This is a genomic window from Candidatus Pelagibacter sp. PS_17 (genome assembly GCF_059417945.1).
Genome location: NZ_CM182073.1, coordinates 173015 through 230685, shown reverse-complemented (window position 1 = coordinate 230685; position 57671 = coordinate 173015). Strand labels below are relative to the sequence as shown.

At 29.9% G+C, this 57671-nt stretch carries 64 protein-coding genes, 2 tRNA genes and 1 rRNA gene (2 of these 67 running past the window's edge); 23 read left to right on the top strand and 44 right to left on the bottom strand.

What is annotated here, in order from left to right; translation table 11 throughout:
• On the top strand, window positions 1-517 hold the final stretch of the coding sequence (locus AC5SML_RS01250; RefSeq protein ID WP_006997269.1) for a Y-family DNA polymerase. It extends 764 nt beyond the left edge of the window; only the last 517 of its 1281 coding nucleotides appear in the window; its start codon lies beyond the left edge, outside the window; its stop codon occupies window positions 515-517.
• Here the strand turns inward: AC5SML_RS01250 and AC5SML_RS01245 are convergent.
• Complete coding sequence (locus tag AC5SML_RS01245; RefSeq protein ID WP_494617365.1) at window positions 510-1382, bottom strand: glycosyltransferase family 2 protein; 873 nt, start codon at window positions 1380-1382, stop codon at window positions 510-512. The two genes, AC5SML_RS01250 and AC5SML_RS01245, sit on opposite strands and share 8 nt — an antisense overlap.
• A complete protein-coding gene (locus tag AC5SML_RS01240; RefSeq protein WP_494617363.1) occupies window positions 1379-2701 on the bottom strand; it encodes a glycosyltransferase family 39 protein in 1323 nt (440 codons plus the stop codon). The genes AC5SML_RS01245 and AC5SML_RS01240 overlap by 4 nt, the downstream gene beginning before the upstream one ends.
• 78 nt (window positions 2702-2779) lie before the next feature.
• On the opposite strand from AC5SML_RS01240, the gene AC5SML_RS01235 reads away from it, so the two are divergent.
• On the top strand, window positions 2780-3322 hold the full coding sequence (locus AC5SML_RS01235) for a TraR/DksA family transcriptional regulator (RefSeq protein ID WP_011281824.1): 543 nt from the start codon (window positions 2780-2782) through the stop codon (window positions 3320-3322).
• Window positions 3323-3355: 33 nt separating this feature from the next.
• Here the strand turns inward: AC5SML_RS01235 and AC5SML_RS01230 are convergent, their stop codons facing one another.
• The 5 genes from AC5SML_RS01230 to AC5SML_RS01210 all read right to left on the bottom strand — a co-directional run bounded on the left by AC5SML_RS01230 (window position 3356) and on the right by AC5SML_RS01210 (window position 6949).
• Window positions 3356-4129, bottom strand: coding sequence for an MOSC domain-containing protein (locus AC5SML_RS01230; RefSeq protein WP_494598949.1), 774 nt, complete (start codon window positions 4127-4129; stop codon window positions 3356-3358).
• An 8-nt stretch (window positions 4130-4137) separates the two neighbouring features.
• Entirely contained in the window at window positions 4138-4764 is a 627-nt protein-coding gene (locus tag AC5SML_RS01225; RefSeq protein ID WP_494617361.1) for a glutathione S-transferase family protein, read from the bottom strand.
• Window positions 4761-5777, bottom strand: a complete 1017-nt coding sequence (locus AC5SML_RS01220) for an NAD(P)/FAD-dependent oxidoreductase (protein WP_006997277.1) — start codon at window positions 5775-5777, stop codon at window positions 4761-4763. The genes AC5SML_RS01225 and AC5SML_RS01220 overlap by 4 nt, the downstream gene beginning before the upstream one ends.
• Window positions 5778-6098 (bottom strand): 2Fe-2S iron-sulfur cluster-binding protein, encoded by a 321-nt coding sequence (locus AC5SML_RS01215; protein ID WP_011281820.1) that lies wholly within the window; start codon window positions 6096-6098, stop codon window positions 5778-5780.
• Window positions 6099-6181: 83 nt separating this feature from the next.
• The gene (locus AC5SML_RS01210; protein WP_494598946.1) at window positions 6182-6949 is read right to left on the bottom strand and encodes a bacteriorhodopsin-like; all 768 of its coding nucleotides are present in this window, start codon (window positions 6947-6949) and stop codon (window positions 6182-6184) included.
• A 215-nt stretch (window positions 6950-7164) separates the two neighbouring features.
• Between AC5SML_RS01210 and AC5SML_RS01205 the strand changes: the two genes are divergently transcribed.
• Window positions 7165-9060: a propionyl-CoA synthetase gene (locus AC5SML_RS01205; protein ID WP_494617359.1), complete on the top strand. Its 1896-nt coding sequence runs from the start codon at window positions 7165-7167 to the stop codon at window positions 9058-9060.
• A complete protein-coding gene (locus tag AC5SML_RS01200) occupies window positions 9060-9392 on the top strand; it encodes a DMT family transporter (RefSeq protein ID WP_006997281.1) in 333 nt (110 codons plus the stop codon). The genes AC5SML_RS01205 and AC5SML_RS01200 overlap by 1 nt, the downstream gene beginning before the upstream one ends.
• Here the strand turns inward: AC5SML_RS01200 and AC5SML_RS01195 are convergent.
• Window positions 9389-10693, bottom strand: coding sequence for a dihydroorotase (locus tag AC5SML_RS01195; RefSeq protein WP_006997282.1), 1305 nt, complete (start codon window positions 10691-10693; stop codon window positions 9389-9391). The genes AC5SML_RS01200 and AC5SML_RS01195 overlap by 4 nt on opposite strands.
• A 43-nt stretch (window positions 10694-10736) precedes the next feature.
• On the opposite strand from AC5SML_RS01195, the gene ygfZ reads away from it, so the two are divergent.
• The 3 genes from ygfZ to nadC are packed head-to-tail and all read left to right on the top strand — an operon-like array spanning window position 10737 to window position 13504.
• Complete coding sequence (ygfZ, locus tag AC5SML_RS01190) at window positions 10737-11624, top strand: CAF17-like 4Fe-4S cluster assembly/insertion protein YgfZ (RefSeq protein ID WP_018413901.1); 888 nt, start codon at window positions 10737-10739, stop codon at window positions 11622-11624.
• Between the two features lie 51 nt (window positions 11625-11675).
• Window positions 11676-12665: a quinolinate synthase NadA gene (gene nadA / locus AC5SML_RS01185; RefSeq protein WP_006997284.1), complete on the top strand. Its 990-nt coding sequence runs from the start codon at window positions 11676-11678 to the stop codon at window positions 12663-12665.
• A 5-nt stretch (window positions 12666-12670) separates the two neighbouring features.
• A complete protein-coding gene (gene nadC, locus AC5SML_RS01180; protein WP_271615888.1) occupies window positions 12671-13504 on the top strand; it encodes a carboxylating nicotinate-nucleotide diphosphorylase in 834 nt (277 codons plus the stop codon).
• Here the strand turns inward: nadC and ppdK are convergent.
• From ppdK to AC5SML_RS01160, 4 genes are read right to left on the bottom strand one after another with little or no spacing between them, the layout of a single operon-like run.
• A complete protein-coding gene (gene ppdK / locus AC5SML_RS01175; RefSeq protein WP_011281813.1) occupies window positions 13501-16164 on the bottom strand; it encodes a pyruvate, phosphate dikinase in 2664 nt (887 codons plus the stop codon). The genes nadC and ppdK overlap by 4 nt on opposite strands.
• Window positions 16161-18230: a glycine--tRNA ligase subunit beta gene (gene glyS, locus AC5SML_RS01170; RefSeq protein ID WP_494617357.1), complete on the bottom strand. Its 2070-nt coding sequence runs from the start codon at window positions 18228-18230 to the stop codon at window positions 16161-16163. The genes ppdK and glyS overlap by 4 nt, the downstream gene beginning before the upstream one ends.
• Entirely contained in the window at window positions 18230-19114 is an 885-nt protein-coding gene (locus tag AC5SML_RS01165; RefSeq protein WP_006997288.1) for a glycine--tRNA ligase subunit alpha, read from the bottom strand. Before AC5SML_RS01165 ends, glyS begins: the two co-directional genes overlap by 1 nt.
• Window positions 19104-19910 carry a S49 family peptidase gene (locus AC5SML_RS01160; protein ID WP_006997289.1) on the bottom strand — a complete coding sequence of 269 codons (807 nt, stop codon included), beginning with the start codon at window positions 19908-19910 and terminating at the stop codon, window positions 19104-19106. Before AC5SML_RS01160 ends, AC5SML_RS01165 begins: the two co-directional genes overlap by 11 nt.
• Window positions 19911-20022: 112 nt before the next feature.
• On the opposite strand from AC5SML_RS01160, the gene AC5SML_RS01155 reads away from it, so the two are divergent.
• Window positions 20023-21036, top strand: coding sequence for a polyprenyl synthetase family protein (locus AC5SML_RS01155; protein ID WP_006997290.1), 1014 nt, complete (start codon window positions 20023-20025; stop codon window positions 21034-21036).
• On the opposite strand, the gene pdxH is transcribed toward AC5SML_RS01155, so the two are convergent.
• Window positions 21033-21659: a pyridoxamine 5'-phosphate oxidase gene (gene pdxH, locus AC5SML_RS01150; RefSeq protein WP_006997291.1), complete on the bottom strand. Its 627-nt coding sequence runs from the start codon at window positions 21657-21659 to the stop codon at window positions 21033-21035. The two genes, AC5SML_RS01155 and pdxH, sit on opposite strands and share 4 nt — an antisense overlap.
• A 33-nt stretch (window positions 21660-21692) precedes the next feature.
• Here pdxH and aroC point away from each other — a divergent pair, with 33 nt between their 5' ends.
• Window positions 21693-22775, top strand: coding sequence for a chorismate synthase (gene aroC, locus AC5SML_RS01145; protein WP_006997292.1), 1083 nt, complete (start codon window positions 21693-21695; stop codon window positions 22773-22775).
• Window positions 22776-22783: 8 nt separating this feature from the next.
• Here aroC and dxs read toward each other — a convergent pair whose 3' ends face one another.
• The 3 genes from dxs to AC5SML_RS01130 are packed head-to-tail and all read right to left on the bottom strand — an operon-like array spanning window position 22784 to window position 25804.
• On the bottom strand, window positions 22784-24697 hold the full coding sequence (gene dxs, locus AC5SML_RS01140) for a 1-deoxy-D-xylulose-5-phosphate synthase (protein WP_011281812.1): 1914 nt from the start codon (window positions 24695-24697) through the stop codon (window positions 22784-22786).
• Window positions 24697-25569: a polyprenyl synthetase family protein gene (locus tag AC5SML_RS01135; protein ID WP_018413891.1), complete on the bottom strand. Its 873-nt coding sequence runs from the start codon at window positions 25567-25569 to the stop codon at window positions 24697-24699. Before AC5SML_RS01135 ends, dxs begins: the two co-directional genes overlap by 1 nt.
• Window positions 25559-25804 carry a hypothetical protein gene (locus AC5SML_RS01130; protein WP_018413890.1) on the bottom strand — a complete coding sequence of 82 codons (246 nt, stop codon included), beginning with the start codon at window positions 25802-25804 and terminating at the stop codon, window positions 25559-25561. The genes AC5SML_RS01135 and AC5SML_RS01130 overlap by 11 nt, the downstream gene beginning before the upstream one ends.
• A gap of 20 nt (window positions 25805-25824) precedes the next feature.
• Here AC5SML_RS01130 and AC5SML_RS01125 point away from each other — a divergent pair, with 20 nt between their 5' ends.
• The gene (locus AC5SML_RS01125; RefSeq protein WP_006997296.1) at window positions 25825-26757 is read left to right on the top strand and encodes an L-threonylcarbamoyladenylate synthase; all 933 of its coding nucleotides are present in this window, start codon (window positions 25825-25827) and stop codon (window positions 26755-26757) included.
• Between the two features lie 16 nt (window positions 26758-26773).
• On the opposite strand, the gene AC5SML_RS01120 is transcribed toward AC5SML_RS01125, so the two are convergent.
• Window positions 26774-26850: transfer RNA gene (locus AC5SML_RS01120), tRNA-Arg, on the bottom strand.
• Between the two features lie 23 nt (window positions 26851-26873).
• On the opposite strand from AC5SML_RS01120, the gene AC5SML_RS01115 reads away from it, so the two are divergent.
• The gene (locus AC5SML_RS01115; RefSeq protein ID WP_027306710.1) at window positions 26874-27854 is read left to right on the top strand and encodes an RluA family pseudouridine synthase; all 981 of its coding nucleotides are present in this window, start codon (window positions 26874-26876) and stop codon (window positions 27852-27854) included.
• 54 nt (window positions 27855-27908) lie between these two features.
• Window positions 27909-28790 carry an RNA polymerase sigma factor RpoH gene (gene rpoH, locus AC5SML_RS01110; protein ID WP_494617354.1) on the top strand — a complete coding sequence of 294 codons (882 nt, stop codon included), beginning with the start codon at window positions 27909-27911 and terminating at the stop codon, window positions 28788-28790.
• On the opposite strand, the gene AC5SML_RS01105 is transcribed toward rpoH, so the two are convergent.
• From AC5SML_RS01105 to AC5SML_RS01020, 18 genes are all read right to left on the bottom strand, one after another.
• Window positions 28787-30079 (bottom strand): adenylosuccinate synthase, encoded by a 1293-nt coding sequence (locus tag AC5SML_RS01105; protein ID WP_011281807.1) that lies wholly within the window; start codon window positions 30077-30079, stop codon window positions 28787-28789. The genes rpoH and AC5SML_RS01105 overlap by 4 nt on opposite strands.
• Window positions 30079-30891, bottom strand: a complete 813-nt coding sequence (gene thiD, locus AC5SML_RS01100; protein ID WP_006997300.1) for a bifunctional hydroxymethylpyrimidine kinase/phosphomethylpyrimidine kinase — start codon at window positions 30889-30891, stop codon at window positions 30079-30081. The genes AC5SML_RS01105 and thiD overlap by 1 nt, the downstream gene beginning before the upstream one ends.
• 1 nt (window position 30892) lies before the next feature.
• A complete protein-coding gene (gene glmM / locus AC5SML_RS01095) occupies window positions 30893-32224 on the bottom strand; it encodes a phosphoglucosamine mutase (RefSeq protein ID WP_018413886.1) in 1332 nt (443 codons plus the stop codon).
• Window positions 32224-33000, bottom strand: a complete 777-nt coding sequence (folP, locus tag AC5SML_RS01090) for a dihydropteroate synthase (protein WP_494617352.1) — start codon at window positions 32998-33000, stop codon at window positions 32224-32226. The genes glmM and folP overlap by 1 nt, the downstream gene beginning before the upstream one ends.
• A gap of 281 nt (window positions 33001-33281) precedes the next feature.
• The gene (gene ftsH, locus AC5SML_RS01085) at window positions 33282-35168 is read right to left on the bottom strand and encodes an ATP-dependent zinc metalloprotease FtsH (protein WP_494617350.1); all 1887 of its coding nucleotides are present in this window, start codon (window positions 35166-35168) and stop codon (window positions 33282-33284) included.
• Between the two features lie 51 nt (window positions 35169-35219).
• A complete protein-coding gene (tilS, locus tag AC5SML_RS01080) occupies window positions 35220-36275 on the bottom strand; it encodes a tRNA lysidine(34) synthetase TilS (RefSeq protein ID WP_018413884.1) in 1056 nt (351 codons plus the stop codon).
• Window positions 36235-37209, bottom strand: a complete 975-nt coding sequence (ybgF, locus tag AC5SML_RS01075) for a tol-pal system protein YbgF (RefSeq protein ID WP_006997305.1) — start codon at window positions 37207-37209, stop codon at window positions 36235-36237. Before ybgF ends, tilS begins: the two co-directional genes overlap by 41 nt.
• Before the next feature lie 86 nt (window positions 37210-37295).
• Entirely contained in the window at window positions 37296-37838 is a 543-nt protein-coding gene (gene pal, locus AC5SML_RS01070) for a peptidoglycan-associated lipoprotein Pal (RefSeq protein WP_018413883.1), read from the bottom strand.
• A gap of 24 nt (window positions 37839-37862) precedes the next feature.
• Window positions 37863-39203: a Tol-Pal system beta propeller repeat protein TolB gene (tolB, locus tag AC5SML_RS01065; RefSeq protein WP_006997307.1), complete on the bottom strand. Its 1341-nt coding sequence runs from the start codon at window positions 39201-39203 to the stop codon at window positions 37863-37865.
• Window positions 39204-39205: 2 nt separating this feature from the next.
• On the bottom strand, window positions 39206-40015 hold the full coding sequence (gene tolA / locus AC5SML_RS01060; RefSeq protein WP_494617347.1) for a cell envelope integrity protein TolA: 810 nt from the start codon (window positions 40013-40015) through the stop codon (window positions 39206-39208).
• A 5-nt stretch (window positions 40016-40020) separates the two neighbouring features.
• Window positions 40021-40437, bottom strand: coding sequence for a protein TolR (gene tolR, locus AC5SML_RS01055; protein ID WP_006997309.1), 417 nt, complete (start codon window positions 40435-40437; stop codon window positions 40021-40023).
• Window position 40438: 1 nt separating this feature from the next.
• A complete protein-coding gene (gene tolQ, locus AC5SML_RS01050) occupies window positions 40439-41113 on the bottom strand; it encodes a protein TolQ (protein WP_494617345.1) in 675 nt (224 codons plus the stop codon).
• A gap of 53 nt (window positions 41114-41166) precedes the next feature.
• Window positions 41167-41661: a crossover junction endodeoxyribonuclease gene (locus AC5SML_RS01045; protein WP_494617343.1), complete on the bottom strand. Its 495-nt coding sequence runs from the start codon at window positions 41659-41661 to the stop codon at window positions 41167-41169.
• Window positions 41661-42386, bottom strand: coding sequence for a YebC/PmpR family DNA-binding transcriptional regulator (locus tag AC5SML_RS01040; RefSeq protein WP_018413878.1), 726 nt, complete (start codon window positions 42384-42386; stop codon window positions 41661-41663). The genes AC5SML_RS01045 and AC5SML_RS01040 overlap by 1 nt, the downstream gene beginning before the upstream one ends.
• Window positions 42387-42391: 5 nt before the next feature.
• On the bottom strand, window positions 42392-43198 hold the full coding sequence (locus AC5SML_RS01035) for a TIGR00282 family metallophosphoesterase (protein ID WP_494617342.1): 807 nt from the start codon (window positions 43196-43198) through the stop codon (window positions 42392-42394).
• The gene (locus AC5SML_RS01030) at window positions 43195-43743 is read right to left on the bottom strand and encodes a 5-formyltetrahydrofolate cyclo-ligase (protein WP_494617340.1); all 549 of its coding nucleotides are present in this window, start codon (window positions 43741-43743) and stop codon (window positions 43195-43197) included. The genes AC5SML_RS01035 and AC5SML_RS01030 overlap by 4 nt, the downstream gene beginning before the upstream one ends.
• A 4-nt stretch (window positions 43744-43747) precedes the next feature.
• Entirely contained in the window at window positions 43748-44194 is a 447-nt protein-coding gene (locus AC5SML_RS01025) for a cell division protein ZapA (protein ID WP_494617339.1), read from the bottom strand.
• The gene (locus tag AC5SML_RS01020) at window positions 44182-44505 is read right to left on the bottom strand and encodes a 5-formyltetrahydrofolate cyclo-ligase (RefSeq protein WP_494617338.1); all 324 of its coding nucleotides are present in this window, start codon (window positions 44503-44505) and stop codon (window positions 44182-44184) included. The genes AC5SML_RS01025 and AC5SML_RS01020 overlap by 13 nt, the downstream gene beginning before the upstream one ends.
• 53 nt (window positions 44506-44558) lie before the next feature.
• Between AC5SML_RS01020 and tkt the strand changes: the two genes are divergently transcribed.
• The 11 genes from tkt (at window position 44559) to AC5SML_RS00965 (ending at window position 52817) form a co-directional block, all read left to right on the top strand.
• Complete coding sequence (gene tkt, locus AC5SML_RS01015) at window positions 44559-46517, top strand: transketolase (RefSeq protein ID WP_494617337.1); 1959 nt, start codon at window positions 44559-44561, stop codon at window positions 46515-46517.
• A 2-nt stretch (window positions 46518-46519) separates the two neighbouring features.
• Entirely contained in the window at window positions 46520-47527 is a 1008-nt protein-coding gene (gene gap, locus AC5SML_RS01010; protein WP_494617335.1) for a type I glyceraldehyde-3-phosphate dehydrogenase, read from the top strand.
• Window positions 47527-48705, top strand: coding sequence for a phosphoglycerate kinase (locus AC5SML_RS01005; protein WP_494617334.1), 1179 nt, complete (start codon window positions 47527-47529; stop codon window positions 48703-48705). Before gap ends, AC5SML_RS01005 begins: the two co-directional genes overlap by 1 nt.
• Before the next feature lies 1 nt (window position 48706).
• Window positions 48707-49717, top strand: coding sequence for a class I fructose-bisphosphate aldolase (locus AC5SML_RS01000; RefSeq protein WP_018413870.1), 1011 nt, complete (start codon window positions 48707-48709; stop codon window positions 49715-49717).
• Window positions 49704-50327, top strand: a complete 624-nt coding sequence (gene thiE, locus AC5SML_RS00995; RefSeq protein ID WP_494617333.1) for a thiamine phosphate synthase — start codon at window positions 49704-49706, stop codon at window positions 50325-50327. The genes AC5SML_RS01000 and thiE overlap by 14 nt, the downstream gene beginning before the upstream one ends.
• A complete protein-coding gene (gene efp / locus AC5SML_RS00990) occupies window positions 50324-50884 on the top strand; it encodes an elongation factor P (RefSeq protein WP_006997322.1) in 561 nt (186 codons plus the stop codon). The genes thiE and efp overlap by 4 nt, the downstream gene beginning before the upstream one ends.
• A gap of 5 nt (window positions 50885-50889) precedes the next feature.
• Window positions 50890-51630, top strand: coding sequence for an inositol monophosphatase family protein (locus AC5SML_RS00985; RefSeq protein WP_271627227.1), 741 nt, complete (start codon window positions 50890-50892; stop codon window positions 51628-51630).
• A 35-nt stretch (window positions 51631-51665) separates the two neighbouring features.
• Window positions 51666-51896 (top strand): 50S ribosomal protein L31, encoded by a 231-nt coding sequence (rpmE, locus tag AC5SML_RS00980; protein ID WP_006997324.1) that lies wholly within the window; start codon window positions 51666-51668, stop codon window positions 51894-51896.
• On the top strand, window positions 51897-52484 hold the full coding sequence (locus AC5SML_RS00975; protein WP_011281790.1) for a DUF1013 domain-containing protein: 588 nt from the start codon (window positions 51897-51899) through the stop codon (window positions 52482-52484).
• A gap of 55 nt (window positions 52485-52539) precedes the next feature.
• A complete protein-coding gene (rpsU, locus tag AC5SML_RS00970) occupies window positions 52540-52734 on the top strand; it encodes a 30S ribosomal protein S21 (RefSeq protein ID WP_006997326.1) in 195 nt (64 codons plus the stop codon).
• Between the two features lie 6 nt (window positions 52735-52740).
• A tRNA-Met gene (locus tag AC5SML_RS00965) sits at window positions 52741-52817 on the top strand.
• 18 nt (window positions 52818-52835) lie between these two features.
• Here the strand turns inward: AC5SML_RS00965 and AC5SML_RS00960 are convergent.
• The 9 genes from AC5SML_RS00960 to AC5SML_RS00920 form a co-directional block, all read right to left on the bottom strand.
• Window positions 52836-53534 (bottom strand): transaldolase family protein, encoded by a 699-nt coding sequence (locus AC5SML_RS00960; RefSeq protein WP_494617330.1) that lies wholly within the window; start codon window positions 53532-53534, stop codon window positions 52836-52838.
• A 6-nt stretch (window positions 53535-53540) separates the two neighbouring features.
• A complete protein-coding gene (locus tag AC5SML_RS00955) occupies window positions 53541-54935 on the bottom strand; it encodes an NAD(P)(+) transhydrogenase (Re/Si-specific) subunit beta (RefSeq protein WP_020169128.1) in 1395 nt (464 codons plus the stop codon).
• A gap of 2 nt (window positions 54936-54937) precedes the next feature.
• Window positions 54938-55246: a proton-translocating transhydrogenase family protein gene (locus AC5SML_RS00950; RefSeq protein ID WP_020169127.1), complete on the bottom strand. Its 309-nt coding sequence runs from the start codon at window positions 55244-55246 to the stop codon at window positions 54938-54940.
• A gap of 4 nt (window positions 55247-55250) precedes the next feature.
• Window positions 55251-56339 (bottom strand): Re/Si-specific NAD(P)(+) transhydrogenase subunit alpha, encoded by a 1089-nt coding sequence (locus AC5SML_RS00945; RefSeq protein ID WP_494617329.1) that lies wholly within the window; start codon window positions 56337-56339, stop codon window positions 55251-55253.
• A gap of 9 nt (window positions 56340-56348) precedes the next feature.
• A complete protein-coding gene (locus AC5SML_RS00940) occupies window positions 56349-56459 on the bottom strand; it encodes an aa3-type cytochrome c oxidase subunit IV (protein WP_018413861.1) in 111 nt (36 codons plus the stop codon).
• Between the two features lie 5 nt (window positions 56460-56464).
• Window positions 56465-56590 carry a type B 50S ribosomal protein L36 gene (gene ykgO / locus AC5SML_RS00935; protein WP_006997331.1) on the bottom strand — a complete coding sequence of 42 codons (126 nt, stop codon included), beginning with the start codon at window positions 56588-56590 and terminating at the stop codon, window positions 56465-56467.
• Between the two features lie 13 nt (window positions 56591-56603).
• A 5S ribosomal RNA gene (gene rrf, locus AC5SML_RS00930) occupies window positions 56604-56718 on the bottom strand.
• A gap of 41 nt (window positions 56719-56759) precedes the next feature.
• Entirely contained in the window at window positions 56760-57662 is a 903-nt protein-coding gene (locus tag AC5SML_RS00925; RefSeq protein ID WP_494617327.1) for an NAD-dependent epimerase/dehydratase family protein, read from the bottom strand.
• Window positions 57655-57671: the final stretch of a GDP-L-fucose synthase family protein gene (locus tag AC5SML_RS00920; protein ID WP_494617326.1), read on the bottom strand. 928 nt of this gene lie beyond the right edge of the window; 17 of the gene's 945 nt are visible here — the last part of the coding sequence; its start codon lies beyond the right edge, outside the window; it ends in the stop codon at window positions 57655-57657. Before AC5SML_RS00920 ends, AC5SML_RS00925 begins: the two co-directional genes overlap by 8 nt.

Sequence of the window (57671 nt, the reverse complement as noted above, 5' to 3'; positions counted from 1 at the left end):
ATCATTTGGTACAAGAGTTGAAAAGTTTCAAGAGTTAGAAGAGGCAGTTGCAAGTTATTGTTTAAATGCTTCAGAAAAAATTAGATCAGAATCTTTAATAGCAAAATCAATAACTGTGTCTGTTAGAACAAGCCCTTTTCAAAATAGAGGGGTGTATTATTCAAATGCTAAAACTATAGATTTTCCAATAGCTACCAATAATAGTATTGAAATAGTTAAAACTGCTTTGATTGCATTAAATGAAATCTTTATTAATGGATACAGATATCAAAAAGCAGGCATAACATTGACTGGTTTAGTTAGTTCAAGTGGCAGTAAAAATCTATTTTCCACTGAAAAAGATGAGAAAATTAAAGGCTTAATGAGATCTATTGATAGTACAAATTATAAGTATGGACGATCAACATTAAGTTTAGCTAGCGCTGGAGTAAATAAAAAATGGAATATGAGAAGAGACCACTCTTCAAAGATAGATACAGCTAATTTTCATTCGCTACCAATAATAAAAGCTATTTAAGTTGATCTATGCTGCTAATATTTTCTAAAGAGTTTTCAAATTCTAAAATACTTTCTCTCTGAGAAAGTATAATTACTGAAATCATCATAATAATAACTCCTATAACAGGCAATAATGTAATCCATGATAGATTACTGGCAACTAAAAATAAGTAAGCAATTAAAAAAAATATAGATCTAATCAATAGTGTCATTTTAAAAACAGCTATAATTGATAGTGAGTGTTTTAATAAGTTAATAAAACTCATTTTCGATGGACCAAAAAATCTTTTACCTCTTATTGATGGGATAGATTTTCTATCTTTAAATAGTTTAGCAACAGCACCTGAAAAACTACTCCATGTTGCTTTATCTTTTATCATTTTATTAACTGCAAATTTAGGTAAGCAAATAAAATTACCAAACTTAATAGACTGTCCGGTGAAAACAAAAGTTAAATATTTGTGTAAAAGGTAACAAAGTTTAAAGAAAGAACCTTCAGATCTTTTTACTCTATTAGCTGTAATAACTTTATCAGGATAGTTATTTATCTTATTAATAAGAAGAGTTATTTCTTCCGGTCTATCTTCACCATCTCCATCCATTGGAATTATATAATCGTAATCTTCATGCTCAGCAATATATCTTAAGCCAGACGCATTACATCTAGCATGTCCCTTATTTGTTTTCATGTTGATTATTTTTATAGACTTAAGGTTATTAAAATTAAAATCATTGGTAGGCTTTTCTTCCGTAGAGCAATCGTTTACAATTATAATTGAGAATTCATGTTTTAAATCTCTAACTTGTAAGTCTATATCTTCTAAAAGTTTAAAAGCTGACTTCCAATCATTATATATAGGGATTAAAATTTTTATCTTGCTCATCTATTTCCTACACAAATATTATCAATGCAAATATATTTCGACAATGAATTAAGCTTATCTTTTGTAATAAGCCCTTCCCAAACTGGTCTAGAATTTAGGTGATATGACAAATTTCCAGCATGCCATTCATCGCCAAGGACAACATTAATTGGCAATGTATAATTTTGCTTCCATAAGTATTCAGTTTTAATTGCTATTTCTTTACCTAAATAATCTGTTCTTTTGTCAGTTTCAGTAATTGAAATATAGGCATAAGCAAAGGGTGAAAAAATAAACAAGATCAAAAATATTGATATAAACCCATTTAACTTTTTAAGATTTATTTGTGCTTGAAAAATATAGATAATGAATACACCAAAAAATAAATAAAATGGGGTCATCCACATTGTTCTTAATTTAGACCCTGTTAACATGGAGGTTAAGAACATTAATCCAATTGGAATTAGATTAATAAATATTAAGAACAATAGCTTCTTATCTTTTAAAGTTACTTTTAACTTAATTTTTTTTATTAAAAAAAATGACATTAAAAAAAATGGAATTAGTATTCCTATTTGTTTACCTAAAAATATTAAAGGGTAAGTTATATGATCTAATAAACTTGAATTCTCAAGTCCTGTTCTGGCTAGCCCATATGTAATCGTAATGTAATCATTGTTAGTTAACCAAATTAAATGAGGAATTAATAAAACAATAAAGACCTCTAAAGATATTAGATATTTAAAATCAAATTTTTGATATTTTTTTACAAAAATTATATAAAAAAATAATAGGACTATTGATATTAGAAGGTAAACAAAAAGATATTTTGATAAAAAACCTATAGCTGCAAAAACTCCAAGTAAAAAACAATGTTTAAAGTTTATTACTTTTTTATCAAATATTTTCCAAGAATAATAAACACACAACGACCAAAAAGGTAATTGGCAAACATTCACATTAAATTCAGGTGTTGTAAAATTATAGAAATAAATACCCTCTAAAAGAAGTACCGATATTAAGCTTAAAGTTTTATTCTTAAAAAGTTTTTCAGCAAATTTAAAAACAATAATAAATGCAGTTACTACAAACAATTGACTTAACAAGTAATAAACCCAGTCTTGCGAACCAAATGCTTGATAAATAACTTCTGGAAAAAATGCACTCGCTGGTGGATGTTTATTAAATCCCCAATCTAAATTACTTCCCCAAGCCAAGGCTTCAATTGTATCAAGTGGTAAATTGTTATTTGTTAATGTTGGAATCAATGTCCATAAAATTAAATGAATTATAAGAAAACTATAAAACAATTTATTTATATTGTTTTTATTGATTAACATTTCATTGATTTTATATGAATTAAGCTTGCTTGACACGTATTAATTGCTGAATATACTCCGGCCACTAAATTTATACATATGCCTAAAATCTCAAAACCATCTACTAAAAAACCAACAGCTAAAACAAAAAAAGTTGCTGCTGTAGTCAAAAAAGCTACTAAAGTAATAAAAAAAAATAGTACACCTGAAATCAAAGTAAAGGCACCAATTAAAATTTCAAAAACATATATCCCAAAAGAAACAGAAAAATATATGTGTGATAAGCATTTATCTTTTTTTAAGATAAAACTTACTGAATGGAAAAAAGAATTGGTAAAAGCAAATAATGAAGCTCTTTATAATGGGTCAATGGACGACAATAGTGTTTCAGCAGATATTGTTGATCAAGCAAGTTCTTACACGGATAAAACTGTAGAAATGAAAGCAATTAATAGACAAATCAAATTAATTTCTAAAATTGACCAAGCTTTAATAAGAATAAAAGATAAAACTTTTGGATTTTGTGCAGAAACTGCTGAACCAATTGGATTAAAAAGATTGATGGCTAGACCAGTTGCCCATCTTTGTATTGCAGCACAAGAAAAGCATGAAAAAGATGAAAAGGTATACGCTGATGATTAAACTTAGAAATTGATAGCTAAAACCTCTTTATTATTAACATTCCACTATATTTCCTGCTTCTACTTTGCCTTCATCTAAAGACCTCAAGTAAACACCCATATCACAATGATCGTAGTTTTTTTTTAATAACTTCAGCAAACTCTTATCACTAATATCTGTTTCAGGTTTTAAATTAACTGCAGTACAACGTGGAATATTTTTTTCTATTTTAAAAGAAATATTATTAATTTTTATAATCTTTCCAATCCATTTACGCTCTTCCCAAGCTTTAAGTCCTTCAATGTAAAAATTTCCTCTAAATCTCTCTAATTCAATTTTTTGATTAATTTTTTTTTCAAAATCTTTAATACTATTTAAATTGATAAGGGATATGGAATTAAAGATCTTATTTGAATGAGATGTATCAAAGAAAGGAGCAATATTACTTTGTAATAAGAAAATTGGTTTGGTTAATGAATTTTCTAATTCTAGTATTTTATTTACAAGTATAGATTTTTGCTCTGGATCATCTGCTATTATTGATAATAGCTGCTTGTCACCAAGTTTTAAAATTAATTTATTATTTTTGTATTCAAAATTATATTTATTTAAAACTGGTGAATTTTTTAATGTTAAGAAATTATTAAGCTTTCTTTCACTTGGGTTTTTCTCAATTATAAGTGCTTTTTTTAAGTCAATAATTCTGGAAAATGCAAAACTCCTATCATTTACAATTCCCAAATCTTTTTTAATGATGCATGATTTGATATTTGTAAAAGATAAAGATTTTACGGGACTAAAGTATATTGATGAAATCAAAACACTCATAAAGATTATTATGGTTGTGGAATCTTAGAGTTGTTTTTTAATAAATCGTACCCTTTTACAACAGCTTCTCTTTTTGCAATATCTAAATACCATCTAGTTAAGTTGTTATAATTTTTAAGACCAATATCATGCCATTCATGTCTTGCAATCCATGGCCAAGTTGCAATATCTGCAATCGTATATTCATTTCCTGCTAAGTATTTTGATGAAGATAATCTTTCATCCAATTCGCTATAAATTCTTTTTGTAATTTTAAAATATCTTTCTTCTCCAAATTCACTTTTACCAGGATTATAATGATGAAATTGATGATGTTGCCCGATCATTGGTCCAATAATTCCCATCTGTGCCATCAACCATTGATTTATAACATTTCGATCTTTTGTTTCATAAAATTTATTATATTTTTCTGCTAAATATATAAGTATTGCTCCAGACTCGAATAATGACTGTCCATTTTCGTGATCTATAATTACTGGTATTTTTCCAAACGGGCTTATCTTTTTAAAATCTGTTTTAAATTGTTCATCTTTTGACAGATCAATTTTAGTAATTTTAAAATCACAACCTATTTCCTCTAACATTATTGTAATTTTTTTTCCGTTTGGAGTATCTGCTGTAAATAATTCTATCACTTTTTAACGCCAAGTCTTTCTTGGGCTGCCTTTGATGTGGTAGTAAATTCAAATCTTAACTTTTCATCAGGTCTAGCATATTTAAAACATCCTCTAGCAGCTAAAGCTCCTTCATGAAATCCTGAAAGTATTAATTTTAGTTTTCCAGGATAGGTACAAATATCTCCGATTGCAAATATACCATTTAGGTTTGTTTCAAAATTTTCTGTGTTAACGGGAATTGTTTTTTTATCTAAGTTTAAACCCCAGTCTACAATAGGACCAAGCTTCATAATCAGTCCAAAAAAGCCCAAAACATAATTTGTTTCTAACTCTTTTAAACTTTCGTCGTCATGTTTTATTTCTATTGATTTAATATTTTGCTCTCCCTTAACTGAGTTTAATTGGTATTTAGTATAAATTTTTAGTTTTCCAGATTTTTCTAATTCTTTAATTTTATCTATGCTCAATTGAGCTCCTGTAAATTCATCTCTTCTGTGTATTAAGTTTACATATGAGCTTTTTGATAATTCAATTGCCCAATCTAATGCTGAATCTCCTCCTCCAAATATTGAAATTGTTTTATCCTGAAAAATTGTTTTATCTTTAATTGAGTAAAATAAAGATCGATTTTCATATTTTTCACATTCTTTTGGCGAAAATTTTCTTGGCTCAAACGATCCCACACCACCAGCAATAATTATATTTGGTGTTTCAAACTCTTTATTTTTATTTGTTTTTACAATCCACTTATTATTAACTTTATTAACTTCTTCTACTCTTTCATTAAGATGAAATTTAATATTAAAAGGCTTTATTTGTTTGATTAAATTATTAGTTAATTCCTCTCCAGTACATTCTGGAACTGCTGGAATATCATAAATTGGTTTGTCTGGATAAAGTTCAATACATTGGCCTCCAATTTTATCTAAATTATCAACTATCTCACAATTCAATCCAATTAAACCTAGTTGATGAGCACAAAATAATCCTGTTGGACCTGCGCCAATTATTAATGCATCTGTTTTAATCATTTAACCTTGTTTTGATGGAATGCTAACTGTTAGTCCATCTAATTCATCTGAAACTAATATTTGACAACTCAATCTACTGTTTTGTTTTGGTTCAAACGCCATATCTAACATGTCTTCTTCTCCGTCTTCTTTTTTTGGAAGTTTATCAAACCATTCTTCTTTGACATAAACATGACAAGTAGCACAAGCCATTCCACCACCACAATCAGCATCAATTCCAGGAATGTCGTTTTGAACCGCGCCCTCCATTACACTCAATCCATTGGAAACTTCTATGGTATGAGACTTTCCATTATCTTCTAAGTATGTAATCTTTGGCATATATCTAAATATAATGAGATAAAAAAAAAGGGCAAGTATGTAAAAACATACCTGCCCTTCTTCTAATTATTTAACGAGTAAAACTACTTAGCTCTACCAGGTTGAGACATTGCTGCTGCCCAAATGATTAGACCAAAAGCGATCTTGTTCAAAAAGTCAGCTGCGTTGTAAATCACGTTTAGTGAGTTTGCGTCCATTCCACCAGTCATGTAACCAAATACATAACCTAATGGGTAGATAGCCCAACCAACTGTAACGATCATTCTCATTGCACCAAATGCAGTAACAAGTGCTTTGTTTCCGCTTTTTGCTGCATTTTTTCCTGCTTCGCCTGAGAATACTTCATAAAGAATGTAGAACCATCCAGCCATACCGATTACAAAACCAAGTGTAGTGTTGATGTATCCTGCTTCTCCTAAGTATCCACCGATTAACATTACTAAAGTACCAATCATCAATCTCCAGAATATTCCAGAGTTTGCTTTATTTACTGCTGCAAGAACAAAATAGAATTCTAACATCAATAATGGAACTGTAATTAACCAGTCGATATATCTGTATACTGTTGGTGACTCACCAGTCGTAACCCATACATCTCTCATGTACATGTAATGAATAAATGCAATACCAGTAACTAGTCCTGCAACAGTGATTGAAACTCTCCAGTTAGCTGGAACTGATGCTCTTTCAATAAAAAAGAATGCAGTTGACGCTAATAACGCCATTGACACAAGCCAGAACGAAATTCCGACAAAGTCATCAGATGCTAACATCGCAGTTTCTGCGTTTGCTACACCTGAAACACCCATTAGGGCTACAGCTGTAAGAGCAAACAATTTTAGTTTTTTCATAAAAAACTCCCTCTTTTGTTAGTTTTTAACTTTTAGTTTATATAAACTAGACTTAAACAAACGCTTAAGTCATGTTGAGGTGTAACTATCAAAGTTATTTAGTTTTTAGAAGTCCTAATTACATCTAATTTGTATTGATTTTACTTACTTTTTAAATTTAAATACAATTTTTAATTTAATAATCTTAAAAAAATAACAAAATAGAATCAAATAATATGTCAAAAAAATTTAATGATATTTACCAAAATTCTTTAAAAAATCCTGAAGATTTTTGGCAAGAAGTCTCTAATGATATTTTTTGGTTTAAAAAACCCACTAAAATTTTAAATAAATCTAATCCACCTTTTTATAAATGGTTTGAGGATGGTGTTACCAACACTTGTTATAATGCTTTAGACATTCATATCGATCAAGGTAGAGGTGACAAGCTAGCTTTAATCTATGACAGCCCAATAACTGGTAACAAAAAGCAGTTTACCTATAAAGAATTAAGAGAAAAAGTTTCAAAATTTGCAGGAGCGCTAAGAAATCAAGGAGTCGACAAAGGTGATAGGGTTATAATCTATATGCCCATGATTCCAGAGGCAGTTATAGCAATGTTGGCATGTGGGAGAATTGGAGCAATTCACTCTGTGGTGTTTGGGGGTTTTGCCTCAAATGAACTTGCTAGCAGAATTGATGACAGTAAAGCAAAAGTAATAATTACAGCTTCATGTGGCTTTGAACCTGGAAAAACTGTTGAGTACAAACCATTGGTTGATGCAGCAATTAAAATGGCTTCTCATAAGATTGAAAAAATGATCTTATTTCAAAGAATAGATCGCACAGTTGAGCTTAATGCTCCAAAAGAAATCAGTTGGGATGAAGCACTTTCAAATGCAAAAGAAGTAGATTGTGTTGAAATGAATTCAAATGATTTAGCTTATATTTTATATACCTCAGGAACTACGGGTGTGCCAAAAGGAATAGTTAGAGATATTGGTGGTCATATAGTTGCTCTAAAATGGACTATGAAAAATATTTATAATATTGATGCGGATGATGTCTGGTGGTCAGCAAGTGATATTGGTTGGATAGTTGGTCATTCTTATATAGTCTATGCTCCTTTGTTTAAAGGTTGCACCACAGTACTATTTGAGGGAAAACCTGTTGGCACTCCTGATGCTGGTGCTTTTTGGAAAATAATTTCTGATTATAAAGTAAAATCACTTTTTACTGCACCAACTGCTTTTAGGGCTATTAAAAAAGAAGACCCTGAAGGAAAGTTTTTTTCTAAGTATGATTTAAGTAAATTTGAGTCATTGTTTTTAGCTGGTGAAAGGGCGGACCCAGATACCATTAAGTGGGCAGAAAATTTATTAAAAGTTCCTGTAATTGATCATTGGTGGCAAACTGAAACTAGTTGGGCAATTAGTTCTAATTGTACAGGAATTGAAATGATGAAAACAAAGTATGGCTCAGCTTGTAAGGCAGTTCCTGGTTATGACGTTCAAATTATGAAGCCAGATCAAACTTTAGCAAAACCTAATGAGATGGGAGATATAGTTATAAAATTACCTTTGCCTCCTGGAACTTTTCCAACACTATGGAATGCAGATAAAAGATACAAAGATAATTACATGACTAACTATGACGGTTACTATGAAACTTATGATGCAGGTCATATAGATGAAGATGGTTACATTTGGATTATGTCTAGAACAGATGACATTATTAATGTTGCAGGTCATAGATTATCAACTGGAGCAATTGAAGAAGTTTTATCAGAACACCAATCAGTTGCTGAGTGTGCAGTATTAGGCGTTGCGGATAAATTAAAAGGACAATTGCCAATTGGTCTAGTCGTTCTTAAATCTGGTGTTGAAAAAGATCACGCAACAATTTCAAAAGAGTGCATTCAGATGGTTAGAGATAAAATTGGTCCTGTTGCTGCATTTAAGATTGTAATTGTTATTAAAAGATTACCAAAAACAAGATCTGGAAAAATATTAAGAGGAACAATAAGAAAAATTGCTGATGGGGAAGATTATAAAATGCCAGCAACTATTGATGATCCTGCAATTTTAACTGAGATAAAAGAAGACTTAATGAAAAAAAATATTCTTAAATAATGATAAAGACATATTTATTTTTAACTATTGCAATTTTTTGTGAGGTAGGTGGAACAATGTTATTACCCGTTTCACAAAATTTTACTAAAATTATTCCAACTACAACACTTGCAATTTTGTATCTATCTTCATTTTACCTTTTAACATTCGTGGTTGATAAACTTCCTATCGCTATTGTTTATGCAACATGGAGTGGCCTTGGTATATTTACAATTGCAATATTAGGATATATTTTCTTCAAACAATCACTATCATGGCAGGCTGTTTTAGGGTTATTCTTTATTGTTACTGGTGTTGTTCTGGTAAATAGCTTTACTATAAAAACTATTTAAAATTTTAAAGGCTTACCGTCAGGTTCACCCAAAATTTTACCATCTCTCATTTTGATTTGGCCAGCAATAATTGTTGACACAGGAGTTCCTTTAAATTCATACCCATCAAAAGGTGACCAAGCACATTTACTTTCAATATTTTCATTTTTAATTGTAATTTTTTTATTCATATCAACGATTGTGAAGTCTGCATCAAATCCTTCTTTAATAAAACCTTTGTCTTGAATGCCAAAAATTTTTACTGGATTTTCACATATAGAATTCATTAATTGTTCTAAACTTAATTTTCCATCATTAACATGGTTTAACATAACTGGTAAAAGTGTCTGAACACCTGGCATTCCAGATGGTGAATTGGGATATTTTTTTTCTTTGTTTTCTTTTAAATGTGGAGCATGATCAGACCCAATTGTGTCATTAAGATTATTTTTTACTCCATACCATAACCTGTCATAGTGAGACTTATCTCTTATTGGTGGGTTCATTTGAGCATATGTTCCAAGTTTATCATAACAATCTGGGGCATAGATTGTTAGATGTTGAGGTGTTATCTCAAATGTGATGTTACCTTTGTGCTGCGATAAAAAATCAATTTCTTGTTTGGTTGTTACATGAAGGATGTGTGCTTTTTTTTTATATCGCTCAGCTATTCTTACAATTCTTCTAGTCGATGAAATTGCACATTCTTCACTTCTCCAAATTGGATGTGAGTGAACATCTCCATCTTTAATTAATTTTTTATTCCTATTTAAAATTTCTTCATCTTCAGAGTGAACTGAAACAACTTTAGAGCTACTTTTAAATACTTTTTCAATATCTTCTTCAAATTGAACCAATAGATTTCCTGTCGAAGAACCAGCAAAAAGCTTAATTCCACAACATCCTTCTAAGTTTTTTAAGTCTGCTAACTCATCAGCGTTGTCTGGTGTTGCGCCAAAATAAAAAGCATAGTTGCAATACATTCTATTTTTTGCAAGATCTAATTTCTTTTGAAATTCAATTTTATTAGAAGTTGGTGGATTAGTATTTGGCATTTCAAAAACACTCGTTATTCCTCCAACAATTGCTGCCTTACTTCCAGAATGAAGATCTTCTGTGTCAGTTGATCCGGGTTCCCTAAAATGAGTTTGAGTATCAATACATCCTGGTAAAACAGTTAATCCCTTGGCATCAAAAACTTCTTTTGCTTCACTATCAATTTTACCAATTTCTATGATTTTACCATCTTTGATTGCTATATCTTGATCTTTAAGATCTTTATCTATGTAGCAAGAACCGTTTTTAATTATTAGATCTAACATTTATGAAAAAAGTAATTATATTATATTAAGACATCAATCAATTATGAATAATCAAAATGTATACATTTTAGAAGATAGAGGAATTCTGTATATAAACGGTGCAGATGCTAAAGAATTTTTACAGAATATGATTAGTAATGACATTAATAAAGTAAGTGAAGACAGTAGTTGTTTTGCATCACTATTAACTCCTCAAGGAAAATTTCTTTTTGCTTTTATTATCATAAAACACAAGTCTGGCTACTTCATTGACTGTGAAAAATCTCAAACAGAAGCACTTTTCAAACAACTTAGTGTCTATAAACTTAGATCAAAAGTTGAGATTATGAATCTTAGTAACGAATTTGTTGTAGCCGCGTTTAATAAAGAAAAATTTTTAGAATTTGAAGGATCAAAAGATATTGCTGGGAACACAATTAAATATAGAGAAGATTCCATCTTGTTAGACCCAAGAAATAAAGATTTAGGTGCAAGGCTTATCATCAATTTAGAAAAGCTTTATCTGTCTTTAAAAAAATTAGAGCTAAAAGATTCTCCAATTACTGAATATTATAAATTGAGTCATCAATTAGGAATTCCTCAAAAAAACATGAATGAATTACAGAATAAGCTATTTGGAATTGAATGTAACTTTGAAGAATTGAATGGAATAGACTTTAAAAAAGGCTGTTATGTTGGGCAAGAGAATACCGCAAGAATTAAATTAAAAAATAAACTTTCAAAAAGATTATTACCTATTTATTTAATTGAAGGAGAAATAAATCAAGATGATTTAATCTATAATGGTGATTTTGAGATAGGAAAAGTTTTAATAAGTAATGAATATCCTTTTGCTTTAATTAAATATTTGGATGATAATTTTAATCAAGAAAATGAGTTTAAAAGCAAAAACGCTAAGTTAAAAATCAAAATTCCTAGTTGGATTAATTAGTGCGTCAGAATAAATGCATGACAAGATTGTATCAAATTGATAGGTTTTAATATGGAGTTTACTGAAGAAGTAAAAAAAGCAACCGATCCAATTTATCAAAAAATCTCTAAGGTTTTACCTGAGATTGAATGGTCAGTTCATGCTCCCTATATTCATAGAATTAATCAATTAAAAAAAGAAAAAAATGCGGTTATTCTTGCGCATAATTATCAAACACCGGAAATTTATCACGGTGTAGCAGATTTTGCAGCTGACTCTTTGGCTCTAGCAGTAGAAGCTTCAAAAACTTCAGCAGATATTATTGTAATGGCTGGTGTACACTTTATGGCAGAGACAGCAAAATTAATGAGTCCACAAAAAAAAGTTTTGTTACCCGATATGCTTGCAGGATGCTCCTTGTCATCCTCTATTACAGGTAAGGATGTAAGATTATTAAAAGAAAAATATCCAGGGGTACCTGTTGTTTCCTATGTAAATACTTCGGCAGATGTTAAAGCTGAAACTGACATTTGCTGCACATCAGCTAATGCCGTTAAGATTGTTAATTCTCTTGGTGTTAAAAAAGTTATATTTCTACCTGATGATTATTTAGCTAAATATGTAGCTTCTCAGACAGATGTTGAAATTATTGCTTGGAAAGGAATTTGCATTGTTCATGACCAATTTAACGAAAAAGAAATCCACGATATAAGAAAAAATAATCCAGGAATAAAGATTATTGCACATCCTGAATGTCCACCCGATGTAATTAAAGCAAGTGACTTTGCTGGTTCAACTTCAGGAATGATCAAATATGTAGAGGACAATCAACCTAAAAAGGTAATGATGGTTACGGAATGTTCTATGAGTGATAATATTCAGGTAGAAAATCCTAATGTTGAATTTATTAAACCATGCAACCTATGTCCTCATATGAAAAGAATTACTCTACCAAAGATTTTGGCCTGTTTAGAAAATGAAACTGGTGAGATAATTATGGATAATGAAACTATCAACAAGGCAAGAATACCTGTTGAAAGAATGACTGCTATTGGCAGATAATAAATGTGCCTAAAATTAAATTAAGTAACTATTATATCAGGAATAAAGTTAAGCTTGCATTAAATGAGGATCTTTATCCAAATGGAGATATTACTTCAAGTTTAGTTAAGAATAGTAAAGTTATAAAAATCAAATTAATTTCAAACCAACAAGCTGTAATTGCTGGCTTAGAGTTTGCTAAACAAACCTTCAAATTAATTGATAATAAAATTAAATTTATTATTAAAAAAAAAGAAGGTTCAATAGTCAAAAAGAACGACGTAGTAGCAACAATTGAAGGTAGGGCTGAAAATATTTTAATTGGTGAGAGGGTTGCTTTAAATTTTTTAAGTCATATCTCTGGAATTGCTACTAAGACTAATCAATTTGTTAAATTAGCTAATAAAAAAACTAAAATTTGCTGTACTAGAAAAACAATTCCAACCTTAAGAGTAATACAAAAATATGCCGTTTCGTTAGGTGGTGGTACAAACCATAGGTTTAATTTAAGTGATGAATTTCTTATTAAAGACAATCATATTGCAAGCTCTGATATTAAAACTTTAGTATCTCTTGCAATCAAAAATAAAAAAGGAAGAAAAATTACAGTAGAAGTTGATAATTTAAATCAGCTCAAAAAAATAATGGGTTTAAAATTTAATACTGTTTTGTTTGATAATATGAAAAATAAAACACTCAAGGCAGGTGTTAGAATGGCTAAAAAACATTATGAAACAGAAGCTTCTGGGAACGTTAATTTTAAATCTATTAAAAAAATTGTAGCAACGGGTGTCGATAGAGTTTCAATTGGAAGTATCACTCATAGTGTACCAGCTATAGATTTTAAATTTGAAATCTAATTTTTTTTAGAAAGTTCAGCTTGTGCAGCAGCTAATCTTGCTACTGGAACTCTATATGGTGAGCAAGAAACATAATCCAAACCTGCATTAGCACAAAAGTGAATACTTTTAGGGTCTCCACCATGTTCTCCACAAATTCCAAGTTTAATTTTTTTATTAGTTTTTCTTCCTTTTTCAACTGCAATTTCTATTAAATCACCTACTCCGTCATCTATAGAGATAAATGGATCTATAGAAAAAATCTTATTCTCAAGGTAATCATTTAAAAATTTACCACTATCGTCTCTACTTAAACCAAATGTTGTTTGAGTTAAGTCATTAGTTCCAAAACTAAAGAACTCAGCATGTTTAGCTATATCATCAGCTTTAATTGCTGCTCTTGGTAATTCAATCATTGTACCAACTAAATAATCTATTTTAATTTTTTTATCCTTTTGAACTTCTTTTGCAACTCTGACTACTAAATCTTTCATTATTCTAATCTCAGCTTCAGTTGATACTAAAGGGATCATAATTTCTGGAAATGCCGACTTAATTTTTTTTATCTTAAGTTCAGATAAAGCCTCAAAGATTGCTCTACATTGCATTTCATAAATTTCTGGAAAAGAAATTCCCAATCGACACCCTCTATGACCAAGCATCGGGTTTTGTTCATGTAACTCGTTAATTCGAGACTCAATTTCTTTTAATGGTAACCCCACAACTTTTGCAACATCATTAATTTCTTTTTCTGTTTTTGGAAGAAACTCGTGTAATGGTGGATCTAACAGTCTCACTGTGACAGGAAGACCATTCATAATTTTGAATATTTGGACAAAATCTTTTTTTTGATGTGGTAAAAGTTTTGCTAGCGCCCTGTTTCTATCTTCTACTGTTTTTGATAAAATCATTTCTCTAACAGATAAAATTCTCTCTTCATCAAAAAACATATGTTCGGTTCTACAAAGTCCTATGCCTTCTGCTCCAAAGTCTCTTGCAGTTTTTGTATCTAATGGTGTTTCTGAATTTGTTCTTACTTTTAGTTTTCTAAAATTATCTGCCCAACTCATTAATTTGGAAAAGTCTCCTGAAATTTCTGGTTTAACTGTTGGTACTTCTCCTAGGATAATTCTTCCTGTTGAACCATCAATTGTAATAATGTCTCCCTCTTTAATTTCAATAGAAGAAGTTTTAAAGGTTTTCGCCTCATAGTTAATATCAATCTCACTAGAACCTGAAACACATGGTCTTCCCATTCCTCTTGCAACCACTGCAGCATGACTAGTCATCCCACCCCTTGCTGTTAAAATTCCTTTTGCAGCGTGCATTCCATGAATATCTTCAGGTGAAGTTTCTACACGTACTAAAATAGTATCCTGCATAACATTGTTTAATCTTTCTGCTTCCTCTGATGTAAAAACAACCTTACCGCTTGCAGCACCTGGAGATGCTGGCAAACCGTTTGCTATAACGTTTAGTGTGTTTTTTTCATCTAATGTAGGGTGTAACAATGTGTCTAAAGAAGCTGGATCTATTCTCATTACTGCTTCTTTTTTAGAAATCAATTTTTCTTTAACCATATCAACTGCAATTCTAACAGCTGACTTTGAAGTTCTTTTTCCTGATCTTGTTTGTAGCATCCACAATTTATTATTTTCAACTGTAAATTCTACGTCTTGCATATCTTTGTAGTGTTTTTCTAAAATTTTTAAAATCTTATCTAATTGTTTAAATACTTTTGGCATAGCTTCTTCCATCGAAGCTTCTTTTGCTTTTGCATCTTTTCTTGCTTTTTTGGTTATATACTGAGGAGTTCTTGTGCCTGCCACCACATCTTCTCCTTGAGCATTAATTAAGTATTCACCATACACTTCATTAACCCCATCTGATGGATTTCTTGTAAAGACAACACCAGTTGCACAATCATTACCCATATTGCCAAATACCATTGATTGAACGTTAACTGCAGTTCCCCATTCAGCAGGAATTTGGTTTAGTTTTCTATAAACTTTTGCTCTGTTACTTTCCCAAGATAGAAATACCGAACTAATAGCTCCCAATAATTGATTATATACGTTCTGGGGAAATTCTTTTTTGGTTTGATCTTTAATAACTTTTTTAAAATCATTAATTAATCCCTCCCAATCATCTGCATCAAGATCTGTATCTAAAAGAACACCTTTGGTTAATTTGTAATTTTCAATTAATTCTTCAAAGTGATAGCCCTCAACACCCATAACAACATTGCCATACATCTGAATAAATCTTCGATAACTATCTTTTGCAAATCTGCTATTAGAAGTTTTTTTTGATAGTGCAAGAACGGTCTTATCATTTAATCCTAAATTTAAAATTGTGTCCATCATGCCAGGCATTGAAACTCTTGCACCAGATCTAACAGATAATAATAAAGGATTTTTTAAATCACCAAATTTTTTCCCTACTTCTTTTTCGATAATTTTTAATTCCTTTTTTATAATATTAACAATTTTTGAATTTAATTTTTTTTTATCTTTATAAAATAATTCACAAACTTTTGTTGAAATTGTAAATCCAGGAGGAACTGGCAGTCCCATTCTGCCCATTTCAGAAAGGTTTGCCCCTTTTCCACCTAAAAAATTTTTAGGATTTTTAATTTTTTTTGAGTCTTTTGATTTAAAGTTTAAAATTAGCTTATTCACTGTTTGATATCTATATTTGAAAAATTTATGTAATTATCAAATGTTCTACATAACATTTGTAAAAGTTCCAATCTGTTTTTTTTAATATTTTTATCATCATCATTGACCTTAACATTGTCAAAAAACTCTGAAGTTGCTTTTTTAGCACCAGCAAGAATTTCAAGTGTTTCTCGGTAGTTTTCATCTTTGCCAATATTTGTAAAATATTTTCGTATTTCATTAATTTTTTTAAATAGGTTTTTTTCATAGTCATTTTTAAAAATACCAGGGTCAGTTGTATTTGATAGTTCAAGATCTGTATTTTTTAACTCACTTTCAAGTATACTGTAAGCTCTTTTGTAGCTTGTAATAATGTCCTCTCCTATGACTTTGCTAATTAGCCCATTAAGTGTTGAAGCTTTTTTATATATTTTGTTCATATGGTCTAATCCATGTGCTTTTATACTGGCTTCTATTATTTCTGATCTAATCTTTTTCTCTTTCATGTAGTATTTTAATCTGTCCATTAAAAAATCGGATAATTCTTTTTGAGATGAGTCGTTTGAAAAAATAAACCCTTGGTCTTTATGTAGTGAAGTGGAATAACTAATAAGATCTTTAATCTTAAACTCTTTATTATTATCAATTAATAGCTTTATTACACCAAGTGCAGACCTTCTAAGCGCGTAAGGATCTTTTGAGCTAGTTGGTTTTTGGTTAATTCCAAAAAAACCTACTAAGGTATCAATTTTGTCAGTTAAAGCTAAAGCAATACTAAATGGTTTCTTTGGAGTTTTGCTATCAAGACCTACTGGTTGATAATGCTCACTTATTGCTAGCGCTATCTCTTTATCAAAACCTTGCACTTCAGCAAAATGTCCACCCATAATTCCCTGAAGCTCAGGAAATTCACCAACAATATCAGAAACTAAATCAACTTTGCAAATCGATGCTGATAGTTCAACTTGATCTTTGCTAATTAATAATTCATCAGAAATTATTCCTCCAAGTTTTCTCATTCTTTGAATTTTGTCAAAATAAGACCCAAGACCTTTAAAATAATTCATATTTTTTAATTTTGAAACTTGTTTAACTAAATTTTGAGATTTATTTTTTTCCCAAAAAAATTGAGCATCGCTTAATCTTGCTTCTACAACCCTTTCATTACCCATCTTAATATAACCTTTTTCATCATTGTTATTTACCACAACTAAAAATTCATTGGTAATTTTTCTTTTTTTATCAAATGTTGGAAAATATTTTTGATGGTATTGCATTGTAATAATCAAAATTTCTTTTGGAATATTCAAAAATTTCTGATCAAACTTGCACACTAAAATATTTGGTTGCTCAACAATATCTGTAACTTCATCTAAAAGTTTATTATTAGGCTCGACAATGAAATTGTTTTTTCTAGATATTTTTTCAATTTCTTTAACAATAAATTCTTTTCTCAATACGTGATCTATAATTATGCCAGACTGACTAAAGAAATCTTTATAACTTTTAAAATTTTTAAATATTTTTTTTTTATCTTCAAACTCTTTGTCAATAAATGTTGAGTTAGAGGCTATTAAATGATGAAATTTAAAATTTAAACTTTTATCATCAAAAACTGCTAGGATAGATTTTAATGGTCTCGCCCAACTAAGGTTATAGTTTCCCCATGTCATAGATTTTTTCCATTGTAATTTATCAAGGATTATAGGTGTATATTCTTGAAGTAAATCTATGGTATTAATTTTACTTGATGCTTTCTTGAAAAAATAAAATTCTCCTTTTTCCAATGTTTTTTTAAGAAGATCTTTTTTTTCTATTTGATTTGACCTTAAAAACCCCTCAATAGCTTTTTCTGGAGCTTTAACATTTGGTCCTTTTATTTCTTCAGCTTTTTGTATTATTTCTTTAGATAGGCCTTCAAATAAAATTATAAGACGATTTGGTGTTGAAAATGAAGAACTTTTTTTGAACAGAATTTTTTTTTCCTCAAATAAATTTTGAAAATTTTCTAATAAAACATTACGTGAGTTACTCTGCAAACCAGCTGGTATTTCCTCACTAAACAACTCTATAAAAAAATCTGACATTAATCTGTTTGACTGCTTAACCAACTTTCGGCAACTGCTTTTGTAATGTCTCTAATACGCCCTATATAACCCGCTCTTTGAGCAACACTTATAACTCCTCTTGCATCTAAAATATTAAATGCATGGCTTGCTTTTAGACATTGATCATATGCAGGTAATGAAATTTTTTTATCTACCAATGCTTTTGCTTCAAGCTCAAACATATCAAACATTTTGAATAGATTTTCTGTATTGGCATGTTCAAAATTATATGCTGAAAACTCTTTTTCAGCTTGAAGAAACACATCCCCATATTTTACACCTTCATCATTCCATATTAGATCATAAACATTTTTCATTTGTTGAGTAAACATGCAAATTCTTTCAAGACCATATGTTATTTCAACTGAAACAGGTTTACATTCAAATCCAGCCATTTGTTGAAAGTATGTAAATTGAGTAATTTCCATTCCATCACACCAAACTTCCCATCCTAAACCTGCCGCACCTAAAGTTGGACTTTCCCAATCATCTTCAACAAATCTAATATCATGTTCTTTATGATTAATACCGATTACTGCCAAACTATTTAAATAAAGTTTTTTGATATTATCTGGTGAAGGTTTTATTAAAACTTGGAATTGATAATAATGCTGTAATCTATTTGGGTTTTCTCCATATCTTCCATCAGTGGGTCTTCTTGATGGCTGAACATAAGCTGCTTTCCATGGCTTAGGTCCTAATGATCTTAAGGTTGTAGCAGGATGAAAGGTTCCTGCACCAACTTCTATGTCATATGGCTGTAGAAGAATACATCCCTGTTTGCTCCAATATTTTTGAAGATTCAAAATAGTATCTTGAAACGATTGAAATTTAGGTTTTATAATTTTTTCCTTAGAAGCCATATCTTTGCCAGATAGATCTTTCCTCTAAAATATTTGCTAGTTGATCTATTTGATTGCTAGATGAAGATAATTTCTTACTTAACCAACCCTTAGATTTTTCAAATTTTTTGATAATCACATCTTCACCAAATTTTTCTTTTAAAATTTCATTAGCATTACCAAGTCCATCAATTAGGCCTAGCTCTTTTGATTTACTACCCGCCCAAAACTCTCCTGAGAACAATTCAATCCCATCCTTTTTAAGTTTAGATCCTCTGCTTTCTTCTACAACTTTAATAAAATCTTTATGCAGATCTAGTTGGATATTCTTAAGTCTCTCAATATCTTCTGACTTCTCTTCTTGAAAGGGATCTAATGAGCTTTTATTTTTTCCAGCTGTATGAACTCTTCTTTCTACACCAATTTTTTTAATTAGTTCTGTAAATCCAAATGATGAATAAATAACCCCTATTGATCCAATAATTGAACTTGAATTTGCATATATCTCATCTCCTGCACAAGCTATTAAGTATCCACCAGAAGCTGCAACATCTTCCGCGAACACTATTACTTTTATTTTGTTTTTCTTAGCTTGAGCTCTAATAAATTTGTAGATTAAATGTGATTGGACTGGCGATCCACCCGGTGAATTTATAGTAATTGCCACTGCTTTTGCTTTTTTTAGTGAAAAAGCCTTTTCTATAATCTCTTCTTGTCCTGCAAAATCTATGCCCTGTTTAAACTTTCCAGCATTGCCAATTACACCATTTAGCTTGATATGAGCTATTATTTTTTTCTTTTTAAAAAAAGAGAACATTGTTAATCCTTATAGAATTTTTGATTTAATATAAAGCCTACTTATAGTTGAAGATTAAGGTGCGTCAATTGATAAGTAATAAATATAACTTAATTATACTAACTTATTTTTTATGGGAACTGTAGTTCAACTTAGAAACCAAATAAATAATTCATATTATCAGCTAAAAGATTCTGTTGATGAAAAATTAGTTTTAGTTGAAGAAAAGATTAAATCAAAACTCTTGAGTGATGTAGACCTCGTTCAAAAAATGACTGAATATCATATCGACACTGGTGGAAAAAGATTAAGAGCCCTACTAACACTTGGGTCAGCTAAGTTATGTGGCTACACTAAAGGAGGTCGAGATATTAATTTAGCAGCATGTGTAGAAATGATACATGGGGCCACTTTAATGCATGATGATGTCATTGATCTTGGAAATATTAGAAGAGGTAAAAAAACATTAAATTCAATTTGGGGAAATCACTCTTCTGTATTAATTGGTGACTATCTTTTAAGTAGATGTTTTGAAATGATGGTCGATGATGGTAATATAGAAGTTTTAAAACTTTTATCCTCAACTTCGTCAAAGATCGCTCAAGGAGAGGTATTACAACTACAACACAAAGGTGAAGTAGACATGTTGGAGGAAACATATTTTAAGATTATTACAGCAAAAACAGCTGAACTTTTTTCTGCAGCAACTAAGGTTGGTGCAATTTTATCTAATAAAGAAACAAAAGAAAAAGAGGCACTAGAGTTTTATGGAAAAAACTTAGGCTTAACATTTCAAATTGCTGATGACACATTAGATTACAATTCTGATCTAAAATTTTTTGGTAAAAAAATTGGTAAAGATTTTCTTGAGGGTAAAATTACTTTACCTGTTATTTTATTATTTCAGAATGTATCATCAATAGAAAAAGATAAGTTAAAAAATATTTTTAAACAAGAAACAAGATCAAATGAAGATTTAAATTTAACCTTAGAGCTTATTAAGAAATACAACATAATAAATGAATGCTACAAAAAAGCTGAACATTTTATTAACCTTGCATCAAATTCTTTAACTGTATTTAAGGATAGTGATGAAAAAAAGATTTTAGAGAGTCTTACATCATTTAGTCTGCAAAGAACCTTTTAGGGGCTTAATAAAGATTTAACCCAGTTTCCCTCGGTATCTTTAGTATATTTAAGTCTTTCATGAATTCTGCTCTCTCCATCTAACCAAAATTCTATACTTGTGGGTATCAAATTCCAACCTGACCAATGCTCTGGTCTTGGTACATCATTTTTATTACTATATTTTTTTTTATATTCTTCTATTGAGTTTAAAAGTTCATCTCTATTATTTATTACAGTGCTTTGTTTTGAGGCCCATGCACCAATTCTACTCTCATAACCTCTACTGCTATAATATTCATCTGCCACTTTATTAGAAACTTTTTGCACCATTCCATTAATTCTTACTTGTCTTAGAAGGCTTTTCCAATGAAAACACATGGATGCTTTTGGGTTATTTTTTAATTCATTTCCCTTCTGACTATTTAGATTGGTATAAAAAACAAATCCATCTTTGTTAAAATCTTTTAATAAGACCATTCTAATTGATGGAAAATTATTTTGATCTGATGTGGCTAAAGCTAGTGCATTTGGATCATTTAACTCTGTTTTTTTTGCTTCATTCATCCAAACTTCAAATAAATCTATTGGATCAATTTTATCTAAAAAGCATTTATTAAGGCCTAATGAGTTTTTTTGATTCATAATTTTAACAAAATAATCTATATACTATAGATAATGTCATTTAATACTTTTGGAAAGCAATTTCGTTTCACAACATGGGGAGAATCTCATGGCCCAGCATTAGGTTGTGTCGTTGATGGTTGTCCACCAAATATAAACTTAAAAGAGCAAGATATTCAAGTTGAGCTAGATAAAAGAAAACCAGGACAATCAAAATTTACAACACAGAGAAAAGAAGATGATAAAGTACAAATTTTATCAGGTGTATTTGAGGGCAAAACGACTGGAACACCTATTTCTTTAATTATTTACAATCAAGATATGAGGTCAAAAGATTATGGAGATATCAAAGATAAATTCAGACCTGGACACGCTGATTTTACGTACTTTAAGAAATATGGAATAAGAGATTACCGTGGCGGTGGAAGATCCTCTGCAAGAGAAACAGCTGCAAGAGTTGCTGCGGGTGCAATTGCTAAAAAAGTTTTAGAGAATAAATTAGGTAAAAAATTTAAAGTTGTAGGGGCTGTTACTCAATTAGGAATATTGGGATGTGATACTAGAAAATGGAACGACCTAACAATTAACAAAAATCCCTTTTTTTGTCCTGATAAGAATATGCTGAAACTTTGGGAAAAATATTTGTTAGATATAAGAAAGTCTGGATCATCTTGTGGAGCAGTTATTGAAGTAAGAGCCAGAGGAATTCCTGTTGGTTTAGGTGCTCCAATTTATTCTAAATTAGATATGGATATTGCCTCTGCAATGATGAGTATTAATGCTGTTAAAGGTGTTAATATTGGATCTGGAATGAATTCTGCACAATTAAGTGGAGAACAAAACTCAGATGAAATTTCACAAAAAGGTAAAAAATTAAAATTTGATTCTAATAATGCAGGTGGAATTCTTGGTGGTATTTCAACAGGACAAGAAATTGTTGTTTCATTTGCTGTTAAGCCAACATCATCGATTTTAACAACTAGAAAAACTATAAATAAGTTTGGAAAAAATACTACTATTTCAGTTAAAGGTCGGCATGATCCTTGTGTTGGTATTCGTGCAGTTCCTGTAGGGGAAGCAATGATGAATTGTGTTTTGTTAGACCATTACTTAATGAACAAAGCTCAGTGTAGCTAATTTTAAATTTAATTTTTAACTACTTTTATCGACTCTTTTGTAAATAAGATGTCTAGTATTTTTTTTGATATTTGAGATGCGTTAAGACCAGCAACATCATACATTTTTTTTGGACTATCTTGTTCGATGAAAATATCAGGCAATATCATGGTTCTAAATTTTAAACCTTTATCAAATATACCTTTTTCTGATAATAAATTTTCCACGTGAGAGCCAAAACCTCCAATAGATCCTTCTTCTACAGTAATCATAGCCTCATGTTCTCGCGCACACTTTAAAATAAGTTCTTGGTCCAAGGGTTTAGCAAAACGAGCGTCAACTATCGTTGACTCAATTCCTTTATTTTTTAATTCTGCTGCTGCAATTTTACATTCTTCCAATCTAGTTCCTATACTTAAAATACAAACTTGTTTCCCTTCTTGAATAACTCTTCCTTTTCCAATCTCTATGTTCTCATCTATTGATGGTAATTCCACTCCTATACCATTTCCTCTTGGGTATCTAATAGCACAAGGTTTGTTATTGATTGTCATCGATGTATTTGTCATTTTAACTAATTCTGCTTCATCACTTGGTGCCATTACTATAAAATTAGGAAGAGTAGAAAGATAAGTAATATCGAATGAGCCAGCATGAGTTGATCCATCAGCACCTACTAAACCTGCTCTATCTATAATAAATCTCACAGGTAAACTTTGAATAGCCACATCATGAACCACTTGATCATAAGCTCTTTGTAAAAAAGTCGAATAGATTGCAACATATGGCTTATAGCCTTCAGTGGCTAACCCTGCTGCAAAAGTAACAGCATGCTGCTCAGCAATTCCAACATCAAACATTCTTTTTGGAAAATCTTTGGCAAAAATATCCATACCCGTTCCACCTGGCATAGCAGCAGTAACTCCTACAACCTTACTGTCTCTTTCTGCATGTTTCACTAAAGTGTTTGCAAAAACCTTTGTATAAGCTGGAAGATTTGTTCCACTTTTTACCTGTTCGCCAGTTACAACATTAAATTTTGAAACACCGTGATAATGATCACTAGCTTTTTCAGCATAAGAATATCCTTTACCTTTTTGAGTTTTTATATGAATCATAATTGGACCTTGATGCTTTGAGTCTCTTGCATTTTTTAAAATCGGTATGAGTGTAGACAAATCATGTCCATCTATTGGACCAACATAATAAAAACCTAAAGAATTAAAAAGAGTACCCCCAGTTACAGCTGATCTTAAAAAATCCTCAGCTTTTCCAGCTTTCACACTAAATCTTTTAGAAAAAGCAGAAACTATTAATTTAAAAGTTTCCCTTAAACTAAAATAAATTTTTCCTGTTAAAAGTTTAGCTAAATAAGTTCTCATAGCACCTACTGGTTTTGCAATCGACATATCGTTATCATTTAAAATAACAATCATTTTAGTTTTTGAAGCACCTGCGTTATTCATTGCCTCATATGCCATCCCCGCACTAATTGCACCATCTCCTATGACTGCAATTATATTATTTAATTTATTTGATAACTTATTTGCTTCCGCCATGCCTAGAGCTGATGATATTGATGTTGAGCTATGTGCTGCACCAAATGGATCATACTCACTTTCAGATCTTTTTGTAAAACCAGACAATCCATTGCCTTGTCTCAATGTTTTAATTTTTGATTTTCTTCCAGTCAAAATTTTATGTGGATAAGTTTGATGACCCACATCCCAAATTAGTCTGTCATTTGGAGTATCAAATACGTAATGTAAAGCTACGGTTAGCTCAACAACCCCAAGACCTGCACCTAAGTGTCCTCCTGTTTCAGATACTGCATCAATCATCTCTTTTCTAACTTCGTTAGAAACTTCTTGAAGATCGTTCTCTGATAATTTTCTTAAGTCAGAAGGAAAATTAATATCTTTGAGAAATTTATAGTTTTGCATTATTTATTTCTTTTTAAAATGTAGTCTAGGGTTTCATTTAAACTGTTAGTGTTTGAACTATATTTATTTAAATCTTTAATTATTTTAGACTTAATTTTATCAGCATATTTAATAGCATTTTGATATCCTAGTAAACTGATTAAAGTGGCTTTACCTTTTTTCTTGTCTTTACCTGTTAACTTACCAGCAATAACTGTAGAGCCCTTAAAGTCTATTAAATCGTCAGCAATTTGAAATAAAAGTCCAATATTTGAACCTATATTTTCAAAAAACTTTATTTGTGTATTACTTTTTCTCTTAATAATAACTGGGACAGCACAACAAAAGCTAAAGAGCTTGCCTGTTTTTTTTATTTCCATGTCTATAATTTTACTTTTAGAAACTTTTTTTTTTTCAAAACTAAGATCTAAATATTGACCACCAGCTATTCCTAGATGTCCAGAAGTCTCTGAGAGTTTTTTTACTAGATCTACTTTTATTTTTTCATTTATCTTTAAGCTCGAACTAACCAAGATTTCAAAAGCCATTGTTAAAAGTGAGTTTCCTGCTAGTACCGCTGTTGATTCTCCAAATTTAATATGTGTAGAAATTTTTCCTCTTCTTATTTTATCATCATCCATGCAAGGTAAATCATCATGTATTAATGAATAAGCATGAATACATTCAACTGCAGCGCCAATAGAAATTAATGTTTTATAATTAATTTTAAATATAGCTCCTATATCAATTAAAATTTTTGATCTAATTTTTTTTCCACCTGGAAATAACCCATATTCCATAGCAGCTATTAATTCTGTTCTTTTTTGTCTTTTAATAAATCGCTTTAAAAATAAGTTTGTATCTTTTGCTATTCTAGCAAGTTTATTTTGCATTTTTTTTTGAACTTATATTATTAATTTTTTTTTTTGTTTCTTCATTGATCATTTTTGAAGTTTTATAGAATTTTTTTTCAATAATATTATTTAATTTTAATAATTGCTGGTATGAATCAATTGAATTCTGCAAGTCTTTTTCCGACTCTAAAGATTCAATAATATTGTTTGCCTCTTTTGTTAACTCCTCAAGAGATAGTGTGTTATTATCAAGTGGTAAATTTTTATCTTTCATATAATAATAATTATTAATACATGAAATCTAATCAATCAAATATCAAAAAAGCAAAAAAATACCTTGATAAAAATTACTGTATTGGCGTACCAACTGAAACCGTTTATGGTCTAGCAGCTAACGCATACAAGAATTCAGCGGTAAAAAAGATTTATAATTTAAAAAAGAGACCAAAAAACAACCCTCTAATAGTACATTATCACGATATCGATTCTCTTAAAAAAGATTGTTTAATAAATGATAATTTTATTAAACTTTATAAAAAATTTTCGCCTGGCCCAATAACATACGTATTACAATTAAAAAAAAACTCTAAGATTTCAAAATATGTAACTAATAATAAGAAAAGTTTAGCAGTAAGATTTCCAAAACATACAATATTTAAAAATTTACTAAAACAGCTAGATTATCCATTAGCTGCACCTAGTGCTAATATTACAACTAAAGTAAGTGCTGTTAATGCAAAAGATGTTAAAGAAGAATTCGGTAAAAAAATTAAATATATTTTAGACGGAGGTACTTGCGCTATTGGAATAGAGTCTACAATAGTTAATCTTACAGCTAAACCAACTATACTGAGATTAGGAGGTCTAGATATTTCAAAAATTCAAAAAGCTTTAGGTTTCAAGATGAATATATCTACCAATCCTAAGAAAAAAATAGCTCCTGGTCAATCACGGCTACATTACTCTCCTGGTATTCCTTTAAGAATGAACGTCACAAAACCAAAAAATGACGAAGCTTTCATAATAATTAAGAAAAAGAAAACTAAACCCAAAAATTATTTTTATTTAACTTCGAAAAGTAATTTAGATGAAGCAGCAAAAAAGCTTTATTCGTGTCTAAGAAAAATAAAAAATGAGGGTTATAAATCGATTGCTGTGGAAAAGATTCCTAATATAGGACTTGGTAAAGCTATAAATGATAGATTGCGGAGGGCATCAAAGTATTAGACATTTTGTTTGGTTATGGTGCGCCTGCTAGGAGTCGAACCCAGAACCTCCTGATCCGAAGTCAGGCGCTCTATCCAGTTGAGCTACAAGCGCATATAGTATTAATATTACATTTTATGGAAAAAAACATTAATTTAATAGTTGGTGAAGATGAAAATAATCTCAGGCTTGATGTATTCATCAATAAAAGAGAAAACTTAATTAGCAGATCCAGAATTAAGAATTTAATTCTTAAAGAAAAATTAAAAATAAATGATCAAATTATTAATAGTCCCTCAAAAAAAGTACTGAGTGGAGATGAGATAAATCTTCAAATTCCAGAACCTAAAGAAGCATCATTAAAGCCATATAATTTTAAGTTACAAATTGTTTATGAAGATGATGATTTGCTAATAATCAATAAACCAGCAGGTATAATTATGCATCCAGGTGCAGGAAATTATGATGAAACAATTGTTAACGCCTTAATGCATTATAACAAGGACTCGTTATCAACAATAGGTGATGAACTAAGACCTGGCATAGTTCATAGGATTGACAAGGATACTTCTGGATTAATAGTTATTGCTAAAAATAATGAAACACACGAAAACTTATCACATCAATTTAGTGAGCACACAATTACAAGAGTTTATCAGCTTTTAATTTGGGGGAAACTAAGACCGTCCTCTGGAAAAATTGATACGTTTATAACTAGAAGCTCAAAAAATAGACAGATGATGGAAGTCAGCAATTCTAAAGGCAAAAGAGCAATCACTAATTACAAAACAATTGAAATTTTTGAAAATGATAAAACTCCTACATTAAGCTTAGTGGAATGCAGATTGGAAACTGGAAGAACACATCAAATAAGAGTTCACATGACACATATGGGTAATAGTATTATGGGTGATGGAAAATATAAAAAAAAATATAAAAAACTTAAAAATATCGATACTAATTTAGAAAATTTAATTTATAAATTAGATAGACAATTTTTGCATGCTCAAACATTGGGGTTTATTCACCCAAGAACTAATGAGGAAATGGTTTTTACCTCAATTTTGCCACAAGAACTTGAAAATATTTTAGTATTACTTAGAAATACTGGCAAATAAAACCTTGAAATAATACTATAGTCAATTAAATAAATACAACTTATGAGTACTACAATGAATAGTAATCTTCCTGCACTTTCTAATGAAGGTGGTTTATCAGCTTATCTGGAACAAATTAAAAAATTTCCTATGCTGGCAGCAGAAGAAGAATATATGCTTGCAAAAAATTGGAAGGCAACAGGAAATGTTAAAGCTGCAGAAAAACTTGTTACTAGTCATCTAAGACTCGTTGCAAAAATTGCGATGGGTTACAGGGGATACGGTCTTCCAGTAAATGAAATGATTTCAGAAGGAAATGTTGGGCTAATGCAAGCTGTTAAAAAATTTGAACCTGAGAAAGGATTTAGATTAGCAACTTATGCAATGTGGTGGATTAGAGCTTCTATACAAGAATATATTCTAAGATCTTGGAGCTTAGTAAAAATAGGAACAACAACTGCTCAAAAAAAATTATTTTTCAATTTAAAGAAAATTAAAAATCAAATCGCTCCTCAATCTCAAGGTGATTTAAGACCTGAACATGTAACTGAAATTGCAAACAAGTTAGATGTCAACAAAGATGAAGTAATTTCAATGAACAGAAGACTATCTGGCAAAGAATTTTCTTTAAATGCACAAGTTGGAGAAGATGGTGATGAGTGGCAAGACTGGTTGGTAGATAAAGAGCTTGATCATGATCTTAAATTTGCACATCAAGAAGAAATGGGTCAAAGACAAAACTTACTTAAAGATTCTATAAAAATTCTTAATGAAAGAGAAAAAGAGATTTTATACTCTAGAAGATTAAATGATGAACCTACAACACTTGAAGATTTAAGTAAAAAATACAAAATTAGTAGAGAAAGAGTTAGACAAATTGAAAATAAAGCATTTGAGAAGCTTCAAAAACACATGTTATTGTCTGCTAAATCTAAAAATCTACTTCCAGTAAACTAAACCTCAAAGGGGTTTTCTAAAAGAATAGTATCTTCTCGTTCAGGGCTTGTTGAAATACTTGAAACTTTTGTTCCAATAAAATCTTCTAATGCATAAATATAATTTTTTGCATTTTCTGGTAAATTTTCAATATTCTTTATTCCTTGTGTGGAACTTTTCCATCCAGGAAAAGTTTTATAAATTGGTTTAATTTTTAACTGATCCTCAACTGCAGCAGGTAAGTAATCCATTTTTTTGCCATCAAGCTCATACTCGACACACATCTTAATTTCATCTAATTCATCTAAAACATCTAATTTAGTTAATGCTATTCCGTCTATGCCTGAAATTTTAATTGTTTGTCTAACCAAAACACCATCAAACCAACCACACCTTCTTTTTCTACTAGTGACCGTCCCAAATTCTTTTCCTCTTGAACCAAGCAATTCTCCAATATCATCTGTTAACTCAGTTGGAAAAGGTCCTTCACCAACTCTGGTAGTGTAAGCTTTTGTTATTCCAAGAACATAATGAATAGAATTAGGACCACAACCAGTTCCTGTTGCAGCCGCAGATGCAACAGTATTGGATGATGTTACAAAAGGGTAGGTTCCATGATCCACATCTAGTAGTATTCCTTGTGCACCTTCAAATAATATTCTTTTTTTTTGTTTCTTAAATTCATCAATTCTAAGCCAAACAGGTTGAGAAAACTTTAATATTTCTGGAGCAATTTTTAAGAGTTCTTCTTTAAGTTTATCTTTTTCAAAAATTTTTTTACCTAACCCTTTTCTAATTGCATTATGATGAAGAAGCACTGTTTCCAATCTATGGTCTAGATTAGTCTCAGATCTTAGATCCATAACACGGATTGATCTTCTTCCCACTTTATCTTCATAGGCTGGCCCAATTCCTCTTCTTGTTGTTCCAATTTTTCCTTTTCCAGCAGCATCTTCTCTTATTTCATCCATCTCTCTATGAAATGGTAAAATAAGATTTGCAGATTCTGAAATTATAAAATTATCCACATTAACCTCAACACCCTTAGATTTAATTTCCTCTATTTCCTCTAATAGTGCCCACGGGTCAACAACAACTCCATTTCCTATAATAGAAATTTTATTTTTTCTTACAATTCCAGAAGGTAGTAATCTTAATTTATAAGTTGTTCCATCAATTACTAATGTGTGTCCAGCATTGTGTCCTCCTTGAAAACGAATAACAACATCTGCTTGGTCTGATAGCCAGTCGACTATTTTACCTTTTCCTTCATCACCCCATTGAGATCCAACAACTACAACATTTTTCATTATCTAAATTTTTTTTCTATTGTTACTGAACTTAAATGGTTGATAGGCCCATGACCTTTACCGAATTTAAGGTTTGAATTTATTGAATTGTGTACATACTTAGTTGCAAGCTCACAAGATCTCTTTAAGGTTTTTCCACATGAAAAGAATGTAGAAATAGCAGAAGAAAGGGTGCAACCAGTGCCATGTGTATTCCTGGTTGTAATTCTTTTATTTTTTATAATGAAAATTTCATTTTTGTTTACAAAAATATCTTGGACGATTTTAGATTCTAAATGACCACCTTTTATAAAAACATTTTTTGCTCCTAATTTTATTAGTATGCTGGCAGCAAAAATCATATCTTCTTTTGTTCTTATTTTAGTTTTAGTTAATATTTCCGCTTCTGGAATATTTGGAGTAATTAGGCTAACTTTTTTAATTAGTTCATTTTTTAATAACTGAATTGCCTTATCATCAATAAGTTTTGCGCCACCTTTAGCTACCATAACAGGATCTAAAATTATTTTTTTTACTTTAATAAGATTTAATGAATGAATTACTGATTTTATTACTTTTGTAGAATGCAACATTCCAATTTTTATGGCATCAGGTTTAATGTCTTTTGAGGTAAATTCTATTTGATTTGAAATTTCCTTAGGATCAATTGGTACTATTGATTTTACACCTGTTGTATTTTGGATTGTGACAGCTGTTATTGCTGTCATGGCATACGAACCTAAAGCTGTGATAGTTTTAATATCAGCTTGGATGCCAGCACCACCAGATGAATCTGATCCGGCAATAACTAATATTTTAGATTTTGGTTTCAATTTACTTAATTTTTCTTAAAACGATTTTCAAACATTTTTGAAGTAATTTAATATTATCACTCTCTCCCATTACTCTGATTTTAGACTCCGTTCCTGAGCTTCTAACTAATATTCTACCTTGACCTTTAATTAATTTTTCTGCTAATTTTATAGAATTTTTAATATCAATATTTTTAATTATATTTTTGTCTTTAACATCAATATTTTCTAATATTTGTGGAGTTTTATTAAAGGTATTAAAAAAACTACTAGCTTTTTTTCCTTTTCTTAATGAAAATAAAACTTCTAAAGCAACTAATAAGCCATCTCCAGTAGTTGCAAATTTGCCTAGAATAATATGCCCTGATTGTTCACCACCTAAATTAAAATTATTTTTTTGCATTTTCTCTTTTACAAAGCGATCTCCTACATTTGATCTTAAGAATTTTATATTATGTAGTTTAAAAAACTTTTCTAATCCATAGTTAGACATTAAAGTGCCAACTACACCTCCTTTTAACATTTTTTTTCTTTTCCACCTCATTGCTATTGCAGCAATTATTTGATCTCCATCAATTACAATACCTTTTTCATCACACATAATAATTCTATCGGCATCTCCATCAAGTGAAATTCCTATATGTGCTTTATATTTCTTTACTGCTAATCTGATTTTATTTGGAAAAGTAGATCCACAATTTTTATTAATATTAAGACCATTAGGATTTATTCCGATTGAAAATACTTTAGCACCTAAAGATTTTAATAATTCAGGCCCAGCCTTGTATCCAGCCCCATTTGCACAATCAATCACTATTCTTAAACCTCTTAGGTTAAAATCTTTTGGTAAATTATTTTTTAAAATTTTTATATAATCTTTATTTGCAGTTTCTAACCTTTTTACACGACCCAATTTTTTTGGTTTTGATAAAGATTTTTCAATTTTTTGATCAATTAAAGTTTCAATTTTTTTTTCAATTTTATTTGACAGTTTTAACCCATCTGGTCCAAATAATTTTAACCCATTGTCATGATATGGATTATGAGATGCTGTAATCATAATTCCCATGTTAGCTTTCATACTCTTTGTGAGCATTGCTAAGCCATTAGTTGGAAGTGGGCCTAATGTATAAACGTGCATACCAGCCGATGTAAGTCCTGATACTAACGCAGGTTCCAAACTATACCCTGAGAGTCTCGTATCTTTAGCAATTATTGCTATTTGTTTCTTTTTTTTTTGAGTTTTAAAGTAAGTTCCTGTTGCAAGACCAAATTTAAAAAACATGTCTCCATTAATATTTTTACTATTAACGGCACCTCTTATTCCATCTGTTCCAAAATATTTTTTTGCCATTAGTTTTTAATTAATTCTTTAAACACTTTTATACTTTGTCTTAATTCATTCACATCATGAATTCTTAGAATTTGAACTCCTTGCATTATTGCATACATGGAAGAAGATACTGTTCCACCTAATCTTTCCTTGCTATCATTTTTTCCAGATAAATCCTTAATAAATTTTTTCCTAGAAAGTCCAAGTAATATAGGAAAACCAAGAGTATGAAAAATAGAAACGCTTCTAATTAAATTCATATTATGTTTCAAATTTTTTCCAAAACCAATTCCTGGATCAATTACAATATTATTATGTTTTATACCCATGGATCTTAAAAATTTAATCTTTTGTTCAAAAAAATCATAAATATCTAATAATTCATTTTTGTACTTAGGGTTTTTTTGCATTTTTTCTGGTGTACCTTGTGAATGTTGAATGACAAATGGAGTTTTGCTTTTTATCAATACCTTAACTGTTTTAGGGTCATAACTTAGACCTGACACGTCATTTATAAGTTTAACTCCTAAATGAATCCCTTTAATCATAATTTCTGATTTTCTTGTATCTAATGATAGTGGAATTTTTTTATTAACATCTTTTAATATTTCTTTTATTCTATTCCATTCTTCCTTTTTACTTACAGGTTTAGATCCAGGTCTTGTTGATTCTCCACCAACATCAATAATATCTGCTCCAGATTTAAATAAATTCTTTGCATGAGATATTCCTTTTTTCTTTTTATTAAATTTACCCCCATCAGAAAAACTATCTGGTGTTAAATTTAATATACCCATTATATTAGGTATTTTATTAAAATTTAAACTTGAAAAGTTTTTATTTTTTTTAACGATAGTCTTGAGATCTTTATTAATTTTTTTTTTCAGTAGTTTGGGTAATTTTTTTATATCTTTAAGATCAATTTTTTTGATAGAAGTTCGTGTAAGAATTTCAATTTGTCCAAAAGAAATTTTCTTATTACCATTTAGTGGAAGATTTTTTTTTTTCTAACTAATTCAATTGAAAATTGACCATAAGCAAAATTACACGCTCTTGTGTAATATTTTTTCATTTAGTATTAATGAGCTATTTTCGGCTTAAGACCCATTGAACTTAAAGCTGAACCTTTATCTTCATCTTCAACTTTTAAATCCTCTTTATTACTTGGATATATATTTTTATTTATCAGGTTTTCAATTTCTTCACCTGTAAGTGTTTCATATGTTAAGAGAGCTTTAGCTAATTTATGTAGATCGTCAATTTTTTCAGTTAAAACTGTTCTTGCTCTTTCATAACCTTTATCTACAATTTTTCTAATTTCTGAGTCTACTTTCCTTGAGGTTTCTTCAGACATATTTTGAGTTCTCGCAACAGACCTTCCTAAAAATACCTCTTCTTCATTCGAACCATAGGCAACTGGTCCCAACTCTTTACTAAGGCCTGCTTGCATTACCATAGCTCTTGCTCTTTGAGTTGCTTGTTCAATATCACTAGATGCACCAGTTGTAACTTTATCTTCTCCAAATATGATTTCTTCTGCTACTCTTCCACCCATAGCTATAGCTAATTGAGCATGAAGCTGTTCTCTTGTTTGAGATAGCTGATCTCTCTCAGGTAGTTGCATAACCATTCCTAAAGCACGACCTCTCGGAATGATTGTTGCCTTATGAATTGGATGAGCCGCATCCTCATTAATAGTTACTATTGCATGTCCAGCTTCGTGGTAAGCTGTTAATGTTTTTTCTTCTTCTGTCATGACCATGGATCTTCTTTCTGATCCCATCATCACTTTATCTCTTGCTTCTTCAAACTCAGTTAGAGTAACTAGTCTTTTATTTTTTCTTGCAGCAAGTAATGCCGCTTCATTAACTATATTTGCTAAATCTGCACCTGAAAAACCTGGGGTTCCTCTAGCTACTGTTCTTAAATTTACATCAGGTGCCATTTTAATTTTTTTAACATGAACTTTTAATACTTTTTCTCTTCCTATTATATCTGGAAGTCCAACAACTACCTGTCTATCAAATCTACCTGGTCGTAATAATGCTGGGTCTAATACATCAGGTCTATTTGTAGCGGCAATAATTATTACACCTTCATTCGTATCAAAGCCGTCCATTTCAACTAATAACTGGTTTAAAGTTTGCTCTCTTTCATCGTTACCTCCTCCAAGACCAGCACCTCTGCTTCTTCCAACAGCATCTATCTCATCTATAAAAATAATACAGGGTGAATTTTTTTTACCTTGTTCAAACATGTCTCTAACTCTTGAGGCTCCAACACCCACGAACATTTCAACAAAATCTGATCCTGATATTGTAAAGAACGGAACTCCTGCTTCCCCAGCTATAGCTCTAGCAAGTAAAGTTTTACCTGTTCCAGGTTGGCCAACTAATAAACATCCTCTTGGTATTTTTCCACCAAGTCTACTAAACTTTTTAGGATCTTTTAAAAATTGAACAACTTCTTCTACTTCTTCTTTAGCCTCTTCTACTCCAGCGACATCATCAAAAGTAACTTTACCTTTTAATTCATTCATCATCTTTGCCTTAGATTTTCCAAAGCCCATGGCTCCACCTTTGCCACCCTGCATCTGTCTCATAAAGAAAATCCAAACAGCGATTAGTAACAACATCGGAAACCACGACAATAAAACACCAAACAAAGACGGCATCTTATCTTCTAAAGGAGCAGCTGATATACTTACCCCTTTTTCAGATAGCTTCTCAATTAAATTTGGATAATTCGGTGAATAAGTAGAAAAAGTATTTCCATTAGCTAATACTCCTCTAATATTGTTTCCTTGAATATCAACTTTTATAACTCCACCATTATCAACTTCTGATAAAAATTCTGAAAATATAATAGAATTACCTTTGCCCACATTAGCTTGAGGGTTCTTAAACATATTATAAAGGCCTATTGTTAGAAAAACAATTACTGCCCACATTGCTAAATTCTTCATATTCATACTTATAAGATAATAATTATTATTAATTAAACAAGTGTCAAATTGTTACAAAACCCTAACTTTATTAGTGTTTTCTCTTGAAATTAATATGGTCTCGTTAACTCTTTCAACAAAACAACCTCCTAAAGTTATTTTTGAAAATGTCTTTAGGATAATTCGGTTAATCAGTTCATTAATACTTTTTCCTCTAGCAGGATAGTATTTTTTTCCTATTTTTTGAATAACAAATGTCAAAGATCTAAAAACAACTTCATGCGATTGATCAAAAAAATTATGACTTAAAATATAAGTATCTTTTGTTTTAATATGTGTAGAATTATCCTTCAAATTTTTGTTAACATAAAACTTAATTGATTTGTCTGAGTCTCTTAAATTATCAATGGTTAATTTTAGTTTTTTTAAGTCCAATCCCTCTTTTTCAAGAGATTCTAATAAAGTTCTAATTCTTGTTCTTTTATATATCTCATTAATATTAGATGGATCTTTTATAAAAAATTTAAATACTATTTTAGAAATATTAATTAAATCATTTTTTTTTAAGTTTAGTAATGGTCTTAAAATATTTAGATCTTCATCTTTATATTTTACACTTTTGTTAAAAGATACCAATCCATTTAGTCCACTCCCTCTAACCACTCTAATTAAAAAATTTTCAACTAAATCATTTGAATGATGTCCTAATAATAAGTGCTTAATATTATTTTTTTTACATTCTTTTGATAGTAAAGAATATCTTGCTTCTCTTGCTAAAGATTGAATATTTCTAGAAGGTTTTTTACCTTTCCAGATTAATACTTTGCATGTAATACCAATTTTTTGTAAAATTTTTTTTACTAATGTTGCTTCCTTTGTCGACTCATTTCTAAGTCTATGATCAACTAAAAAAAATTTAACTTTTATTTTATTTTTTATTGAATAGCATTTAGCCAAGTAAGCCAATGCTAAACTATCGGGTCCACCCGAAACTGCTACTGCTAAATTTTCCTCAGAATTTAAAGAGGAAGAGAATTCACTATAAACTTTTGAGATTTTTCGATCTTTTAAAAAACTAAGAATTTGTTTATGAGTTTTGTTTTGAACACTCAAACTTTTTTGATTCATATTTTGCTTTTTGAAGCACAGATTGATTTGCTTTAGGATATTGCTCTTCAACCCCCACAATCATTTTACAACCTTGCTCTTTTTCTCCTATTTGAACCATTGATACACCAAGTTTTAATAAATTTATAGGAGCCTTCTCACCTTTTGGATATTTTTGATATCCTTCAAGATAAGCAGTAGCTGCATCTGTATAAAGCTGTCTTATTCTAAACGTTTCAGCATACCAATATTGAGCATTACCTGCCAATTTATGCTCTGAATTATTTATCACAAATTCTCTAAAAGCTCTCTCTGCAGTGCTGTAATCACCTACCTTTAAAAAACTAGTTGCAAATTCATATTGTTTTTCTGGAGTAGCATTTGGAAGTATATTTTTTTCTGATTCAAAGTTTTCTGTCACTATTGACGAAGTAGTTTCTACTGATTGTATTTGCTGACTAGTTTCTTCACTTTCTGTATCTTTATATGAAATAGACCCTAAGTCTTGAGGTTGTGAAGAGCCTGGTAAAGTTTTGTCTACTTGTTCCTTTGGTATTGAAGTTAATTTTTTTCCAATTTCTCCAGATGATAAAGCATTTTCCAGATCTTGAAATCTAATTTGGTTATCTGCTTGAACCTTAGAAAGCCTATTTGATAATTTATCTAACTTGAAATTAATTTCTTCAAACTTATTAGTCAGTTCTTGAAATTGTTTTTCAACATCAGACAATTTTAGAAGATGTCTTGTTAAAACATCCTCAGAGTTTTCGTTTGTGCCTGTTTGACTATTTGAATTAATTGACCCTGAGTAAACAGCTTTTTCCAGGGTTTTTAAATCTTTTTGAATTAACTCTAAAATTTCATTTACATTATGATTGTCAGCAAAAATAATATTTGGAAAAAATATAAAGACTAATATTAATTTTAATCGAATTATTTTTTTATAATTAAACATAATAAATTGAGTAGTAATTATAATGATGGCAAAAAAAAGACCCTATTCACAAATGTGATAGGGTCTTTTATAATTTATTAAATTGATTAGTTCGCTTTAACAGTAACTGATCTTCTATTTTTAGACCATGCTAAAGGGTTAGATCCAGAATCTACTGGTCTTTCTTTACCATAACTTAATACAGAAATTCTCTCTGAAGAAATTCCATATGTCATTAAATAGTCTTTTGCTGAATTAGCTCTTCTTTCACCTAATGCTAAGTTGTACTCTCTTGTACCTCTTTCATCAGCATGACCTTCTAATACAACGTTAATATCTGAATTTTTTCTTAACCATGCAGCTTGTTTTCTTAAAGTTTCTCGTGAAGCTGTTGTAAGTACAGTTTCATTTGTTGCAAAGAAAACTCTATCTGGAACACCAGAAGCTAAATATTCAACAGAATCTGTTCCTGTATAAACATCACCTTGCATTTGTCCTGTTGTTGTTTTTTTTGTAGCACAAGCAGTTAATACTAAACTTGCTAAAATAATTAGAAATCCATTTTTTAAAATCTTGCTTAAGTTCATTGTTGCTCCTTGATCCTTGATTTGTAATACTTTATATTTTTCATATTTAATTAGACCTTTCAAGTTAAAAATCAAGTAAAATTAAGACTAATTGCTTAATAAAGACGACCAAGATGGGTCAGAAGCATCAGTTTCGGTTTCAACCATCTTTTCATTGTACCCTGTTAAATCAATAGACCATAATTTGGCTGAAAATCCTTCTCCTTTAGAGTTAGTCTTAGTTTCTCTATAAAAGATAAGAACCCTTCCATTTGGTGACCATGATGGAGCTTCTTGATAAAAGTTCTCTGTTAGCAGTCTTTCACCAGTTCCATCTGTTCTCATTACTCCTATATAAAATTTTCCTTTATGAAGCTTTGTAAATGCAATTAAATCACCTCTTGGAGACCAAACTGGAGTTCCATACAAGCCATTCCCAAATGAGATTCTCTTAACATTTTTTCCATTACTATCCATTACATAAATTTGTTGGTAGCCACTTCTGTCTGAGTTAAAAGTAATTTTTTTTCCATCTGGTGAGTAAGAGGGTGATGTATCAATTGATGGATGATTGGTAATTCTTTCAACAATTCTGTTTTCAAGATCCATAGTATAAATATCAGAATTGCCATCTTTAGCAAAACTCATTATAATTTTTTTTCCATCAGGTGAAAACCTTGGGGCAAATGTCATTCCAGGAAAATCTCCAACTACTTCTTGCATTCCAGTTTCAATATCTAATAAATATACTCTAGGTAAATTTCTAAAATAAGAAAGATATGTGACCATCTGATTTGTTGGGCTAAATCTTGGTGTTAAAACTAATTCATTTCCAAGTGTTAAATATTTATTATTAAAGCCATCTTGGTCCATTATTGCTAATTTTTTTATTCTTTTAGTTTTAGGACCTTCCTCAGAAACATATATTATTCTAGTATCAAAATAACCTTTTTCTCCAGTTAAGCGTTCATACACCTTATCTGTAATAATGTGACCTACTCTTCTCCAGTTACTAGGAACAGTGGTAAATGCCAAAGCCATCATTTCTTTTCCAGCTAAAACATCCCACAATCTAAATTCTACTCTTAGCTTTTCATCTACAAATGTAACCTTGCCTGTTACTAAAGCTTGTGCTTTAATTAAATTCCAATCCTCAAACCTTGGTTTTAAATTAGCTACATCTGGTTCTTGAAGAAATGCATTTTTGTCTAGTGGATTAAATAGACCAGATTGTCTTAAATTATTTTCAACAACTATTGAAATTTCTGATCCTAAGTCTTCTTGTTTTAAAATTTTTTTAAAATTTTCTTTTGATTTATTATCTATTGATAAAGGGGATACAGCAACTGGTAAAGGATTTAAATTTCCTCTAGTAATATCAACTTCAATTAAAGCAAAAGCTTTAATGGGAATAATAATAAATAATATAAATAAATATCTTAATAACATTTTTATCCTTCTAACATTTCTCTAGCATCAAAGTTTAGCTGCATATCTTTCCATCTTTCATAACCTGTACTAGGTACTCTAAGAGGTTGGCAAAGTTTTATAGCTCTTAATGCACTTTCAGCTAACACTTTATAAAATCCCTGTCCAGGCCTATTCATTCTAGCATGATCAAGAATCTCTGTTTTTATAATAGAGCCATCTGGCTTTAATTGTAACTTAATTCTAACTAATAAATCTTCGTTAAACGGCAACCCTAGAGGAATACTCCAACAACCAAAAATTTGAGCTTTTAGTGCATCTTCTTCACTTAAAGTTAATCCAGAAAAATCCATATCTTTATCCTGATCTTGGGTAACTTGATTAGATTTTTTATTTGTTTCTGCACTCTCAGTCTTAGATTTATCAATTAATGCAGCAATACTATTAGTGTCAAATAGTTCTTTTTTTTCAAATTCTGAAATTTGTTTAATTTCTGTTTCTTCTTTTTCAGGGTTTTGTTTTTCATCTTTAATTTTCTTTATTTTTTCTATTTTTTCATCTGGCAATGGCACAGCATCAGGCTTTTGTTTTTTTATTTTTTTTGGTGGTGCCTGTTCAGAAACTAATTTTTTTTCTTTTTCTTTAACTTTCTCTATTATTTTTTTTGCTTTTGGTGCAAAAGGAATATTAGTTTTGTCTGTGATTTGAATCAGCTCAACCGATATAATCGGAGGAAGATCAATCGGTTTTTTAGCAAGGAATGGTAAGCTCATAGCTGTGATTATCACAAGAAATATATGAAGCCCAAAAGAAATAACAATATTTCTATTCACTTTAGTTACCTCTCTTTATATGGCTCAGAAATTAATGCTACTTTAGTAAAGCCAGAGCCAGATAGCATTCCCATTATTTCTAAAACTCTACCATAGTTGATCGATTTATCTCCTCGAACATAAATTCTAGTGTCTGTTCTGTTTTTAGATACAGCTAAAATCTTTGCAATAATTTTATCATACTCAACTTTAGATTCTTGAATAAATATTTCACCTTTAGAGTTTATAGATAATGTTAATGGTTCTAATTCTTCAGGTAATGAGTCAGCAGAGCTTTCGGGTAGATCAACTTGTATTCCAACTGTTAATAATGGTGCAGTTACCATAAATATAATTAATAACACCAACATTACATCAACAAATGGAGTAACATTTATTTCACTCATAGGCTCTTTTGATGAACGTTTGAGATTAAAGGCCATTTTATATTATTGATAAAAATCTTTTAGAAAAATTTTCTAATCTTTGTGAATATTTTTTTGAGTCGTTATTAAATTTATTATAAGCAACAACTGCAGGTATTGCAGCTAATAATCCAAGAGCAGTTGCAAATAAAGCTTCAGCTATTCCTGGCGCTACAATTGCCAAACTTGTATTTCTTGAGATTGCTATAGATTGGAATGAGTTCATTATTCCCCATACAGTTCCAAATAAACCTATAAAAGGTGCAGTTGAACCAACCGTTGCTAAAAAAGTAAAACCTTTGTCTATTTTTGAAATTTGTTTTTCAATATTAACCTCAAGTATGCTTGCCATTCTTTCATTTAGGTTAGTTTTACTTTTGGCTTTTAATAAACTTTGCATTGTATCTTTAAACAATAAGGCCGTAGGGTTTTCTACATCAGTTGGCAAACTATTGTAAAAAGATTCTGCTGATTTTGATTTCCAAAATTTTTCTTCAAATTCCTCAGACTCTAAATTAATTTTTTTAAACAGTCTAAATTTTTCAATAATAACGGCCCATGAATATATAGAACAGCCAATCAACATAAGTATTACTGACTTTACAATAAAATCTGCTCTTAAAAATAAACTCCACAAGGAAAAATCAGTATTTGAGGCAAGGCCTACTGCTTGAGATGTAATATCAGCTTCCATATTGAAGGTTTCACACTTAAATGTGTCATGAATTTGACTTTTAAAGTCTTTATTTATTCTTCTAGTTTATAAGTTTCGTAATAAAAGCTAGCAATCAATATCGCATCAGCTTTATTTGAGTCTTTTTTTCTTGATAACTCTGATGAAAAATAAGGAAATACCTCTATTGCTTTTGTTCTACTAGCGTCTTTTTCTGAATTAATAAGGTTAAAATACTTTTTCCATTTTGTCGGTCTTACAAAATACATCGGTAATTGCATTGCAGAACAAATTCCTTTTAAAATACCAAACGATTGTCCAAAATTAAACATGCTAGTAACACCTTGACCTGGCATAGCTGATACCTGTTCAATTATAACTTTGATATCTTCCTTCTTTATGTCTTTAATTCTTGAAGAGATTTCATAATAAATTTGAGCACCATTAACTTGTTTTTTATTTTTTTTCCCTTCGGGCATGTTTGGCATTTCAATAACATCAATTATTTTACCATCTTGAAAAAAACAAATGGAACCTGTTATCCCTGGGTCTATTCCAATAATAAACATTAGCTATTCTTAAAATTTATATTTGAATAAACACTTTGAACATCATCATCATCTTCTAATGTTTCTAAAAATTCTATTGCAGCTTCCACTTTATCTTTTTCAACATCTACACTATTTAAAGGAACCCATTCAATCTCCGTTGAAATAAAATTTGCAATTGTTTTTTCTAAATTTTTCTTTACATTATAAATTTCACTCATGGGACATTGAATTTCATGAAATTCATCATTTGAAATACACTCATCTGCACCAGATTCAATTGCTAGTTCAAAAATTTGTTCATCTGAGATTTCTTTTTTATCAATTTTAATAATCCCTAACTGATTAAAGTTATGTGAAGCAGATCCCTGAGTTCCTAAATTGCCACCACTTTTTACAAATATAGATCTAACATTGGAAGCTGTTCTGTTTTTATTGTCAGTTAATGCTTCCACAATTACGGCTATTTTATCTGGACCAAATCCTTCATATCTTAAATTTTCATAATTTGTTTCAGAATTAACCGAAGATTTGGCAATAGCTCTTTCAATATTATCTTTTGGCATGTTGGCTGATTTTGCTGCTTGAATTGCAGATCTAAGTCTTGGGTTCATCGCAGGATCTTTATCACCTAGTTTTGCTGCTACACTTATCTCTTTAGATAATTTTGAAAATACTTTAGATCTTTGTTTGTCTGCTTTTCCTTTAGAGTGTTTTATACTTGCCCATTTTGAATGACCCGACATAATAATTATTGAGAATTTTTTAATTCTCCTCCATGTATAAAATTTTTTACAGTTTTTGCTAACCCTGTTTCTACATCACATTCAACAATCACACCACACAAACTAGCTTCACCAATTGCTGGAAAATGCTTTGTAGACTTTTTTTTTAAAAACCTATTAATTGAATTATCTTTATTCATTCCAATAACTGAGTCATAATCACCACACATTCCTGCATCAGTTTGATAAGCAGTACCCCCTTTTAATATTCTAGTATCATTTGTTGGAATATGCGTGTGAGTTCCAACAACCAATGTTGCTTTACCATCAAAAAAATGTCCCATAGCTGACTTTTCACTTGTTATTTCACCATGAAAATCGACTAATAAAAAATCATAATCTTCTTTAAGCTTATATTTTTTCATAAATTTTTCAGCTGCTTCAAATACATCTTCACATTTCTTCATAAAAACATTTCCCATCAAATTAAGTACCCCCACTCTCATCTCATTTTTAGCAGTAAATATTCCAAAGCCTTTTCCTGGAGATGGTTCAAATAAATTTTTAGGTCTAAGAAGTCGATTTTCTTTTTCAATATGAGACATTGTTTCTTTCTGATCCCACACATGGTTACCCGTTGTAATAACATCTACACCACAGTTAAAAAAATCTTTACATATTTCCTCTGTAAGACCAACACCTGAGTCGGCTGCATTCTCACCATTGACAACTACAAAATTGATTTTTTCATCTTTAATTTTTGATAGTAAATTATTCAAAACCATCGACCGTCCTGAAATGCCAACTACATCACCTAAAAAGAGTATTTTCATTTTATAATATTTTTATTTGTTACAATATAATCTAATTTTTGATCATACATATTAGTTGGTACTTTATCAATTTCTTGAATTGAAAAAGCTAAACCTATCTTTATGATATCTTTTTTTTTTGATAATTTTTCAATTAATCTATCGTAGTATCCACCACCATATCCAAGTCTGTTTAAATTTTTATCAAATGCTACCAAGGGAATTAATAAAACGTCAGGGTATACTATATTTTTAGCTTCTGGTTCAGGTATTCCATATTTATTTATTTTTAAAGGCTCAGAAAATGACCATGAATAAAAATCCATTTGAAAGTTTTTCTTAATTATGGGTAAAGAAATATTAAATTTATTCTTCTTAAATTTTCTTAATAGTGTCAAGTCGTCTATCTCAAAGTTTACCGGATAGTATCCACCTATAATAATCTGATTGGTTATCTTTTCTTTTTTAAGAATTTTTACAATTTGCTTAAAGTTGAGCTGAATATTTTTTGTATTAAATTGTTTTCTTACTTTAAGAATTTTTTTTCTTAATTCAGATTTTAACACAAATCTATTGAATTGGATTTTCTAAATTTGCTTTTTCAACAAAATTTTCAATTTCATCTGCTGCAGCTTCGATTATTTTTTCGTAATCTTCTTTATTTTTTTCTATTTCTTTTTTAAAACTTTCATGATCTTGTTGTAGTTTCTTCATCTCTTCTTCTTTTCTATCTCTGTAATCATAAACTAATGATTTCAATTCTCTAAATTTATTTGATAAATTCTGTAATTCAGTTTTTTTTTGCTCTACCTTTTTTTTAGTTTCAAAATATTCATCCATTATTTGAACTGAAGTAATCAATAGAAGTTTATTTTCCCCTATGTTTCCAAGGTCATTCTTTAAATTGCTAAATTTTTGATTAATATGAGTTAACAATTCTTCTAAATGCTCTTCCTGTCCATCATCACAAGATAGAAGAAACTCTTTGCCATTAAATTTAATATTTACATTTGCCATTTGTCTATTTCTTCTAATAAAGTATCTGTTTCTTGATTTAATTCATCTATTTTTTCTGAAAATTCTGTCTCTTTTTTTTGTTCTTCTATTTTTTGCTGGTTAATATCTTCTAATTTTTGATTAAGAGCTTTAAATTCACTTTCTAAATTTTGATATTTTTCTTCTATTTGTTTTTTTTCAATTTCTAATTGATTTTTTTGAATGTTTAAGTTTTCTAAATTTGACTTTAGCGTTGGGTTTTGTAAATTCAAACTCTTCAATTTATTAAGTGCAAAACTGAGCTTTTTTTCTTTTTCACTGTCTGTTTTCATATATATATATTTATATTATTAAATTGAGTCTTCTAAGTCTAGATAGGATATTTTTGAACAAATTACATAAAGATTTATCAAACACAATAAGGTTTTTATCTATAGATGCTGTGCAAAAGGCAAATTCGGGTCATCCTGGAATGCCAATGGGTATGGCAGACGTAGCAACAGTTCTGTTTAAAAACTTTCTTAGATTTAATCCAAAAAATCCTAACTGGATAAATAGAGACAGATTTGTTTTATCTGCTGGTCATGGATCTATGCTTCTTTACTCTTTATTACATTTAACTGGGTACAAAAGTATTTCTTTGAATGATATTAAAAATTTTAGACAATTAAAATCTATTTGTGCGGGTCATCCTGAGTATCACCCTGGCACTGGCATTGAAACTACGACAGGTCCTCTTGGACAAGGAATTGCTAATTCAGTTGGTTTCGCTATTGCAGAGGAAATTTTGAAGGAAAAACTTGGTAAAGAAATAATAAACCATAAAACTTATGTTTTAGCTGGAGATGGATGTTTAATGGAAGGCATTAGCCATGAAGCAATGAGTTTAGCAGGACACTTAAAGTTAAAAAATCTAGTTATGCTTTTTGATAATAATTCAATATCTATTGATGGACCAACTAGCTTGGCAGTTTCAGATAATTTCAAAAAGAGATTTGAAAGTTATGGTTGGGATTACATACTAATCAATGGTCATAACGAAAGAGAAATTTTTTCAGCATTAAAAAAAGTTCAAAATGCTAAAAGACCAACTGTTATTTCATGCAAAACAAAAATTGGCTATGGCTCACCTAATAAATCTGGTAAAGCCTCTTCGCACGGTAGTCCAATTGGTTTAGATGAAATCAAATTAGTTAGAAAAGCATTAGATTGGAAACACAGACCTTTTGAAATTCCTAAAAGTATTTTGAATGAATGGAGAAAAATTGGTAATAAGGGTGCAAAACTTAATTCTGCATGGAATAAAATTTATAAAAGAAAAAAAAATTTAGTAGATAAAGTCTTTAAAAATAATTTCTCTAAAGCTTTAAAAAATGAAAAACAAAATTCTCTTAAGGAAAACAAAAGTCTAGCCTCAAGAAAAGCTTCTGAGTTAACTCTTAATGCTCTTACGAGAGAAAATAATACGTTAATTGGTGGTTCAGCTGACTTAGCGGGATCTAATAACACTAAAACCAAATATCATAACGCTATTAATTCTGTTAATTTTAATGGTGATTATATTCACTATGGTGTTAGGGAGCACGCCATGGCTGGAATAATGAATGGTTTAGCACTTCATAGTAAATTTATTCCATATGGGGGAACTTTTTTAATATTTTCTGATTATTGCAAACCTTCCATTCGTTTATCTGCTTTGATGCAACAGCGAGTTATTTATGTAATGACCCACGACTCAATTGGCTTAGGGGAAGATGGACCAACACACCAACCTATAGAACAACTGTCTGGATTAAGATCTATTCCTAATTTAAATGTTTTTAGACCAGCAGACAGAATGGAAACTATCGAGTGTTGGGAACTAGCATTAAAAAATTCGAAGACACCAAGTGTGTTATCTTTAACCAGACAAAATCTTGAACCTATTAGAAAAAAATATTCAAATATAAACAAATGTTCTTTAGGTGCTTATGAGGTTTTAAGAACAAATAAAAAAATTAATTTAATAATATTTGCTAGTGGTTCTGAGGTTAATTTAGCAATTGAAACTAGCCATAAATTAGCCAAAGATAAAATATATTCTAAAGTTATATCAGTACCATGCCAAGATATTTTTGATTTGCAGTCAAAAGCATATAGGAAAAAAATTCTTAATGAAGCAAAATTTAAAATATCTATTGAAGCAGCTTCAACTGATTGTTGGAAAAAATATATTGGAACTGAGGGTTTAGCTTTTGGAATTGATACATTCGGTAAAAGTGCACCCTACAAAGAAATTTATAAATATTTTGGATTAACAGTTCAAAATATTTCACAAAAAGCAAAAAAACTAATAAAGAGTTAAATATGACAATAAAAGTTGGTATCAATGGAATGGGAAGAATTGGTAGAATGGTAATTAGAGCTATCATTGAAAGCCAAAACAAAAACATAAAAATCAAACACATCAATAACAGATCAAATTCTGAAGCTAGCTGTTCTTTAATTAAGTATGATTCTATTCATGGTAAATTTAATGCAGATTTAAATTATGATGAAAAACATTTAATTATTAATAATAATAAAATAACATTTTCACAAGAATCTAATATTGAAGATATTAATTGGAAAAAATTTGATGTTGATTATGTTTTTGAATGCACTGGAAAATTTAATTCAAAAGAAAAATTATTAGCTCATATAGAAAATGGTGCCAAAAAAGTTATAGTTTCAGCTCCATGCAAAAATGCAGATAAAACAATTGTCTATGGCGTAAATGAAAATATTTTGACAAAAGATGATCAAATTATTTCTGCAGCCTCTTGTACAACTAACTGTCTTGCACCTGTTGCTAACATTTTAAATGAAACTTTTGAAATTGAAAAAGGGTTTATGACAACTATTCATGCTTTCACCAGTGACCAAAGAATTTTAGATAATTCCCATAAAGATCCTAGAAGAGCAAGATCTGCCAGTCAATCTATTGTGCCAACTTCTACTGGTGCTTCAAAAGCAATCGGTGAGATTATACCTTCATTAAAAGGAAAACTTGAAGGCATTGCAATGAGAGTGCCAACTCCTAATGTTTCCCTTATAGAACTAGTTTTTTGTACAAAAAAAGAGATAAGCAAAGAGACAATTAATGAGGCATTTACTATCGCCTCTAAAGAAAAATCAAAGAAAGTTTTAGAAGTTACTTTAGAAAAATTAGTTTCAATCGATTTTAATCATAATTCAGCTTCAGCAATTGTCGATTTGTCTTTAACTAATGTAGTTGGTAAAAATATGGGAAAAATTTCAGCGTGGTATGATAACGAATGGGGCTTTTCAAATAGAATGTGTGACATAGCAGAACATCTTCATCAAGTCTCTTAATGAGAAATATTCAAGACGAGACTAATCTTAATCAAAAAAAAGTATTACTTAGGTTGGATTTAAATGTTCCATTAGATAATGGAAAAATTACTGACACCACTCGAATAGATAAAATTTTACCTACAATTAATTTTTTATTAGAAAATGAAGCAAAGATAATAATACTATCTCATGTAGGTAGGCCTAAGGGCAAAGTTGTAAGTGAACTCTCCCTTAAACCAATATGTGAAGATCTAAAAAATAAACTAAACCAAAATATAAAATTAGTTTCAAAAAATATAAAAGAAATTAAATCCACTGATTTGTTTAATGAATATGATGAAAAAATTGTAATACTTGAAAATCTTAGATTTTATGAAGAGGAAGAAAAAAATGATAATGGTTTTGCAAAGCATTTAGCAAGTCTAGCAGATATTTATGTTAATGATGCTTTCTCTTGTTCGCATAGAGCTCATGCTTCAATTTTTGAAATTACTAAATTTATTCCTTCATACGCTGGCCTTCAATTAAATTTAGAAATTGATGCACTAACTAAAATTACATCTGAAATTCAAAGACCTATAACATGCATCATAGGGGGTTCTAAAATATCATCTAAAATTAATATCATTAAAAATTTAATTGCTAAATTTGATAATATTATAATAGTTGGTGGAATGGCTAATAATTTACTTAGATATAAAGGATACAAAATTGGAAAATCTATTCAAGAAGATAATTGTGATAAAATTATTGAAGAAATATTTTCTTTATCAAAAAAAGAAGGCTGTAAGATAATTTACCCTGAAGATGTTGCTGTAGGGAAAAACTTAGATGGATCAGCTGAAATAAAGGAACTAAATAATATTTCTAAAGACGAGTTAATTTTAGATATTGGTCCCAATACAATCAAAGCTATTAATTCATTAATTGAAGAAAGTAATACTATCTTATGGAATGGGCCTGCAGGTTACTTTGAAAATCCTAACTTTGCTAGAGGTAGTATTGAAATAGCAAAAAAAATTATTGAAAAAAACAAGAGTAATACAATTTACTCAGTTGCAGGTGGTGGTGATACCGCTTCTCTTTTAAATGGTATTGGAGCAACTAATAATTTTAATTTTGTTTCAACCGCGGGTGGTGCTTTTTTAGAATATCTTGAAGGAAAAGAACTTCCTGGTATAAAGGCTCTTAATTAACATGTCAGAACTTAACAAAATTGCATTAAAAATATTGTCTAATGGCAAGGGAATACTTGCAGCAGACGAAAGTAATGGAACCATGACTAAAAGATTAGAATCCGTTAATGTTCCCTCCAGCCCAGAAAATAGACTTTTATTTAGAGAAACTCTCTTTTCATCAAGTGGGATGAAAGATTTTATTGGTGGTGTTATTTTGTATGATGAAACGATTAACCAAATATCGAACTCTAAGCAGACTATTCCAGAATTAATTTCTAAGTCTGGAGCAGTTCCAGGAATTAAAGTTGATACAGGTGCAAAAATTCTAGCAGGCTCTAATGAAGAAAAAATTACAGAAGGCCTGGATGGCTTAAGAGAAAGACTACAAAGCTATTACAAGCTTGGAGCAAGATTTACAAAATGGAGAGGTGTTTTTAATATTTCAGATAAATATCCAAGTAAATTATCCGTGCACTCTAATGCTCATGCACTGGCAAGATATTCAGCTTTAGTCCAAGAATGTGGAATGGTTCCAATTGTAGAACCAGAAGTGTTAATGGATGGAAATCATTCTGCCGAAACTTGTTTTAATAAAACTTCTAAAGTTATTAAAAAATGCTTTGAAGAATTAATGATTAATAAAATAGATTTAAGTGGAATAATTTTAAAGCCTAATATGATTTTAGCAGGAACTACTTCTGATAAAAAAATATCAAGTGAAGAAGTTGCAAAGCTTACCCTAAAGTGCTTAAAAGAAAATGTACCAACTGACGTACCAGGAATTGCTTTTTTATCTGGTGGGCAAACAGAAGTAGAAGCAACAGAGAATTTAAATTTAATTAATAAGTATAATGACACAAATTTTATTATGACTTATTCGTATGGTAGAGCCTTACAACAAAGCGCACTTAAATTTTGGTCAAAAGATATTAACAATACTAGTGGCACTCAAAAAGTCTTTAACCACAGAGCAAATATGTGCACACTTGCAGCTCAAGGTAAATGGTCAAAAGAACTTGAAGCAGAATAAAATAAATAAGAAATTTGTTTATCTAATTTCTCCAAATAAAATACCTAATATAAATTTTTACGATGATTTAGCTCTTGTATTAAGTTCAAAAAAAATAAGTTTTTTTCAACTAAGACTTAAAAAAGAAACAAATTTAAATAAACTAATTATTGGAAAAAAAATTAAAAAAATTTGTAATAAGTACAAAGTTAAATTTTTAATCAACGATCACCCTCTGCTTGCTAAAAAACTAAATGCAGACGGTTGTCATTTAGGTCAAAAAGATATGGACTTAATAAAAGCTAGAAAAATATTAAAGAACAAAATTATTGGTGTGACCTGTCATAATTCTATAAATCTAGCAAAAAAAGCAATTAATGATGGTGCTGATTATTTAGCTTTTGGTGCATTTTATGCAACTAAAACTAAAACAGTTAAATATAGAGCCAGTTTAACTGTATTAAAATCTATTAAAAAAATAACCTCCTTACCAATTGTAGCTATTGGAGGTATAAAACTAAATAATTATAAAAAACTTTTATTGAATAAAGCTAACTTTTTGGCTATTTCAGGCTACATTTGGAATAATAAAAAATACAAACCATTAGAAGCTATTAGAAAATTAAAATGAAATTATACGCAAGTGAAATTAGAGTTGGAATGTTAATTGAATATAAGAATGATCTTTGGCAAGTTTTAAAGACACAACATGTAAAACCTGGCAAAGGTGGTGCTTTTGCCCAAGTTGAGATGAAAAGTGTTAACAAAAATACAAAATTAAATGAAAGATTTAGATCAAGTGAGTCTGTTGAAAAAGCTTCATTAGATGAAACAAAATTTAATTATCTTTATAGCGATGAAATTGATTATTATTTCATGGATCCAAAATCTTATGAACAAATAAATATTAAAAAAGAAACAATTGGAGAAAAAGGTAAAATGTTAACTGAAAACTTAGAAGTCAGTATAAGTTTTTATAATGAAAAACCTTTAACAGTTGAATTGCCTAATCAGGTAACGTGCACAGTTGATACAACTGATGTTGCTTTAAAGGGGCAAACAGTTTCCTCTTCTTATAAACCCGCAACTTTAGATAATGGTGTAAATATTCAAGTCCCTCCATTTATTGAAAGCGGAGATAAAATCATAGTCGATACGAGAACTATGGAATATGTCAAAAAAATATAAATTATATGCAATCAATATCAGCCAATCTAAATGTTATGATAAAGGCTGCAGAAAAAGCGTCTAGAGCTTTAATTAGAGATTTTGGAGAAATAGAAAAACTACAAGTTTCAATCAAAGGACCTACTGATTTTGTATCAAATGCTGATTTAAAAGCTGAGAAAATAATTATAGAAGAGTTAAAAAAAGCAAGACCCTACTATTCTATTATTAGTGAAGAAGAAGGTTCTGAAACTAATAAAGATAAAGAACATACATGGATAATAGACCCTATAGATGGCACTACTAATTTTTTGCATGGTGTTCCTCACTTTGCAATTTCAATTGCTTTAAAATCTGGTGATGAAATAGTTTCAGGATTAATTTATGATCCTATAAAAGACGAAATGTTTTATGCTGAAAAAGAAAGTGGAGCGTTCTTTAACAATCAAAGAATTAGAGTATCAAAAAAAAGAGAGCTTAATAGTTGCTTGTTTGCTACAGGCGGCATAGCTAAAAATGAAGTTGATTTGCCTTTGAGAAAATCTGGAAGTGCAGCACTTGATATTGCCTATGTTGCAGCAGGTAGATACGATGGTTATTTTCAAAATGATTTAAATTTGTGGGATATAGCTGCTGGTATAATATTGGTAAAAGAAGCAGGTGGCTTAATTAATGAAATTGACCTCTCACAAAATAAAAACATCAAAATAAGAGCTTCTAGTATGGCAATTAATGACAAAATGCTTGAAAAATTAAAGAACTTTTAATTGTTTTATAAAATTCTTTTGCTATAAGTCTCGATATGAAAAAAGACATACACCCTGACTACCACACAATTAAAGTAGAAATGACTGATGGAACTCAATTTGAGACAAGATCAACTTGGGGGAAAGAAGGAGAGGTTTTAAAATTAGAGATCGATCCAAAATCTCATGCTGCTTGGACAGGTGGAAAACAAAAACTAATGGATAAGGGTCGTGTGAGCAAATTCAATAAAAAATTCCAAAATTTCAGATCAGAAAAGAAAGATTAAATGTCAAACGTACCATTAATGCCAATGGCAACTGCTGTTTGGTTAGTAGAAAATACAACACTTACTTTCAAACAAATTTCAAAGTTCTGTAATTTACATGAGGTTGAAGTGCAAGGTATTGCAGATGGTGAAGTTGCAAAAGGAATAATGGCTTACAACCCCATTATATCAGGTCAACTTACTAGAGAAGAAATTGAGTTAGCTTCAAAAGATGAAAATAAAGAATTACAGATAAAAAATACTGATATTGAAATTTCAACTGAAGATAAAAAAATTAAAAAATATATTCCTTTATCTAAAAGACAAGACAAACCAGATTCAGCTTTATGGCTAATCAAACATCATTCGTTGCTAAAAGATTCACAAATAGCAAAACTAGTTGGAATAACTAAAGCTTCTGTTACTGCAATTAAAAATAAAAGTTATTGGAATTATAATAATTTAAATCCTAAAGACCCTGTAGCATTAGGGTTGTTCTCTCAAAAAGATCTAATTGAGGCTATTGAAAAAGCTGAAAGAAGAATAAAAAGAGAAAAAAAAGAAAAAGAGAAAGCAAAACTAACAAGAGAAGTTTCAAACATTGAATAATTTTAATAGACACCAAAATTATATAATGGTAGTTAAACATTCTTAAAAAATATTTATGAAAATAGAAGTTAAAGATAATAATATTGAACAAGCTCTTAGAGTTCTTAAAAGAAAGTTACAAAGAGATGGTTTTTTTAAAGTAGTAAAATTAAAAAGTGTTTACGAAAAGCCTTCTGAAAAGAAAAAAAGAATTTTACAAGAAAATATTAAAAGAGTAAAAAAACTTAATAAGCTTAAAAATAGAATTTAAATATACCGCGGGGTGGAGCAGTCTGGTAGCTCGTCAGGCTCATAACCTGAAGGTCGGCGGTTCAAATCCGTCCCCCGCAACCAATTCTCTCGACAAATTAATTAAATTTTAAACCTAGATTTTTTACTATCAACTAAAAATGCTTTAACAGTTTCTTTTGTAAGTTGATCAAAAGTTTTGCCAAAGTTTTCAATTTTTTCAATAGTCACTGGTGGAATAGTAATAATATGACATCCCAATTGTTTTGCTTGTAAATAATTATAGGGCTCTCTAACACTAGCCCAAAGTATCTCTACATTTTTAAATTTTTTTGTGATTGCTATACTTTTTTTAAACTCTGGAACTGGATCTTTACCAGTATCCCCTGCTCTACCAGCAAATATTGAAATTATAACTTTTGTTTTCTTATTGATTAATTTAAGAATTTTTTCAGTTTGTTTTGCACTATAAATTGCTGTGATATTAATTTTAATATTTAAATTATTAAGTTCTTTAATAATTTTACCCATAAAAACACCTTTAGAATTAGCAACTGGAACTTTTACATAAACATTCTTGCCCCAAGTATTAATCTGAAGAGCTTGTTTTTTCATCTCTTTGTATTCGTCAGCAAATACCTCTAATGAAACAGGTTTATTATTACAAATTTTTAATATTTTCTTTGAATAGGATTTGTAATCTTTTGCTCCAGCTTTTCTCATTAAGCTAGGATTAGTTGTAAAGCCTTTAACTATCTTTTTCTTATTGAACTTCTTTATTAAATCTAATTCTGCAATGTCACAAAATATTTTTGTTGTCATTAATTTTTAAAGATTTTTAGTTATATCCTCAGTCATTTTTTTAGCATCTGCAAATAACATTAGCGTATTATCTTTATAAAATAATTCATTGTCAATTCCAGCATACCCAGGTGACAAACTTCTTTTTACAAATAATACTGATTTACACTTTTCAACATCTAGTACTGGCATTCCATAGATCGGACTTTGTGGATCTGTTTTTGCAACTGGATTTGTTACATCATTTGCTCCAATTACAAATGCAACGTCTGCGTTAGCAAAATCATTATTAATTTCTTCAAGTTCAAAAACCTCATCATAGGGAACATTAGCTTCAGCTAATAATACGTTCATATGCCCTGGCATTCTTCCTGCAACAGGATGAATTGCATAAGTAACCTTAATATCGTTTTTCTTTAATGTATCTACCATTTCTCTTAATGCGTGTTGTGCTTGAGCTACTGCCATACCATAACCTGGAACAATTATAACTGATGAGGCATTTTTCATTAAGAAAGCTGCATCTTCAGCATTACCACTTTTAACTGGTCTTTGTTCTTTATTTCCAGTTGATGCAGACTGTTCTGTTGCACCAAATCCTCCTAAAATTACATTAAAGAAAGAACGGTTCATACCTTTGCACATTATGTAGGATAAAATTGCACCTGAAGATCCAACAAGGGCACCTGTTATAATTAATGCCGTATTTTCCAAAGTAAAACCAATTCCTGCTGCAGCCCAACCAGAGTACGAGTTTAACATTGAAATTACCACAGGCATATCTGCTCCACCAATTGGGATAATTAATAAAAATCCTATCAGAAATGAAACTGCAATCAATATCCAAAAAAAGTTAGATGACTGCGATGAACAGAGTAAATAAGTTAAAACTAGAATTGAAATTAATAATAAAGCATTAAGAAAATGTTGTCCCTTAAAAGTAATTGGTGACCCTGACATAATTCCTTGAAGTTTTAAAAAAGCAATTATTGAGCCTGAGAATGTTATGGCACCAACTGCAGCTCCAATTGACATTTCAATTAAACTTGCAAGTTTGATGGCACCTACTGATCCTAGATTAAATGCTTCTGGATTTAAGAAAGCTGATATTGCAACAAAAACTGCTGATAATCCGACTAAGCTGTGAAACCCTGCTACTAATTCTGGCATAGCCGTCATTGGTATCTTGTAAGCTATGAATGCCCCTATAAGACCACCTACTAGTAAAAAAATTAATACATAAATTAGCCCACTAGAAAAATTTCCAACTGATAAAAATGTAACCGTGATGGCTATCACCATCCCTAAAATTCCAAAAAAATTACCCTGTCTTGATGTCTCTGGCGATGAAAGACCTCTTAATGCCAATATAAATAGAACTCCTGAAACTAAATAAAATATTGCTGATAAATTTGCTGACATAATTATTTATCTTTCTTCTTTTTTTTATACATTTGAAGCATTCTTTGGGTGACCAAAAATCCTCCAAATATATTAATAGCAGCAAGAGAAATTGCTAAAAAACCAAGAATGTTTGAGATTGTAAAAACATTGTCTGTGCTTCCTGCTAATCCTGCAATTATTGCACCAACAATAATTACTGAGGATATGGCATTAGTAACTGACATTAATGGTGTATGTAAAGAAGGTGTTACACTCCACACTACATAATAACCAATAAAAATTGATAAAATGAATATGCTTAATCTGAATATAAAAGGGTCTATTTCCATAAATCTATTTTATTAAAGTTTTTTTAATTATCTCATCTTCTAAATTAATATTAATCTTATTATTTTCTTTATCATATAAATTTGAAACAAAATTAAACACATTTTTTGAATATAGATTTGAAGCTGAAACGGGAAGCTTATTTAAAATATTTGTTTCACCCATAATCTTTACTCCATATTTAACCACAATTTTATCAACCTCAGTAAACTCTGAATTACCACCTTGAATAGCAGCTAAATCATAAATAACAGAGCCTGATTGCATATTTTCAATCATAGAGCCTTTAATAATTAATGGAGCTTTTTTGCCTGGAATTAAAGCTGTACATATTACAATGTCAATTTTCTTTAAAGTTTCAGCTAAAAGATCTTCTTGTTTTTTTTTAAATTCTTCAGATGCTTCTTTTGCATAGCCCCCCTCTGTCTCTAAATTTTCTGAACCCTCAACAGTTAAAAATTTTCCCCCTAAACTTTCAACTTGTTCTTTTGATGCCATTCTAACATCTGTTGCAAAAACTATTGCACCCATTCTTCTTGCTGTTGCAATTGCTTGAAGACCTGCCACACCCGCACCAACCACCAATACTTTAGCTGCTGGAATTGTGCCTGCTGCTGTCATCATCATTGGTATTGCTTTTTCAAAATTTGCAAACGACTCAATTACTGCTTTATAACCAGCAAGATTGGCTTGTGAAGAAAGAATATCCATTGATTGAGCTCTAGTAATTCTTGGTAACATTTCTAAAGAAAAAACATTAATATTTTTTTTACATAAATTTTCTATTTTTTCTTTATTTGTATACGGATTAAATACTCCAATAACTGTTTGACTTTCTTTTAAATTTGAAAGATTTGCATCAGACAATAAACCTAACTGAATAATAATATTAGCTTTACTTAATATTTCTGTTTCGTTAGAAGAGATTTCAACACCTAACTCTCTGTAGTTACTATCTTTAAATCCTAAGTGTTCACCATATTTTTCAACTATGGAAATTTCAAAACCAAGAGCTATATATTTTTTTGCAATCTCGGGAGTGATTGCAATTCTTTTCTCTATTAATCGATTTTCTAAGATTGAAACAATTCTCATATGAGAACTCTACAGCAAGAATATTGCCATTAAAACTAAAACACCTATAACAGCGACAGTTCCCCACAACACAAATTTTGTGAAATTATTCCATGTATTCTTATGGTCTTGATTGTCCATAAAAATTACTTCTGTCTTGCTTTAAATTTTGGGTTTGTTTTATTAATTATATAAACTCTACCCCTTCTTCTAACTAACTTAGAATTAAGGTCTCTTTTTTTCAGTGATTTTAACGAGCTTTTAATTTTCATAATATTATTTTATAGCCGGCAATGTCCTACTCTTCCGTGTCTTAAGACAAAGTACCATTGGCGCTGAAGGGCTTGACTTCCGAGTTCGGAATGGGATCGGGTATTACCCCTTCGCAATAATCACCGGCCTCAGAGTTATATCTAAAATAAATATATTGTAAACAAGGAATTATAATTTTTTTTTGTCATTTTTAACAATATTCTTCACATAATCCTCAAGGTTAATTTTTCCAAACAATTTATGAACTTTATTTGATAAATTCATGCTTGTTAAAGCTGAGGCGTATCTTTCACCTTTTCTGGATGGTAGTAATTTAATTTTAACATTAAATAATTTTGCAACTTCCATAATTGTATAACTTTTTTTATTAGATATACTATAGTGATTACACTGATTTTTTTTCCATACATAATAACAGGCTTGAACAGTATCGTTAATATGTGTAAATCTTCGAGATTGAGACCCTGGCCTAACAACTGTTAATGGTAATTTTCTTTTAAACTGATTTTCAAATATTCCTATTACTGTAGACATTGGTCCTGTTTCTATTTGACCTGGTCCATAAACATTATAAAAATACAATATTTCAAATTTAAAATTAAACCATTTTTTTAAGTTCTCCAATAATTCTAAATTTTTAGCTTTAGTAAATGAATATGGAGATAAATTTTTATCATTTCCTTTATTACCAATACTTGCTGATGTTGCTGAATATATAAGTTTTATTTTATTAGTAAGACAAAAATTAAATACTTCATTTGAACCAATTGTATTTGAGTCAATACAATCAGTCATTTTTAAAAAACTTTGATATATTCGAGAAAACTCACCAAAATGAAATAGTGAATAAATATTTTTTTTAAATTGTTCTAAACTTTTTGAAATATTTTTTGTATGTGATTTTATATATTTTACTCTATTATTTTTGATATGGTTTATTTTTTTTCCAGTTGAATAATTATCTAAACTTATTATATCAAAGTTTGTTTTTTTTAATAAATATTTAATTAAATTAGAACCAACAAAACCAGCTCCCCCAGTAACTACTATTATTTTTTTTTTATTATACATTTTTATTAT

Excerpts from the sequence above, each read along its gene's own strand:
- AC5SML_RS01245 (WP_494617365.1), bottom strand. The coding sequence starts at position 1,382 with ATGAGCAAGATAAAAATTTTAATCCCTATATATAATGATTGGAAGTCA.
- AC5SML_RS01240 (WP_494617363.1), bottom strand. The coding sequence starts at position 2,701 with ATGTTAATCAATAAAAACAATATAAATAAATTGTTTTATAGTTTTCTT.
- AC5SML_RS01235 (WP_011281824.1), top strand. The coding sequence starts at position 2,780 with ATGCCTAAAATCTCAAAACCATCTACTAAAAAACCAACAGCTAAAACA.
- AC5SML_RS01230 (WP_494598949.1), bottom strand. The coding sequence starts at position 4,129 with ATGAGTGTTTTGATTTCATCAATATACTTTAGTCCCGTAAAATCTTTA.
- AC5SML_RS01220 (WP_006997277.1), bottom strand. The coding sequence starts at position 5,777 with ATGATTAAAACAGATGCATTAATAATTGGCGCAGGTCCAACAGGATTA.
- AC5SML_RS01215 (WP_011281820.1), bottom strand. The coding sequence starts at position 6,098 with ATGCCAAAGATTACATACTTAGAAGATAATGGAAAGTCTCATACCATA.
- AC5SML_RS01210 (WP_494598946.1), bottom strand. The coding sequence starts at position 6,949 with ATGAAAAAACTAAAATTGTTTGCTCTTACAGCTGTAGCCCTAATGGGT.
- AC5SML_RS01205 (WP_494617359.1), top strand. The coding sequence starts at position 7,165 with ATGTCAAAAAAATTTAATGATATTTACCAAAATTCTTTAAAAAATCCT.
- AC5SML_RS01200 (WP_006997281.1), top strand. The coding sequence starts at position 9,060 with ATGATAAAGACATATTTATTTTTAACTATTGCAATTTTTTGTGAGGTA.
- AC5SML_RS01195 (WP_006997282.1), bottom strand. The coding sequence starts at position 10,693 with ATGTTAGATCTAATAATTAAAAACGGTTCTTGCTACATAGATAAAGAT.
- ygfZ (WP_018413901.1), top strand. The coding sequence starts at position 10,737 with ATGAATAATCAAAATGTATACATTTTAGAAGATAGAGGAATTCTGTAT.
- nadA (WP_006997284.1), top strand. The coding sequence starts at position 11,676 with ATGGAGTTTACTGAAGAAGTAAAAAAAGCAACCGATCCAATTTATCAA.
- glyS (WP_494617357.1), bottom strand. The coding sequence starts at position 18,230 with ATGTCAGATTTTTTTATAGAGTTGTTTAGTGAGGAAATACCAGCTGGT.
- AC5SML_RS01165 (WP_006997288.1), bottom strand. The coding sequence starts at position 19,114 with ATGGCTTCTAAGGAAAAAATTATAAAACCTAAATTTCAATCGTTTCAA.
- AC5SML_RS01160 (WP_006997289.1), bottom strand. The coding sequence starts at position 19,910 with ATGTTCTCTTTTTTTAAAAAGAAAAAAATAATAGCTCATATCAAGCTA.
- AC5SML_RS01155 (WP_006997290.1), top strand. The coding sequence starts at position 20,023 with ATGGGAACTGTAGTTCAACTTAGAAACCAAATAAATAATTCATATTAT.
- pdxH (WP_006997291.1), bottom strand. The coding sequence starts at position 21,659 with ATGAATCAAAAAAACTCATTAGGCCTTAATAAATGCTTTTTAGATAAA.
- aroC (WP_006997292.1), top strand. The coding sequence starts at position 21,693 with ATGTCATTTAATACTTTTGGAAAGCAATTTCGTTTCACAACATGGGGA.
- dxs (WP_011281812.1), bottom strand. The coding sequence starts at position 24,697 with ATGCAAAACTATAAATTTCTCAAAGATATTAATTTTCCTTCTGACTTA.
- AC5SML_RS01135 (WP_018413891.1), bottom strand. The coding sequence starts at position 25,569 with ATGCAAAATAAACTTGCTAGAATAGCAAAAGATACAAACTTATTTTTA.
- AC5SML_RS01130 (WP_018413890.1), bottom strand. The coding sequence starts at position 25,804 with ATGAAAGATAAAAATTTACCACTTGATAATAACACACTATCTCTTGAG.
- AC5SML_RS01125 (WP_006997296.1), top strand. The coding sequence starts at position 25,825 with ATGAAATCTAATCAATCAAATATCAAAAAAGCAAAAAAATACCTTGAT.
- AC5SML_RS01115 (WP_027306710.1), top strand. The coding sequence starts at position 26,874 with ATGGAAAAAAACATTAATTTAATAGTTGGTGAAGATGAAAATAATCTC.
- rpoH (WP_494617354.1), top strand. The coding sequence starts at position 27,909 with ATGAATAGTAATCTTCCTGCACTTTCTAATGAAGGTGGTTTATCAGCT.
- AC5SML_RS01105 (WP_011281807.1), bottom strand. The coding sequence starts at position 30,079 with ATGAAAAATGTTGTAGTTGTTGGATCTCAATGGGGTGATGAAGGAAAA.
- glmM (WP_018413886.1), bottom strand. The coding sequence starts at position 32,224 with ATGGCAAAAAAATATTTTGGAACAGATGGAATAAGAGGTGCCGTTAAT.
- folP (WP_494617352.1), bottom strand. The coding sequence starts at position 33,000 with ATGGGTATATTAAATTTAACACCAGATAGTTTTTCTGATGGGGGTAAA.
- ftsH (WP_494617350.1), bottom strand. The coding sequence starts at position 35,168 with ATGAAGAATTTAGCAATGTGGGCAGTAATTGTTTTTCTAACAATAGGC.
- tilS (WP_018413884.1), bottom strand. The coding sequence starts at position 36,275 with ATGAATCAAAAAAGTTTGAGTGTTCAAAACAAAACTCATAAACAAATT.
- ybgF (WP_006997305.1), bottom strand. The coding sequence starts at position 37,209 with ATGTTTAATTATAAAAAAATAATTCGATTAAAATTAATATTAGTCTTT.
- tolB (WP_006997307.1), bottom strand. The coding sequence starts at position 39,203 with ATGTTATTAAGATATTTATTTATATTATTTATTATTATTCCCATTAAA.
- tolR (WP_006997309.1), bottom strand. The coding sequence starts at position 40,437 with ATGGCCTTTAATCTCAAACGTTCATCAAAAGAGCCTATGAGTGAAATA.
- tolQ (WP_494617345.1), bottom strand. The coding sequence starts at position 41,113 with ATGGAAGCTGATATTACATCTCAAGCAGTAGGCCTTGCCTCAAATACT.
- AC5SML_RS01045 (WP_494617343.1), bottom strand. The coding sequence starts at position 41,661 with ATGTTTATTATTGGAATAGACCCAGGGATAACAGGTTCCATTTGTTTT.
- AC5SML_RS01040 (WP_018413878.1), bottom strand. The coding sequence starts at position 42,386 with ATGTCGGGTCATTCAAAATGGGCAAGTATAAAACACTCTAAAGGAAAA.
- AC5SML_RS01035 (WP_494617342.1), bottom strand. The coding sequence starts at position 43,198 with ATGAAAATACTCTTTTTAGGTGATGTAGTTGGCATTTCAGGACGGTCG.
- AC5SML_RS01025 (WP_494617339.1), bottom strand. The coding sequence starts at position 44,194 with ATGGCAAATGTAAATATTAAATTTAATGGCAAAGAGTTTCTTCTATCT.
- AC5SML_RS01020 (WP_494617338.1), bottom strand. The coding sequence starts at position 44,505 with ATGAAAACAGACAGTGAAAAAGAAAAAAAGCTCAGTTTTGCACTTAAT.
- gap (WP_494617335.1), top strand. The coding sequence starts at position 46,520 with ATGACAATAAAAGTTGGTATCAATGGAATGGGAAGAATTGGTAGAATG.
- AC5SML_RS01005 (WP_494617334.1), top strand. The coding sequence starts at position 47,527 with ATGAGAAATATTCAAGACGAGACTAATCTTAATCAAAAAAAAGTATTA.
- AC5SML_RS01000 (WP_018413870.1), top strand. The coding sequence starts at position 48,707 with ATGTCAGAACTTAACAAAATTGCATTAAAAATATTGTCTAATGGCAAG.
- efp (WP_006997322.1), top strand. The coding sequence starts at position 50,324 with ATGAAATTATACGCAAGTGAAATTAGAGTTGGAATGTTAATTGAATAT.
- AC5SML_RS00985 (WP_271627227.1), top strand. The coding sequence starts at position 50,890 with ATGCAATCAATATCAGCCAATCTAAATGTTATGATAAAGGCTGCAGAA.
- rpmE (WP_006997324.1), top strand. The coding sequence starts at position 51,666 with ATGAAAAAAGACATACACCCTGACTACCACACAATTAAAGTAGAAATG.
- AC5SML_RS00975 (WP_011281790.1), top strand. The coding sequence starts at position 51,897 with ATGTCAAACGTACCATTAATGCCAATGGCAACTGCTGTTTGGTTAGTA.
- rpsU (WP_006997326.1), top strand. The coding sequence starts at position 52,540 with ATGAAAATAGAAGTTAAAGATAATAATATTGAACAAGCTCTTAGAGTT.
- AC5SML_RS00960 (WP_494617330.1), bottom strand. The coding sequence starts at position 53,534 with ATGACAACAAAAATATTTTGTGACATTGCAGAATTAGATTTAATAAAG.
- AC5SML_RS00955 (WP_020169128.1), bottom strand. The coding sequence starts at position 54,935 with ATGTCAGCAAATTTATCAGCAATATTTTATTTAGTTTCAGGAGTTCTA.
- AC5SML_RS00950 (WP_020169127.1), bottom strand. The coding sequence starts at position 55,246 with ATGGAAATAGACCCTTTTATATTCAGATTAAGCATATTCATTTTATCA.
- AC5SML_RS00945 (WP_494617329.1), bottom strand. The coding sequence starts at position 56,339 with ATGAGAATTGTTTCAATCTTAGAAAATCGATTAATAGAGAAAAGAATT.
- AC5SML_RS00940 (WP_018413861.1), bottom strand. The coding sequence starts at position 56,459 with ATGGACAATCAAGACCATAAGAATACATGGAATAATTTCACAAAATTT.
- ykgO (WP_006997331.1), bottom strand. The coding sequence starts at position 56,590 with ATGAAAATTAAAAGCTCGTTAAAATCACTGAAAAAAAGAGACCTTAAT.
- AC5SML_RS00925 (WP_494617327.1), bottom strand. The coding sequence starts at position 57,662 with ATGTATAATAAAAAAAAAATAATAGTAGTTACTGGGGGAGCTGGTTTT.